Here is a 57,671-nt window from a genome sequence, read left to right as displayed (position 1 = left end):
GGTGATCCTGCTCGACGCGGCACCCGCGGTGCTGCCACCGTTCGGCCCCAAACTGGGCCAGAAGGCGGCCGCCCGGCTGGAGAAGCTGGGCGTCGAGATCCAGCTCAACGCGATGGTCGTCGACCTCGACTACGACGGCCTCGTCGTCAAGGAGAAGGACGGATCGACCCGCCGGATCGAGTCGCAGTGCAAGGTGTGGTCGGCCGGTGTGCAGGCCAGCCCGCTGGGCAAGCAGCTCTCGGAGCAGTCCGGGGTGGAACTCGATCGCGCCGGTCGCGTCAAGGTGGGCCCCGACCTGACCATCCCCGGCAACCCCGATGTGTTCGTCGTCGGCGACATGATGGCCGTCGACGGAGTCCCCGGTGTGGCGCAGGGCGCGATCCAGGGTGGCCGCTACGCCGCCGATGCGATCAAGGCCGAACTCAAGGGTCAGACCCCGGACCAGCGCAAACCCTTCAGCTATTACGACAAGGGTTCGATGGCGACGATCTCCCGGTTCAGTGCCGTCATGCAGGTGCCGATCCCGGGCACCAAGAAGAAGTTCGAGACCGAGGGCTACTTCGCGTGGCTGGGCTGGCTGGCGCTGCACCTGGTGTACCTGGTGGGCTTCCGCAATCGCCTGAACACGCTGGTCAACTGGTTCTTCGCGTTCAGCACCCGCGGACGCACACAGTTGGCCGTCACCGAGCAGCAGGTCTACGCGCGTACCGCGATCGGCCAGTTGTCGGAGCTGGAGCGGAAGACGATCGCCGAGGTCGAGGCCGATTCCGCCGGGGCCGACGACCCCACCGGCAGCGGCCCCGATGGCGCCGGCGCCAAGGGCGCTGCCTCCAAGGACGCTGCGGCCGGCTGAGCAGACGTCTGCCCCACGACGACAGAACGGCACGACGAGAGAACGGCTGCGGTGACCTGCGCGCGGCTAGGCGTGGGACAACGCGACGACGTCCAGACCGTCGCAGAGTGCCCGGGCCTGCGCGACCGACCCCGCGAGCGCGGTGGTCAGCGTCGCATCGCCCGGCAGGGTCAGACGCGCGGCATAGTGCACCGCGTCGACGTCGGCCGCGCGGGCGTCCGGGTAGCGGAACACGCTGCTGACCGCCGACAGCCCACTGCGCTGCGCGGCGCCGGCCACCGTACCGGCGGTTCGCGCCCCCAGTGCCACCCGATGCCGCAGCACCGGCAGACCGGGCAGATCGACGCGCAACCCACCCTGCCAGCGACCGTCGGCATCGGTGTCGGCGAAGTTCCCCGAACGGCCGATCTGGACGTGCTCGTGCAGGTCGAGGGTGGCATCCGGGTCGAGCACCACGTCGATGTCCGAGCGGTGGTGGGCACCTCCGGCGACGACGGTCGGCTGGGGGTCGACCCGCAGCCGGGCACCCGCACCCACCTCGATGTGCCAGTGCGCGGTCGAGTCCGGCCGGTCGGCAGCCGGTAGTGCGATGGTGGCCGCCACCGAACCCAGGTCCAGTACCGCACCCGCCCCGACCCGGATGACGACCTCGATGTGGTCGCCGCCGAGCGGGGTGGCCGCGGTCCCGATCAGATGGGCCGACGACACGCCGGTCTGCCGGACCGCGAGCCCACCGGTGGCCCGCAGCCGCGGTGACCGCCCGGCGTCGACGACGATCTCGACCTCGGTACGCACTATCCGGGCACCGCGGCCGCCTCGGCCAGCTGTTCGCGGATCCAGGCCAGGACGGTCGACGCCGCCGGGTCGTCGGTGAGCGAGATCATCGCGGTGGGGCGACCCTCACGGACACGCTCGGCGTCGGTGCGCATCACCTCGAGATCGGCGCCGACCAGCGGCGCCAGGTCGGTCTTGTTGATCACCAGCAGATCCGAGAAGGTGACGCCGGGGCCGCCCTTGCGCGGGACCTTGTCACCGCCGGCGACGTCGATGACGAAGATCTGCACGTCGATCAGGCCGGTCGAGAAGGTCGCGGTGAGATTGTCGCCCCCGGATTCGACGAGGATCAGATCCAGCGGCGGGTTGGCCGCGACCAGATCGTCGATGGCATCGAGGTTGGCGGTGATGTCATCACGGATGGCGGTGTGCGGGCAGCCGCCGGTCTGCACCGCGGTGATCCGCTCGTCGGGCAGAACCGCGTGGCGGCGCAGGAAGTCGGCGTCCTCGGTGGTGTAGATGTCGTTGGTCAGCACGGCCACCGACAACTCGTCACGCAGCTGCCGGCAGAGCGCGGCGACCAGGGCGGTCTTGCCCGACCCCACCGGGCCGCCGATCCCGACGCGCAGCGCCTCACCCGGACGACGGTCGCGTCGGGGCCGGTCGTGGTGGTGGCCGTGGGCTTCGCCGTCGATCAGGTGCGGGGGCATGGAGATCCTCTCCTCGGGGTCGGGTGGACAACAGATCCGGTGGACGAGCGGACCGGCAGCGAACGCCGCGGTCGGTACGTCCCGGACGTCAGGACGCGAACAGCGGCATGGGGCGTCGTTCGTGGCGTTCGGCGAAGACGTCGAGCACCGGGTCGGACAGGTCGGCCAGACCGACCGCGGCCTGTGCCGCCACCTGCTCGCATTCGGGGCCGAGGTCGGTGATCATGATCGCGACGTCGGCCGGGTCGAGGGCCAGCAACCGCTGGCCGGCGGTCGCCGACCCGCTGACCGTGGTGTAACCGACCACCAGCGCGGTGTGGAATCCGGACAGGCCCGATGCGGCCCCGACCGATCCGCTGATCACCGGCAGGTGTGTAGCCGGCGAATGCGCCGACCAGTCGGCGTCGGGCCACATGCGTCGGGCCAGCCGCGCCATGCCGCGTCCCTGCGCCAGCGATGCCTTGCGGGCCGCGGGCGACGGTGTGCGGGCATCGGTCTCCAGTTGGGCCGACCCCACCTCGAGGGTGCCGTCGGCGACCGCCGCGGCGATCGACGCCGACACCAGACCGCTGGTGATCAGCCGCCGGTACAGGAAGTCGGCGAGATCGGCGGCGGTGCGGATCACGCCGTCGGTGACGGCCTGCTCCACACCCCCGGAGTGCACATGTCCGCCCACCGGCAGACGCGAGTCGGCCAGGGCCAACATCATCGCCAGCGGCGACGACGGGGGCAGCGGGCCGGCGGGTTCGGGCAGGCCGGGAGGGTTCGGGGACGGTGACATACGGCGTGCTCAGAACAGGAAGTAGCGCTGGGCCATCGGCAGCTCGGACACCGGCTCGGAATCCCACACCTCGCCGTCGATCCGGACGGTGAAGGTGTCCGGGTCGACCTCGATCCGCGGAGTGGCGTCGTTGAGCGGCATGTCGGCCTTGCCGATCGACCGCGTGTTCTTGACCGGTACGAGGCGTCGCCGGATGCCGATCCGCTCGGCCAGGTCGGGGTCGGCGCCGGGTGCGACGAAGCTGATCGACGTGGCCGCGGCGACCGGTGCGGCGGCCCCGAACATCGGCCGCGGCAGCACCGGCTGCGGCGTGGGGATGGACGCATTGGCGTCGCCCATCTGCGCCCACGCGATCGCCCCGCCCTTGATCACCAGGTCGGGTTTGACGCCGAAGAACGCCGGGTCCCACAGCACCAGGTCGGCCAGCTTGCCGACCTCCACCGAACCCACCTCGTCGTCGAAACCGTGGGCGATGGCCGGGCAGATCGTGTACTTGGCGACGTAGCGCTGTGCCCGGTTGTTGTCGGCGCGTGAGTCACCGGCGAGCGATCCCCGCTTGCGCTTCATCACATGTGCGGTCTGCCAGGTCCGCAGGACGACCTCGCCGATGCGGCCCATCGCCTGCGCGTCGGAGCCGATCATCGAGATGGCGCCGAGATCGTGCAGCAGATCCTCGGCGGCGATGGTCGACGGCCGGATCCGGCTCTCGGCGAAGGCCAGGTCCTCCGGCACCGTCGGATTGAGGTGATGGCACACCATCAGCATGTCGAGGTGCTCGTCGAGGGTGTTGACCGTGTGCGGACGCGTCGGGTTGGTGGAGCTCGGCAGCACATTGGGCGCGGCCGCGACGGTGATGATGTCCGGTGCGTGACCGCCGCCGGCCCCCTCGGTGTGATAGGCGTGGATGCTCCGACCGGCGATCGCACCGAGGGTGGACTCGACGAATCCGGTCTCGTTGAGGGTGTCGGAGTGCAGGGCCACCTGGACGCCGGTCTCGTCGGCGACACGCAGGCAGGCGTCGATCGCCGCCGGGGTGGAACCCCAGTCCTCGTGGAGTTTGAATCCCGACGCCCCGGCCCGGATCTGCTCGCGCATCGCCTCCGCGCTGACCGTGGTGCCCTTGCCGAGCAGCGCGATGTTCATCGGCCAGTGGTCGGTGGCGGCCAGGATCGACGCGAGATGCCAGGCGCCCGGGGTGACGGTGGTGGCCTTGCTGCCCTCGGCGGGGCCGGTGCCGCCGCCGATCAGGGTGGTGATGCCGTTGCCGAGGGCCTCGTCCATGATCTGCGGGCAGATGAAGTGGACGTGGCAGTCGATGCCGCCGGCAGTGAGGATCTTGCCGTTGCCGGCGATGATCTCGGTGGACGGGCCGATCACCAGATCGGGATGGATCCCGTTCATGGTGTCGGGGTTGCCGGCCTTGCCGAGGGCGACGATGCGGCCGTCACGCAGTCCGACGTCGGCCTTGATCACGCCCCAGTGGTCGAGCACCACGACGCCGGTGATCACGGTGTCGGGGGCGCCGTCGGCGCGGGAGGCGCGGCTCTGCCCCATCGACTCGCGGATCACCTTGCCGCCGCCGAACACCGCCTCGTCCCCGGCCCGGCCGGGGCCGCCGCTGCGGTCCTCGGTGACCTCGATCAGCAGGTCGGTGTCGGCGAGCCGGATCAGGTCACCGGTGGTGGGTCCGAACAGCTGCGCGTATCGATCGCGTCCCAGTGTTGCCATCGTCAGTCGATCCTTCCGGGAGCGTCGAGGGAGATGCCGTACACCTCACGGGTGCCGCCGAGCGGCACCAGGGTCACCGTCATCGCGATCCCCGGCTCGAATCGCACCGCGGTGCCCGCGGCGATGTCGAGGCGGTGGCCGCGTGCGGCGTCGCGGTCGAAGTCGAGGGCGGGGTTCGCCTGGGGGAAGTGCACGTGACTGCCCACCTGCACGGGCCGGTCACCGGTGTTGACAACCGTGAGTTCGATGGTCTGGGCGCCCTGATTGAGTTCGATGGTGCCCTCGGCGGCGATCACCTCGCCCGGCACCACCGCTGACGTCTTCTCCGACATGTGGTCTTCTGTCCGTTCTCGTCTGCTCGGCTGACTGTTGCGACTGCGATTCGGCGGGGATAGCGCCGGTCAGCCGATCGGGTTGTGCACGGTGACCAGCTTGGTGCCGTCCGGGAAGGTCGCCTCCACCTGCACGTCGTGGAGCATCTCCGGGATGCCGGGCATGACCTCGTCACGGGTCAGGACCTCGCGGCCGCTGGTCATCAGTTCGGCCACCGAACGGCCGTCGCGGGCGCCTTCGAGGACGTGGTCGGTGATCACCGCGACCGCCTCGGGGTGGTTGAGCTTGAGGCCGCGGGCCTGCCGACGTCGCGCCAGTTCGGCGGCGTAGGAGATCAGCAGACGTTCCTGTTCATGCGGCGACAGTCGCACCGGACCCTCTCTTCGTCATTCGACACACAGACCCGGCACCTTCGAAGGGTGCCGGGTCTGTAATCCTGCCACGGTCCGGATGCGGCGGCGCGGTGAGCGACGAGCGGTGTCGGTCACGGCACACCGGGATGTCAGGGGGCGACCAGCGCACCTCCGCCGGCGGTCAGCTCGTCCAGCCGCGCCGGGGTACAGGCCGGTCCGACGGCCTCCACCTCGGCCGCCGTGAACGCCCCGGCGGCCAGGCCGCGGCGGATCACCCCGGCCAGCGACAGGGCGGTGGCGGGCTCGTCGACGACGTCGCCGGACTGGCGTTCGAAGTAGGACTGCAGCCTGTTCGCCGCGGTGGGCATGGCCGAGCGGAAGAACCCGGTGACCGCCAGCCATCGGGTCACCAGGTGACCCGGGTGCATGTCCCAGCCCTGGTAGAAGCCGCGCTCGAGTGAGCGGGTGACCAGGCGGTGATGGCGGCGCACCGCGGCGTCGACCTGTTCGGCCGAACCCGTCGGCATCACCTGGGTGGAGCCGTCGCTGATCCACACACCGGTCTGTGCGGCGGCCGCCTGCATGACGGCCTTGGCATGGTCGGCGACGGGATGCTCGAGCGACTGCTGCGCGGAGACGATGCCGCACGCCGCGCTGTAGTCGTAGGTGCCGTAGTGCAGCCCGACGATGCGCGGTGCCCCGCGATGGATCGCCTCGGCCACCGTGGCCCGCCCGTCCGGCCCCAGGACCGCCTGCGGGATCTCGATCTGCAGCTCCACCCGGAGCGAGCCCTCGGCCACCCCGTGGACGCGTTCGAACTCGGCACAGATCAGGTTGACCGCGTCGATCTGGCGGACATCGCGCAGCTTCGGGACGGTCACCACGAAGCCGTCCGGGATCCCGCCGGCGGCGTCGAGGACCAGTTCCAGGGTCCGCAGCCCACGGGTGCGTTCGGCGGCGCCGAGCCCCTTGGCCCGCACACCGGCGATGCGCGGGCTGTGGGGGCGGCGCGTGGTCCACGCGGCGAGAGTCTGTCCGGCCCGGCGGGCGTCGGCGTCCTCGCGCACGTCGCCACGCCATCCGTAGCCGTCCTCGAGGTCGATCCGGAGATCCTCGATCGGGTTGTCGACCAGGCGGGCGCGGGCGATGGCGCGGACCTCGTCGTCGGCGAGTTCGGCCAGGGCCGGAGCGGTGTCGGCGAGTTCGAGCGCCGCCGCGCCCCAGCGCTGTGGGGTGTCGACGTCGGCGTCGGCGGCGCTGACGTAGACCGTGTGCACCGGCTGGGGTTCCGGGCGGTCGCCGGGGAACCAGCGATCGAGGTCGCTGTCGACGGGGGTGAGGACATCCTCGATCGCCGCGCGAACCGCCGCCGCGAGCTCCCGTCCGGTGTCGGTTCGGTCCGGGCTCACTCTGCCGGGGCCTCGAGGTTCTGCAGGCGCACCTGGCTGCGGGCGATCAGCCGGCCGTCGTCGTCGGTCATGTCGACCTGCCACAGCTGTTGACGGCGACCCCGATGGATCGGGGTGGACTTGGCGGTGACGGTGCCCTCGGAGACCGAGCGCAGGAAGTCGGTGCTGTTGTTGACGCCCACGGCATGACCGCCGATGCCGGTGTCCTGCAGCCAGAAGAAGGCACTCATGCTGGCCACCGACTCGGCGAGCGCGCAGTACACGCCGCCGTGGACGATGCCGAACGGCTGATGAAGCTTCGGATCGAGTTCGAGGGTGGCGATCATCTCGTCGGCGGTCACCGACTGCACCACGGTGCCGAGCTCGGCATCGAAGCCCACGGTTCCCGAGGTCTTCACGAATTCATCTGTGTTCACTGCCATGCGACAAGCGTGACATGACCTGCGCGGCGGAGACACCCAGGGCGGCGAAGTGTCACGGGAGCCGACCGGCCGGGACCAAAGGCACAGGGACGAGGCGGGCAGGAGACCCGAGAGGACGGAGGCCCCGAAGAAGCCCCAGGCGAACCAGAATGGCCCAGGGGAACCGATAGGCCCCATGTCCCGTTGGGGACATGGGGCCTATCGGTGCGTGGACCGGGGGTCTCTGCAGCCCTCAGGACTCTCGCGCGGTCCAACGAGAATTAATGTAGGCTAGCCTTACCAATCCTGTCAAGCGGGCTGGGAATAGATCAGCAAAACTGCACGTCAGATACCACGGGAACACACAACGACTCGGCAGAGCGCCGGCCGCCACGCACAGAAGACACGGCAGATGCGGCATCGAGGAGGATCGGCAGTAAAATGCGAAAGATGAACGGATTGGGAGACCTGGAGCGGGCAGTGATGGACACACTGTGGGCCAGTCCGACTCCGCAGACGGTCCGCCAGGTCCATGCGACGTTGTCGGAGAGCCGATCGCTCGCCTACACCACAGTGATGACCGTCCTGCAGCGACTGGCCAAGAAGAACCTGGTCACCCAGATCCGTGAGGATCGGGCACACACCTATGTCCCCACCCACCCGCGCGAGGATCTCGTCGCGTCGTTGATGGTGGACGCATTGAGCGAGGCCGACGCCCCGGGATCGCGACATGCGGCACTCGTGTCGTTCGTCGGCCGGGTCGGTGCCGACGAGGCCGCCGCACTGCGTCACGCACTCGATGAGCTCGAAGCCGCACGCGGCGTCACCGAGACCGGTTAGATTCACAAAGAACCGGTTGAGTTCACGTCAGCCCGACGGCACCCCCTGACGGCACCCACAGCCCACACAGCCCGACCCGCGAGGACAGCCAACGATGACCGCCCTGTTATTCGGCATCCTGACCTTGCTGTTGGTCGGCCCGGTCCCGGAGGCCCTGACGCGGGCCGAATGGCCGATCCGGGCCCCCCGCGCCGCGATGACCCTGTGGCAGGCGATCGCGCTGGCCGCGGTGCTGTCGGCGTTCAGCTGTGGTCTGGCCATCGCCGCCAACCTGCTCGCCCCGGGCAGTGACGGCACCCCGACGACGCATCCGCTGCACGAGATCGAACGTCTCGGACTCCCGCTGTGGTGTCTGTACATCGGCATCTTCGCACTCACCCTGCTGGTGGGCGCCCGGCTGTTCTTCACCGTCATCCGCGTCGGTGTGCGAACCAGGGCCCGCCGCGCCAACCATCGCCAGCTGATCGACATCCTGGACAACTGCGACCGCTCGGATCACTCCCATCCCCTGTTCGCCCGCGACATCCGGATGCTCGGCGTCCAGCAGCCCCTCGCCTACTGTCTGCCCGGTCTGCGGCAGCGGGTGGTGCTCAGCGAAGGGGTGGTCGCACGCCTGTCCCGCGACGAACTGATCGCGGTGATCGCCCACGAACGCGCCCATCTGCGGGCTCGGCACGACCTCGTCCTCGAGGCCTTCATCGCCCTGCACGAGGCATTCCCCCGGTTCGTCCGGAGCCAGTCGGCACTCGGTGCGGTGATGCTGCTCGTCGAGGCGCTGGCCGACGACCAGGCGGTCCGGGCGACCGGGCCGACCACCCTCGGCCGCGCGCTGGTGGCGTGCGCCGATGCCACCGCACCGCGCGGGGCGATGGCGGTCGGCGGCCCGACGACCCTGGCCCGGGTCCAGCGCCTTCGCCACGATCGCCCGACCCGGCTGCTCGCCGCATCCGCCTACACCGTCGCCGTGACCATCCTGGTGGTCCCCACCCTGGCCGTCGCGATCCCCTGGCTGACCGAGATCTCCCGCCTGCTCACCGCCCAGTCGTGAGTGCGTGCTCGTGCGAGCCACCCACTCCGCGCCGGCCGGGTCGCCCGGTGACTGTGATGTCGGGTACACGCCCTTCCGAGCGACCCCATAGTCTTGTCCCATGACTACTGCCGCCTCGAGTTCTTCGACCGCAAAGGCCCAGATCGGTGTGACCGGACTGGCCGTCATGGGGTCGAACATCGCCCGCAACTTCGCCCGTCACGGCTACACCGTCGCACTGCACAACCGCAGTGTGGCCAAGACCGACGCCCTCCTCGCCGACCACGGTGACGAGGGCTCGTTCGTCCGCACCGAGACCATCGCGGAGTTCATCGATGCGCTCGAGCGTCCCCGCCGCGTGCTGATCATGGTCAAGGCCGGCGACGCCACCGATGCGGTGATCAACGAACTCGCCGACGCGATGGAGCCCGGCGACATCATCATCGACGGCGGCAATTCCCTGTACACCGACACCATCCGCCGCGAGAAGGCGATGGCCGAGCGCAACCTGCACTTCGTCGGCGCCGGGATCTCCGGCGGCGAGGAAGGCGCCCTCAACGGCCCCTCGATCATGCCCGGCGGTCCGGCCAAGTCGTACGAGTCACTCGGCCCGCTGCTCGAGTCGATCTCGGCGAAGGTCGACGGCACCCCGTGCTGTACCCACATCGGCCCCGACGGCAGCGGCCACTTCGTCAAGATGGTGCACAACGGCATCGAGTACGCCGACATGCAGCTGATCGGCGAGGCCTACGACCTCATGCGTCGCGTCCTCGACCTGCCCGCCGCCGAGATCGGCGAGGTCTTCGCCGGCTGGAACACCGGCGACCTGGAGAGCTACCTCGTCGAGATCACCGCCCAGGTCCTCGCACAGGTCGACGCCGAGACCGGCAAGCCGCTCGTGGACGTCGTCGTCGACGCCGCCGGCCAGAAGGGCACCGGACGCTGGACGGTGAAGTCGGCCCTCGATCTCGGCATCCCCGTGACCGGCATCGCCGAGGCCGTCTTCGCCCGCGCCCTGTCGAGCTCCACCGAGCAGCGCGTCGCCGCCCGCGGACTGGCCGGTGGCACCCCGGGTACCGCCCCCGCCGACAAGGCGACCTTCATCGACGACATCCGGGCCGCACTGTATGCGTCCAAGGTGGTCGCCTACGCCCAGGGCTTCGACCAGATCGCCGCCGGCAGCGCCGAGTACGGCTGGGACGTCGACCCCGGTTCGCTGGCCACCATCTGGCGGGGCGGCTGCATCATCCGCGCGCAGTTCCTCAACCGCATCCGCGAGGCCTACGCCGAGAACCCGAAGCTGCCGAGCCTGCTCCTCGACCCGTACTTCCGCGAGGCCGTCGAGTCCGGCGTGGACAGCTGGCGTCGCGTGGTGGCCACCGCCACCACCATGGGTGTCCCGGTCCCGGCGTTCGCGTCGTCGCTGTCGTACTACGACGGCCTGCGCAGCGATCGTCTCCCGGCCGCGCTGACCCAGGGCCTGCGCGACTACTTCGGTGCGCACACCTACCAGCGTGTGGACAAGCCCGGCACGTTCCACACCCTCTGGAGCGGCGACCGCACCGAGATGGAGCAGTAACGATTCCTCACCGGGGTGTGGTCACCGGCCGGCGGTGACCACACCCCACCCGCAACCCACAGCGAACAGGAGCCCGACGCACCCGTGCGTTTCATCACCGGTCACCAACCCCCGCACGACCTCACCTACAGCGACGTGTTCGTCGTACCGTCCCGGTCCGACGTCACCTCCAGGTTCGACGTCGACCTGTCCACGTCCGACGGGTCCGGGGCGACGATCCCGCTGGTCGCGGCGAACATGACGTCGGTGACCGGCAAGCGGATGGCCGAGACACTGGCCCGGCGCGGCGGGCTGGCGGTGCTCCCCCAGGATCTGCCGTTGTCGGCGGTGGCGGAGTCGATCGCCTTCGTCAAGTCCCGGAACCTCGTCGCCGACACCCCGGTCACGCTGACCACCGAGGACTCGGTCTCCGATGCCCTGGCACTGCTGCACAAGCGTGCCCACGGCGCCGCGGTGGTCGTCGACGCGGGTATCCCGATCGGTGTGGTCACCGAGGACGCCTGCGTCGACGTCGACCGCTTCGCCCGGGTGCGCGCGGTGCTGGATCCGGCGGTGATCGTCCTGCCCGTGGAGACCCCGCCCCGCGAGGTCTTCGACGCGCTCACCGACGTCCACCAGGATCTCGCGGTCCTCACCCATCCCGACGGCACCCTCGCCGGTGTGCTGACGCGTGTCGGGGCGCTGCGCCACGGGGTGTACCGGCCCAATCTCGATGCCGACGGCCGCCTGCGGATCGGCTGCGCCGTCGGCATCAACGGCGACGTCGCCGCCAAGGCCCGCGGGCTGGTCGACACCGGTGCCGACATCCTCGTCGTCGACACCGCCCACGGCCATCAGGACCGGATGCTGGGGGCGGTGGCCTCGGTCGCCGACGCCGATCTCGGGGTGCCGATCGTGGCAGGCAACGTGGTGTCGGCCGACGGCACGCTCGACCTGATCGCGGCCGGGGCGTCGATCGTCAAGGTCGGTGTGGGCCCCGGAGCGATGTGCACCACCCGCATGATGACCGGCGTCGGCCGGCCACAGTTCTCCGCGGTCGCCGACTGTGCGGCCGCCGCCCGCGAGCACGGCGCGCATGTGTGGGCCGACGGCGGCGTACGCCATCCGCGCGACGTGGCACTCGCCCTGGCCGCCGGGGCGTCGAACGTCATGATCGGTTCGTGGTTCGCCGGTACCTACGAGTCCCCCGGCGACCTCATGCGCGACGCGCACGGCGAGTACAAGGTCAGCTTCGGGATGGCCTCCAAACGTGCGGTGGTCGCCCGATCGTCCTCCGACACCGCCTACGATCGCGCCCGCAAGAGTCTGTTCGAGGAGGGCATCTCGTCGTCGCGGATCCCGCTCGATCCCGAACGCCCCAGCGTCGAGGACCTCGTCGACCACATCTGTTCCGGCGTCCGCAGCACCGCCACCTACGCGGGTGCGCGGACGCTTGCCGAACTGCACGACCGAGTGGTGCTCGGGGTGCAGTCCCCGGCCGGATTCGCCGAGGGACGTCCCCTCCCGGGCGGGTGGTGACGCCCCGATGATGGAGATCGTCCTCTACATCGCCGGCCTGATCGGATTCGTCGCACTGACCCTCGGCACGGCCCTGTTCGTGGCCGCCGAGTTCTCCCTGACCGCACTGGAGCGGTCGGTGATCGACGCCGACGTCACCGCTCGCGGCGACCGGCGCTCCCGGATGGTCCAGCGAGCGCACCGGAGTCTGTCGTTCCAGCTGTCAGGTGCACAGCTCGGCATCACCATCACCACCCTGATCACCGGTTACATCGCCGAACCGGTGCTGGCGAGCCTCATCACACCGGGTCTGGAGGCGATCGGCCTCGGCGCGTCCACCGCGTCCGGCATTTCGCTGGCCCTGGCGCTGATCATCGCGACGTCGTTGTCGATGGTGCTCGGTGAGCTGGTCCCCAAGAACATCGCGATCGCCCATCCGCTGTCGGCGGCCCGCGCGACCGCCGGCCCGATGACGATCTTCTCGCTGGTGTTCACGCCGGTGATCAGGGGACTCAACGGCACCGCGAACTGGGTGGTCCGCCGGATGGGTATCGAACCCGCCGAAGAACTGCGTTCGGGGCGGTCTCCGCAAGAACTCGCGTCCCTGGTGCGCAACTCGGCGCGGCAGGGTGCCATCGACGCCGACACGGCGACCCTGGTCAACCGGTCGCTGCGGTTCGGCGAGCTGACCGCCGAGGACCTGATGACCCCGCGGGTGCGGGTGGATTCGCTCGACGTGGAGGCCACCGTCCGCGATCTGGTCGTCACCTGCGCACGCACCGGCCACTCCCGTTTCCCGGTGGTCGGTCACGGCGACCTCGACGAACTGGTCGGGGTGGTGCACATCAAACAGGCGTTCACCATCGCCCCGGACAGACAGGCCACCACCCTGCTCGGCGAGATCGCCCGTCCCGTACCGCGCGTCCCCACCAGCCTCGACGGTGACGCCCTGATGGACTTCATCCGCACCGACGGCATGCAGCTGTGTGTCGTCATCGACGAGTACGGCGGTGCCGCCGGGATCGTCACCACCGAGGACCTGATCGAGGAGATCCTCGGCGACGTCACCGACGAGCACGACGACGAGTACCCCGACGTGCAGGTCGACGGCGACGGTTTTCTGTGTTCCGGGCTGCTGCGCACCGACGAGCTGGCCGACGCCACCGGCTATCGCGCCCCCGACGGCTCCTACGACACACTCGGCGGACTCGTCATGTTCGTCCTCGGCCGCATCCCGGAGGTCGGCGACACCGTCGATCTGCCGACCCGCACCCCGATCGTCGTCGTCGTCGTCGCCGACGACGACGAGGATGAACCCGACGAGGCCGACCCCACCGATCCGGACATCGAACGCCGCTGGCGGGCGACGGTCACCCAGATGGACGGACGCCGCGTCGACGTGGTCTCGCTACGACCGGTCACCGACGACGGTCCGGACGGCCACCACCCCGCCGGCGCGGAGCCGGGGCGATGAACGACATCTGGGGTGTGGTCCTGACCGTGGCGTTGCTGGCGGGCAATGCGTTCTTCGTCGGCGCCGAGTTCTCCCTGATCTCTGCACGACGGGACCGGCTGGAGGCCCTGGCCGACGAGGGCAGGACCCGCGCCCGGACCGTCATCCACGCCGGTGAACACCTGTCGCTGATGCTCGCGGGTGCACAGCTGGGCATCACGATCTGCTCGATCCTGCTCGGCCGGGTCGGCGAACCGGCGGTGGCCCATCTCATCGAGCGGCCCCTGCATCTGGCGCATCTGCCCGCCGGACTGCTGCACCCGGTGGCGTTCGCGATCGCCCTGAGCCTGGTCGCCCTGCTGCACATCCTGCTCGGCGAGATGGTGCCCAAGAACATCGCCCTGGCCGGTCCGGAGCGGGCGGCCATGCTGATGGTGCCGGTGCACCTGGCGTTCATCAAGGTGGCGCGACCGCTGATCGCCTTCTACAACCTGCTGGCCAACCTCACCCTGCGGGCGTTGCGGGTGGAACCGAAGGACGAGCTGGACTCGACGGTGTCACCGGTCCAGCTGGCCCAGATGCTCGGCGAGTCCCGTGAGGAGGGGCTGATCGACGCCGAGGAGCACGCCCGGCTGAACCGGGCGTTGCGGTCGGTCAACCGCAATGTGGCAGAGGTGATGATCCCCCTCGACAAGATGCGCAGCGTCGACGTCGAACGTGACCCGGTGACCGGCGGCACCGGCCCGAGCCTCGGCGCGGTGGAACGCGCGGTCACCGACACCGGCTTCTCCCGGTTCCCGGTCCGCGGCCCCGACGGCACCTACACCGGCTATCTGCATCTCAAGGACGTGCTCGACGACATCCTCGACGAGACCATCGGACCGGATTCGATCATCGGGGTCGACCAGGTGCGACCCCTTCCGGTGATCGCCGACGACACCCCGCTCGACGAGGCCACCGGGACCCTTCGCCGCACCAGCTCGCATCTGGGTGCGGTGGTCGACGGAACCGGCCGCACCGTGGGGATCGTCGCCCTCGCCGACCTGGTCGAGGAGTTCGTCGGGACGGTTCGCGACGAGACGCACCGGGTGGCCGAATGACCACCACCCGACCGGCCGGCCCCGCCCCGATGGTCCTCGACGTCGACGACTGGACCGCCCGTCGCGCCGTCCACACCGATCGGGTCGAGCAGCTGATCGGCCCCTATCTGCAGGCGCGCCGCACCGGCGCCCGGCATCCGGTGCTGGACTTCCTGTTCACCTACTACTCGTCGCGTCCGTCACACATCCGGCGCTGGCACCCCGGATTCGGGGTGGTCCTCACCGGACCGGACGCCGACACCGCCGACTTCCTGCGCACCCGCGGGTATCGCCGCACCGACCCCGGGGCCGCCGATGCCGGGGTCACCGTCGACCCGGCGTTCCTGGCGAGCCGGTCGCGGGCGCTGGCGACCACGGCGGCCCTGCTGTCGGCCACGGCGGGCCGCGCCCCGCGCCTGGGCTGTTTCGGGTTGCACGAGTGGGCGATGGTCTACCACGCCGACGAGACCCGCCATGACCTCCCACTGCGACTCGGAGCTGCCGGGACCGACGCCGTGGTCGAGTCGATGCCGTTGCGTTGCACGCACTTCGACGCCTTCCGCTTCTTCACCGACGACGCCCGGCCGCGCAACGAACTGAACCTGACACCGGCCGACCGACTCCGGCGTGATCAGCCCGGATGTCTGCATGCCACAATGGACCTGTACCGGGCGTGTTTCACACTGACACCCCTACTGGATGCGTCCCTCACCCTGGACGCGTTCGAGCTGGCCCGCGACGCCCGAGACCTCGACATGCGCGCCAGCCCCTATGACCTGCGGAACCTCGGTTACGAACCGGTTCCGGTGGAGACGTCGGCGGGTCGCGCCCGCTACGTCCGCGAACAGTCCGCGCTCACCGAGCGCGGCACTCGCCTCCGTGCGGAGATCCTGCACCGGATCACCCAGCTCACCGCAGCCGTCCCCGACCCGCCGGCCCACTGAGGGAAACCCCTCCTGGCGGGTAACATGGACGGCTGCCAGACCCATCACAGGTTCCGTGACCGGCGACGATGCCCTTCGGGGTTGGGCGCCGGGCGCCGCGAACCCACGTAGAAAGGCTCACATGTCCGACCGGATCACCGTCGACGGCTTGCAGATCGCCACCGTGCTCTACGACTTCATCAACGACGAGGCGCTGCCCGGCACCGGTGTAGACAAGGATGCCTTCTGGTCGGGTGCCGCCGCCGTCATCAAGGACCTGGCCCCCAAGAACAAGGCACTGCTGGCCGTCCGCGACGAACTCCAGGCCAAGATCGACGACTGGCACCGTGCCCATGACGGCGCCGATTTCGGCGATCCCGCCGTCGCCGCCGAGTACAAGGCCTTCCTCGGCGAGATCGGTTACCTCGTCCCGGTTCCCGAGGACTTCCAGATCGGCACCCAGAACGTCGATTCCGAGATCGCCGAGACCGCCGGCCCCCAGCTGGTGGTGCCGATCCTGAATGCGCGTTTCGCACTCAACGCCTCCAATGCGCGGTGGGGCTCGCTGTACGACGCCCTCTACGGCACCGATGTCATCCCCGAGACCGACGGCGCCGAGAAGGGCCGCTCGTACAACAAGGTCCGCGGCGACAAGGTGATCGCCTACGCGAAGGACTTCCTCGACAAGGCCGTGCCGCTGGAGTCGGGTAGCTACACCGACGTCACCGGTTTCGCCGTCGTCGACGGCGCACTGCAGGTGAGCGTGACCGGTGGCACCACCGTGGCCCTCGCCGATCCGTCGGTGTTCGCCGGCTACCGGGGCGAGGCCGCGTCGCCGAGCTCGGTGCTGTTGCGCCACAACGGCCTCTACCTCGACATCGAGATCGACCCGTCGTCGCCGATCGGGTCGACCGATCCGGCCGGCATCAAGGATGTCGTGATGGAGTCGGCGATCACCACGATCATGGACTTCGAGGACTCGGTCGCCGCGGTCGACGCCGACGACAAGGTGCTCGGCTACCGCAACTGGCTGGGCCTGAACCGGGGTGACCTGGCCGAGGACGTCAGCAAGGGCGGCAAGACCTTCACCCGCACGCTGAACGGCAACCGCGTCTACACCGGCGCCGACGGTGCCGAGTTCGACCTGCACGGCCGCTCGCTGTTGTTCGTCCGCAACGTCGGCCACCTGATGACCAACCCGGCCATCCTGGACGCCGAGGGCAACGAGATCCCCGAGGGCATCATCGACGCCCTGGTCACCTCGCTGGCGGGTATGCACGGTCTGGCCGCCGAGGGTGCGCAGGCCGCCGGCCTGGGCGTCGCCGCGGAGGGTCTGCAGAACTCGCGGACCGGCTCGATCTACATCGTCAAGCCCAAGATGCACGGCCCCGACGAGGTCGCGTTCACCGCCGAACTGTTCGGCCGGGTCGAGCAGGTCCTGGGCCTGCCGGAGAACACCCTCAAGGTGGGCATCATGGACGAGGAGCGCCGCACCACGGTGAACCTCAAGGCCGCGATCAAGTCCGCGAGCGACCGCGTGGTGTTCATCAACACCGGCTTCCTCGACCGCACCGGCGACGAGATCCACACCTCCATGGAGGCCGGCGCGATGTGTCGCAAGGGCGCGATGAAGCAGCAGAAGTGGATCTCGGCCTACGAGGACTTCAACGTCGACACCGGTCTGGCCGCCGGTCTGCAGCACAAGGCGCAGATCGGTAAGGGCATGTGGGCGATGACCGACCTCATGGCCGACATGGTCGAGCAGAAGATCGGTCAGCCGCGCGCCGGCGCCACCACCGCGTGGGTGCCGTCGCCGACCGCCGCCACCCTGCACGCCATGCACTACCACCTGGTGGACGTGTTCGAGCGTCAGGACGAGATCGCCAAGCGCAATCCCGCGTCGGTCGACGACATCCTGACCATCCCGCTGGCCGCATCGACCAACTGGTCCGACGCCGAGAAGCAGGAGGAACTGGACAACAACTGCCAGTCGATCCTCGGCTATGTGGTGCGCTGGATCGATCAGGGCGTCGGCTGCTCCAAGGTGCCCGACATCCACGACATCGCGCTGATGGAGGACCGGGCCACCCTGCGGATCTCGAGCCAGTTGCTGGCCAACTGGATCCGCCACGGCATCGTCACCGAGGACCAGGTGGTCGAGGCGCTCAAGCGGATGGCACCGGTGGTCGACCGGCAGAACGCCGACGACGCCGACTACCGGCCGATGGCCCCCGATTTCGACACCAACATCGCGTGGCAGGCCGCCAAGGAGCTCATCCTGAACGGGACCACCCAGCCCAGTGGTTACACTGAGCCGATCCTTCATCGTCGTCGCCGCGAGTTCAAGGCCGCGGCCCAGGCATGAGGTGACGATCGCCGGTCCGTGCCCGGGTACCGCCCGGGCACGGACCGGCGATCGTGTGTAACCGCACGCTAACGGAGGGGCCGGGGTGGCACATCATCGCGTCGCCGATGGCAAGAATTCACTTCGCCGTCGGGGGGTGAGCAGGGGGCTGGTCTTCATGCTGCTCGCCGTACTGCTCGTCGCCTCCGGTGTGGTGGTGTGGTTCCAGGTCGGCGATCACGTCGGCCGGGAGGGCGACGCCGCGGCCGCCACCTGTGTGGAAGGTCCCGCCACGGTGGCGATCATCGCCGATCCCGACATCGCCGAGGGTCTCTCGGCGATCGCGAAGTCCTACGCCGAGACCCGTCCGGTGATCCGTGATCACTGCATCACGATCGCCGTGCGGCCGGGTGACGCCAAGATCACCCTCGACGGCCTCACCGGCAACTGGGATCCGCAGGCCAACGGCCAGTATCCGGCGGCGTGGATACCGCAGTCGTCGGTGTGGGCGGCCGATCTGGTCACCGCGAAGCCGTCGGTCGTCGACGGCACCCCGGAGTCGCTGGTCACCTCACCGGTGGTGCTGGCCACCTCCCCCGAGCTCGGTGCGCAGCTCACCGGCAAACTCGACTGGGCGCAGCTGCCCACCCTCGCCCGCCGCGACGACTCGCTGACCGAGTTCGGTCTGCGTGGCTGGGGCTCGCTGCGCATGGCGATGCCCACCGGCGCGCAATCGGATGCCTCGGCGCTCGCCGCCCAGGCGGTCGCGATGCGGATCACCCGGACCACCGGTGTGCTGACCGCCGCCGACGCGTCGTCGAAGGGGGTCGCCGCGGGTATCGGCGCGCTCACCGAGGCCGCACCCCGCTCGCCGGACGGCACCCCGGTCGGGGCGGCCACCGCGATCGCCGACGCCGCCGACGCCAAGGCGGCGCCCATCCACGCGGTCCCGGTCACCGAGCAGCGCCTGTTCCAGCTGACCAAGGCCGACACCACCGCGAAGCTCGCCGAGGTGCTGCCCTCGGGTCCGACGCCGCTCGCCGACTACCCGTTCCTGAAACTCACCGGAGATCAGGTGCCGGAATACGCGGCCACCGCCGTCGCCGACTTCTTCCGGTTCGCCGAGGAACCCGATCACCTCGCCGTGCTGACCGCGCTCGGCTTCCGCGGTGCCGCCCCGATGCCGCCCAAGACCGCGACGGTGACGTTCCCGGTGACCCCCAACCCGATGGCGAGCCCGGAGACCGCGGCCGTCGTCGACATCAACCGGCTGGTGTTCGGCCCGACCAGCTGACCCCGGCGACCGACAGACCGCACAGACCGCACAGACCGCACAGACCGAGAGTGGCCCCGGGAATCCTCCCGGGGCCACTCTCGTCTCACCGACGGCTCATGCCGGCGTCACACTCGTGCTGAGGTGACCGTGGTGCACGGTCACTCGGCGAAGGCCTCGACCGGCGGGCAGCTGCACACCAGGTTGCGGTCGCCGTAGGTGCCGTCGATCCGCCGCACCGACGGCCACACCTTGGTCCGTGCACCGGCCGACGGCAGACCCTGCGGATACACCGCGACCTCACGGGAGTAGGCGTGATCCCACTCCCCGACCAGGCATTCGGCGGTGTGCGGGGCGCCCTGCAGCGGGTTGTCGTCGGCGGGCCAGGTGCCCTTGGCGACCTCGTCGATCTCGGCACGGATGGAGATCATGGCGTCGCAGAAGGCGTCGAGCTCGTCGAGGTTCTCACTCTCGGTGGGCTCCACCATCAGGGTGCCGGCCACCGGGAAACTCATCGTCGGCGCATGGAAACCGTAGTCGGCCAAGCGTTTTGCCACATCGTCGACGGTGACGCCGGTCGCCTTGGTCAGCCCGCGCAGGTCGAGGATGCACTCGTGCGCCACCCACCCGTACTCGTCGGTGCCGTCGGTACCGGTGCCCTCGTGTCCGGTGTAGAGCACCGGGAAGTACTCGCCGAGTCGTCGGGCGATGTAGTTGGCCGAGGCGATGGCGGTAAGAGTGGCCCGCCGCAGTCCCTGCGCGCCCATCATCGCGATGTAGGCGTAGGTGATCGGCAGGATCGACGCCGACCCGTAGGGGGCGGCGGAGATGGTGATGTCGCCGGGCAGTTCGGGGGCGAGCGGATGGCCGGGCAGGAACGGGGCGAGGTGGCTGCGCACCGCCACCGGACCGACGCCGGGGCCGCCGCCGCCGTGCGGGATGCAGAAGGTCTTGTGCAGGTTCAGGTGGCTGACGTCGCCGCCGAAGCGACCCGGCCGTGCCACCCCGACGAGGGCGTTGAGGTTGGCGCCGTCGACGTAGACCTGTCCGCCGGCGTCGTGCACGGCCGCGCAGATGTCGCGGATGTCGTGCTCGAACACACCATGGGTGGAGGGATAGGTGATCATGATCGCGGCGAGCCGATCGCCGTGGTCGGCGATCTTGGCGCGCAGATCGTCGACGTCGACGTCGCCGTTCCCGCGGCAGCCGACCACCACCACGCGCATCCCGACCATGGCCGCCGACGCCGCATTGGTGCCGTGCGCACTGGAGGGGATCAGGCACACGTCGCGCCGGCTGTCACCGCGGCTGTGGTGATAGTGGCGGATGGCCAGCAGACCGGCGTACTCGCCCTGCGATCCGGCGTTGGGCTGCAGGCTGATCCGGTCGTAGCCGGTGATGGTGACCAGCCACGACTCGACGCGTGCGATCATCTCGCGGATGCCGACGGTGTCCTCGGCGGGCGCGAACGGGTGCAGTCCGGTGAACTCGCGCCAGGTGATGGGTTCCATCTCGGCGGTGGCGTTGAGCTTCATGGTGCACGAGCCCAGCGGGATCATGCTGCGGTCGAGCGCGATGTCCTTGTCGGACAGCGCCCGCAGGTAGCGGAGCATGGACGTCTCGGTGCGGTACCGGTTGAACGCCGGATGTGACAGGTACTCACTCGTGCGGGTCTCGATGGGCTGCGCGAACTCCTTGGGCACCACACCGCCGGCACTGAACGCGCCGAGCAGTGCGTCGACGTCGGCGGGGGTGGTGGTCTCGTCGCAGGCGATGCGCAGCGTGTCCTCGTCTACCTGCCAGAGGTTGAATCCGGCTCGCCGCGCGGCGGTCACGTAGTGGGCGGCACGGCCCTCGCTGCGCACGGTGATGGTGTCGAAGAAGGTGGCCGACTTCACCGCGAAGCCGGCCGCGGTCAGACTGTTGGCCAGCAGGGCCGCCCGCTCATGGACGCGACGTGCGATGGCGCGCAGCCCGGACGGGCCGTGGTAGGCGGCGTACATGGCGGCGATGATCGCCAGCAGCACCTGCGCGGTGCAGATGTTGCTGGTGGCCTTCTCCCGGCGGATGTGCTGTTCACGGGTCTGCAGGGCGAGCCGGTAGGCGAGGTTGTCGTCGGCATCCTTGGACACGCCGACGAGGCGACCGGGCATCTGCCGGGCGTGCTTGGTGTGCACGGCCAGATATCCGGCGTGCGGTCCACCGAAGCCCATCGGCACACCGAACCGCTGCGAGGTACCGAAGGCGACGTCGGCGCCCTGCTCGCCGGGCGGGGTGATCAGGGTCAGCGCGAGCAGATCGGCGCCCACCGCGACGAGTGCACCGGCCGCGTGTGCCGCCTCGACGACGGGTGCCACGTCGAGGATGCGTCCGGATGCGCCGGGGGTCTGCAGGATCACGCCGAAGTAGTCACCGTCGGGCAGGCCGGTGCCGGGCAGACCCGGATGCAGCGACGCCTCCACGATCTCGATACCGAGCGGCTCGGCACGGGTCTCGATGAGTGCACGGGTCTGGGGGAACAGGTCGGCGTCGACGACGAGGCGCGGCGACCTGGACTTGCCGGCCCGACGCATCAGGGTCATGGCCTCGGCGGCGGCGGTGGCCTCGTCGAGCATCGATGCGTTGGCGATCTCGAGGCCGGTGAGGTCGGAGATCATGGTCTGGAAGTTGAGCAGCGCCTCGAGGCGGCCCTGGCTGATCTCGGGCTGGTACGGCGTGTACGCGGTGTACCAGGCGGGGTTCTCCAGCACATTGCGGAGGATCACCGGCGGGGTCAGCGTGTCGTAGTAGCCGAGGCCGATCATGGAGCGGCGCACCGTGTTTCGCGATGCCAGCTCGGCGAGTTCGGCGAGCACCTCATGTTCGGTGCGTGCGACGGGCAACGCCGACAGCCCGGTGTCGGCGGGATCGTCGGCGATCACCGCCGGGACGACGCGGGTGGCGAGTTCGTCGAGCGAGGCCACGCCGAGGGCCGAGAGGATTCGCGCGGTCTCGTCGGCGTCGGGCCCGACGTGCCGGTCGACGAATGCGGCGGACTCTGTCTGGGAACCCGACGACGGGGATCCGGAGATCTGGGACATGGGGGCGCGACCTCTCGCAGGATCCGTGAATCCACGGATCGGGCTCGTCCTCCCCCTCTGTCATGCCATCGGATCGCGATCCGAACGGCGCCTGAGAGATTCGGTGCGCGTGTCGTCGGCGACGCACGCACCTTTCACCTTGGGCGGACGAGGTCACTCGTCACTTTCCAGAGACGCCGTCGACACCACGGTCCTGGGTGCCTGAGAGTTTGACGAGGAGGTGTTGCTCCTTCGGCGGCCGCCCGACCGGGACGCGGGTCCCGGCGGCGACGCTCTCCCGCAGTGCAGCGACGCGTTGGTCAGTCTACCGTCCGGTAGACCGATCCCGGTCATCGTCGGCACCGAGTGTGTCCGGCGCTACACCGCGACCGGCGCGCACCGGTCGTCGAGTGTCTAGCCGGTGCGGCGGGTGCGGTTCTTGCGGCGGGCGGCGAGCTCGTCCTCGGGCGACGATTCGGTGATGCCGCCGTCGGCGCGCTCGCCGGGGAAGTCGGAGATCGTGCCGGTCAGCTCACGCATCGCTCCGCTGACCGCTATCCCAAAAACCCCCTGCCCTCCCTGCAAGAGGTCGACGACCTCTTCGGCCGAGGTGCACTCGTAGACGGTGGTGCCGTCGGAGAACAGGGTGATGCGGGCGAGGTCCTCGACGCCGCGCTTGCGCAGGTGATCGACGGCGACGCGGATGTTCTGCAGCGAGATGCCGGTGTCGAGCAGGCGCTTGACGATCTTCAGGACCAGGATGTCCTTGAAGGAGTACAGCCGTTGGCTGCCCGAGCCGGCCGCGCCGCGGATCGACGGGACGACCAGCGAGGTTCGGGCCCAGTAGTCGAGCTGACGGTAGGTGATTCCCGCGATCTGGCAGGCGCTGGGCCCGCGGTACCCGACGAGTTCGTCGGGGACGATGTCGTTGGGAAAGAGCCCGGGGATGATCTCCTCGAGGGTTCCCTGGGTCGCCGTTCGTTGCGGTCCGTCGTGGTCCTCGGACTTCGCATCGTCGTCAAACGGCTGATCGCCCACTGCAGACTCCTCGCCACCTCTTGACCGACCCGACTCGCACGTCATCCGTCGGCCACTGTCCGTGGTCAAGGGTACGCGCTCCCGGGCTGGTTCATGTCCTTGTCGCCGCGGTGGTCCGCCGACGATCGCTTGCGACGGTATTCGGCCGAAGGGGTCGGATCAACGCGACACACCCTAAGTCTCAACCTCAACTTGAGCTGGAGCTGAATCGTTATCAACCCGGCCGGTTCGGACCGAGGGGTGACGCGGCGAGCCTGCGTCGCCGCGAGCCCACGAGCGTCGCCGCGACGAGGGACGGCCCGAGCAGGGAATCCCCGAGCAGGGACCGACCGTCACACGAAATCGTCCGGCGAGACGTTGTCGAGGAATTCCTTGAACTTCTCGACTTCGTCTTCTTTCTCGTCGGGGGTCTCGGTCTCCTCCTCGTCGGGGATGAGCAGACCGGCCTCGGCGAGGACTTCTTCGTCGGCGGTGATGGGGACCTCGGCGCGCATGGCGACGGCGATCGAGTCCGAGGGCCGTGCCGAGATCCGCAGATCGTTGGCGAAGATCATCTCCGCGTAGAACGTGCCCTCTTGCATGTCGACGATGCGGACCTCGACGAGGGTCTGGCCGAATTCTTCGATCAGGTTGACGATCAGATCGTGGGTGAGGGGCCGCGGGGGTTCGATCCCCTTCTGCCGCAAGGCGATCGACGCGGCTTCACTTTGCCCGATCCAGATCGGCAGGTAGCGCGCTCCGTCCACCTCACGCAGCAGCAGGACCGGCTGACTCTGGGGTGGTTCGACCCGAATGCCGACCACGCGCATCTCGCTCATCAAGCACCTCCAGGGACGTCAGACGATCATGTCGGGATGCATTCGACGCTACACCGCGAAGGGTCGCGGTGATGAGCGTGCGAACTCAATCGAGGACGTCGCGGACGGCGGCCTTGACGAGCTGGGTGTGCAGGGTCACCGACAGTGCGGCGATCTCCCGGACGAGTTCTTCGGCGCGGTCGCGGGCGCCGGTGCCACGTCCCTTGGCGATGGGACTGGCGATCTGTGCGACCAGACCCGCCTCACGGTCGGCGGACACCTTGAACGCCCGCAGGTGCCGGGTCTCCAGACCGTAGGCGGCCAGTGCCGCGGCGGCCTCGACGAGCCGGATGGCGTCTTCGTCGAAGAAGCCTGCCGGCCCCGGGGTGAGCAGGCCGTTGCGCTGCAACTCGGTGACGAACGCCGCCTCCACCCCGGTGCGGTCGATCAGCGATTCGCGGGACACACGGTCTCCTCGGGTTCCGAAGTCGGTGGCCGGGGCCACCGTGCCGCGTGCCGACGAGAGGAGCCGGGTGTTGCCCGAGGACGTTGCCCCGGCCCCCTCGTCGATGGCGTCGAGTTGTTCTTTGATGACCTTCAGCGGGAGGTAACGGTCGCGTTGTGCGGTCAGCACGAAACGCAATCGCTCACAGTCGGCGGTGCTGAACCGCCGATAACCCGAAGGGGCCCGTTCAGGACTGATCAGGCCTTCGGCTTCGAGGAATCGGATCTTGGAGATCGTGACGTCGGGGAACTCCTCGCGCAGCAACGCGAGGACCGACCCGATCGACATCGATCCCTCGCCGCGCTGTCCCGCTGCGGTTGCCGGCACGTTCGTCAGGAACCCGAGGGACCGCTGAGGAACACCAGTCGGAACTTGCCGATCTGGACCTCGTCGCCGTTGCTGAGTTGGGCGGTGTCGACCGGTTCACGGTTGACGTAGGTGCCGTTGAGGCTGCCCACGTCGACCACCTGGAACTGGTTGTCGGCGACCCGGAACTCGGCGTGCCGACGGCTGACGGTGACATCGTCGAGGAAGATGTCGCTGTCGGGGTGCCGACCGGCGGAGGTGGTCGGCTGGTCGAGCAGGAATCGCGAACCGGCGTTCGGGCCACGCTTGACGACAAGCAATGCCGTTCCGGGCGAGAGTCGCTCGACCCCGGTGTCGGCAGGCTCACTCGAGGTCGCCGCACCCGCGTCGAGTTCGTTGATGAACTCTTCACGGAAGACCGATGTCGTCTCCACCGGCGCCTCGAAGTCCTTGTCGTTGTCGCTCACTATCTCTCCTTCGTCGTCCGCAGTGCTCTGTCGTGGTGCACGGGTCCCCCACGGTCACGACCGTGCGGTCCGTTGGGGTAGTGCGTCGGAGCCGACTCAACGCCACCGGGTTTCGCATGGAGACCCCGCGCCGCCGCTCACGATCCAACCTACCGATCGTCGGGTCGTTCCCTGCGGGGAAGACTCGACGATGACACGCCCCTGATCATAACCGTCCGGTCCGTGTCGCCACCCGCGTTGGGGGCCGATTGTGGTTGTGCCGTGAGACGCCGGAGCCGGTCAGCCCTCGATGACCTGTCGGTATCCGTCGGAGTCGAGCAGATCGGCGAGTTCGGAGTCGAGGGCACTCGCCTCGTCCACCGAGATCTCGACGAGCCAGCCGGCTCCGTAGGGCTCCGAGTTGACCAGATCGGGGGTCGATTCCAGTTCGTCGTTGACCGCCGAGATGGTCCCGTTGAGCGGCCCGAAGATGTCGGAGACGCTCTTTGTGGACTCCACCTCGGCGAAGGACTCTCCGGCCTCGACCTCGGTACCCACCTCGGGCAGCTGGACGAACACGACGTCGCCCAGGGCGTCCTGGGCGAAGTCGGTGATACCCACCCGCACCGTGGTCGGCGAGGTGCGGGTGATCCACTCGTGTTCGGGGGTGTAGGTGAGTTCCTGCGGCACGTTGGTCTCTGTCACGGGTGTGCCCCTTTCTGTCGTTCGAGACTCTAGGACATGGAGTTCGGTTCAGCCCACCGGCACGCGGGGCACGGGCGGCATGTGACGGATCACCAGAAGCGTCTGGGCCCAATACAACACGAACGACCACACATACATCCCGACGCCCCAGATGAGGAAGGCCCAGCCGATCGGATAGCAGATCGTCCCCACGACCGAGTCGAGCTGTCCGACCAGCAGCCAGGGGAATGCGCTCATCAGTGCGAATGTCGCGGCCTTGCCGACGTAGAGCACCGGCAGTGCGAGCAGCCCACGGGAACGCAGCAGCGGCGCCGTCGCGAACAGCAGTACGTCGCGGGCGATGATCACCCCGATCAGCCACCACGGCACGATGTCGCGCAGTCCGAAGCAGATCGGGATGACGATGACGTAGAGGCGATCGGCGGCCGGGTCGAGCAGTTCACCGATCCGCGACGACTGGTCGAGCAGTCGCGCCAGTTTGCCGTCGAGCCAGTCGGAGACGCCCGAGACGAACAGCACCACGAAGGCCCAGCCGTCGGACTTCTCGAACAGCACCAGCCACACGAAGACCGGGATCAGCGCGAGCCGCATGACGCTCAACGCGTTGGGCACGGTCAGGATCCGGTCGCCGGGAGTGGCGGCCGAGGGCGCCTGGTGCGGCGACTGCTCCCCTGCCATGCCCGGTCCGGAGGTCACCGGAAGATGCCGATGATGCCCTGCAGCGTCTTGGCGCCGCCCGACGAGAACAGATTGTCGTGGACCATGTAGGTCCAGGTCTGTGTCGAGCGATGCATGTCGGAGGCGCCCAGGTCGATCCCGTCCGCGGTGATGGTGGCCTCACGGAAGGTCTTGCGGGACTTCTCGATCGCACGCTGCGGCAGTTCGCCGAACTCCTCGAGGATGAGGCGGTGGAACTCGTCGAGCGGGCTCTCGCGACCGATCGCACGCAGGTGGATGCTTGCCCGGACGTCGGAGACGAAGGCCAGGTGGTCGGCCCACTCGCGGTCGAGGTGATAGAGCATGATCTCGCGGGCCACCTGTGTCAGCACGGTGACCGGCACCGGCTCGACCGGAATCCACTTGTCCTCTGCCGCCACGGTTTCGGTGTCCGCGTCGACGTCGGCTCCGGCGGTCGCGCCTTCTGCGGTCGTCGTGGCATCGGCGTTCGTGTCGCCGGAGTCCGTGCCCTCCGACTTCGTGCCCTCCGACTTCGCGCCCTCCGACTTCGTGTCGACCGAGCCGGCCGCACCGTCATCGGCGGCATCGGAGTCGTTCTGCGGCTTGCGTTCGCCGATCAGTTCGGCGTACCGGTCGGCCTCGAGACCTTTGAGTTCGTCGATCCCGGCGTCGGTGCGCAGCAGCTCCATCCGGCGTTTGACGACGATCTCGCGCTGCTGGTTGACCAGCTTGTTGTATCGCCAGGTGTTGGCGTGCAGCTCGAGCATGACGCCCTCGGCGACGCGCTGGGCCTGTTCGATCAGGTCGATCCCCTTGGCGCCCATCGATCCATCGGGCGACGGCGAGACCGGGTCACGCTTGAACGACAGGTTGCGGGTGACCACCGGGTCCTCGAGGCTGCTGAAGAACACCGACCGGCCGGGGTCGCCCTGACGGCCGGCACGGCCGCGCAACTGGTTGTCCAGGCGCGCGGTGTCGTGACGGCCGGTGCCGACGACGCAGAGTCCGCCGAGCTCGATGATCTCCTCGCGAGCGGTCTCGTCGTCGGCGGAGCCACCGAGCCGGATGTCGGTACCGCGGCCGGCCATCTGGGTGGAGACGGTGACCGCGTTCTTCGCGCCCGCCTCGGCAATGATCTTGGCCTCTTCGGCGTCGTTCTTCGCATTGAGGACGACGCAGGACACGTCGGCCTTCTCCAGGAAGTAGGCGAGTTCCTCCGACTCGGCGACATCGTGGGTGCCGATCAGCACCGGCTGTCCGGTCTCGTGCACCTCCTTGACGTAGGCGACGACGGCCTCGACCTTGTTGGCCTTGGTGTCGTAGACGCGGTCGGGCAGATCCTTGCGGACGTTGGCGGTGTTCGGCGGGATCTGCGAGACCCGCAACTCGTAGAACTGCCGGAGCTGCTCACCGGCGGCGATGGCGGTGCCGGTCATGCCGCACACGATGGGGTATCGGCCGATCAGCGCCTGCACGGTGATGGTGTCGATCATCTCACCGCCGTCGGTCTGGGCGAGGCCCTCTTTGAGCTCGACGGCCGCCTGCATTCCGTCGGGCCAGCGCTGCAGCTGGGCGACGCGGCCGCGGGAGGCGTTGATCAGGTGCACGCCGCCGTCGCGGACGATGTAGTGCACATCGCGCTCGAGCAGATGGTGGGCATGCATCGCGATGTTGACGTGCACCAGGGTGGTACCGACGTGTTCCTCGTCGTAGAGGTTGATCCCGCCGAGCTCCTCCTCGACGAAGGCCGCGCCCTCGTCGGTGAGCGAGACATTGCGGCCGTCGACGTCGACATCGAAATGCTTGTTCTTCATCCGCGACACCACGTCGTGGATGGCCTGGTCGGGCACCTCGGCGTCGGTGGACCCGGCGAGCACCAGCGGGATCAGCGCCTCGTCGACGAGTACCGAGTCGGCCTCGTCGATGATCGCGACATCCGGTGTCGGCGAGACGAGTTGGTCTTCCGACAGCACCAGTTGGTCCCGCAGCACGTCGAAGCCGATCTCGTTGACCGAGCCGTAGGTGACGTCGCCGACGTAGGAGCGTTTGCGCTCGGCGCGGGTGGAATTCTCCGACACCGCCGACACGGTGATCCCGAACGCCGCGAACAGCGGTGCCATCCACTCGGCGTCACGCGTCGCGAGATAGTCGTTCACCGAGATGATGTGCACCTGGTGGCCTTCGAGCACGTGGCCGATGGCGGCGATCGCACCGACGAGCGTCTTGCCCTCACCGGTGGCCATCTCGACGACGTCACCCTCGAGCATCCGCAGTGCGCCCTGCAGCTGTACGTCGAAGGGGCGCAGGCCGAGGCTGCGGTCGGCGGCCTCGCGGGCGAGCGCGAGGAACTTCGCCCGGTCGCCGGCGTCGGAACCGATGTCGAGCTTCTCGGCCTCGGACCGGAAATCGGCCTCGTCGAGTCCGGCTGCCCAGTCGGTATGTGTTTCCGCGTCCTTGATCAGGCCGATCGACTTCGACTGATTGCGTGAGCTCTGGGCTCCCAGCAAACGCCACATGCTGTTGGTCAGCTTTCCCACCGAGCGCTTCTCCTGCCAGTTTGGTTCCGGGACCGAATCGCCTCCACGGTACGCGGCGGCTGCGCACCGGGTGTGCCCGCCGCTAACATCTGGCATACCCCGGTCGGCCACCCGAGATGAGGATCGTGATGACCCGTGCCCTGCGCGCCGTGATCGCGGGCGTCCTGATCGCCGCCGGGATCGGATTCGGCGCGTACAGCGTGTGGTGGATCGCGATGCTGCTCGGCATCCCGCTGATCATCGGCGGCCTGGCGGTGCTACCCCGTCCGGGACGTGCCGCAAGCCTCCCCACCTTTGCCACCGGGTCGCCGCGTGCGGGCGTCCCGGTGCTGGTCACGGCGCTGAACCGGTCCACCTTCGACGTCACCGACGCGCAGCCGACCCTGGTGTCGGCGCGGATCACCCCACGCGACGACACCGCCTATGACGCCCGCTGGATCACGATGATGTCGCGGGTCGGGTTCCAGACGACGGTCCGCAACCCGCGGATCGCGCTGGCACCCGACGACCTGCCGCCGCGGACCGGCACCGAACCGGATCTCACCGCCGGCCCCGGATGGGCGACATTCCTCCCCCCGGCCATCGCCATCGTGGTGGGCGCCGTCGTGCTGTTCGGCGTCGGTGACTCGGTGTGGCGGATCGACACCCCGAACACGTCCACGTCGTCGAGGAGCGGTTCCGAATCCGGCAGCGGGCCGGCGGCCGGCGAGGGGATGGCGCAACTCGGCGACCGGCGTGATCGGCTGGTGCAGGCCATCGACGACGCCGGACCCGACGCCCGGTCCAACGTGCTGGCCATGACCTTCGACGCGTCCGGCTCCGATCGCGCCGAGGTGTACGACCCGGCCACCGGCCAGTCGGTGACCCTGACGGTTCGGGAAGGCGGCGAGGTCGATCAGCGTCGTTCCCCGACCACCAAACGTCGCGGCGACGCGTTCGCGACGTCGGTCGTCGCGTCCACCGATCTGTCCAGGATGGCCGCGACGATGACCGAGCGGACCACCGCCTTCGCGGGTGCGGTGGTCTTCGACGACATGGTGGTCGAACGGCCGGACACCGGCGAGGACGTGCTGATCACCGCCTCCTATCGCAACCCGGAGCACATCACCGAGACGCACGACATCCAGGCCACCCCGGCCGGCGAGGTCGCGGAGTTCTTCGACCCGGGCGACTTCGAGGCGTCCTTCGGGGTGTTGCGCGCCGCCCTCGTCGACGCCGGGGTCCCGCTCGACCGTCCGGCACTGAATCGTCTGGAGATCCGGGGTCTCGGCTCGATGACCCCGACGATGTATGCGGGCGACATCCAGAGCAGCGGTGGTGTGCTCGCCGAGTTCGTCTCCGGGCGTAACAGCGGCGAGGTGTCGGTGGTGCCGGGTGCCTTCCCGACCGTCGACCTGCGGTCCTGGTCCCCGGGTGACCTGTTCGCCTTCACCGATGTCACCCCTGCCGTGTTCGACAAGGTGCGCGACCAGGCGATGCGACGTGGCGACGTCGAGGAGATCGATCGCGCGGCGGTCGACATCCAGATGACCACCACCTTCCAGCGCGACGGCAATCCGGTGATCCAGGTCGCGGTGGGGAGATCGGACGGGTCCGAGGGCACCTACAGCCCGTCCGGGGTCTTCCTCCGTGACGGGGTGCGCTGACGCCTGACCGGGTGAGCTGAGGCCTGACCGGGTGAGCTGAGGCCTGAACGGCGGGAGTCGGGGGCCTGATGGGCGGGAGCCGGAGCCGACGCAGTGCCCGGATCACCGTTCGCGCGGCGACTCGATCATCCTGCGCGACACCGTCTCCAGCTGTTCGAGTGCGCCCGTGGTCGGGTGGATCGCACCGCGATCGACGAGCCCGCCGACGATGTCGCGGACCCGCCCGATGTAGGCGGCCTGTTCCTCACTCGTGCTGCCGCCCTCGGCATGCCGGTACAGCTTGAGCGCGGTCCGCAGCGAATCGCGGTCGGGATCGTCGAGGTAGCCGGCCCCGAGCCGCCGCCCCTCGGCCTCGCATGCCGTCCAGGTACGACGCAACGTGGTGACCGCCTGCCGATAGGCGTCGGCCCGCGCACGGTCACCCGGGTAGGCGTCGGTACGCAACGCGTTGGCGTCCTCCAACGCGACCAGGAAGTCCTGCACGTGGGTGAGCGTGACGTCGATGACCGCCGGATAGGTCAACAGCATCGCCGGGTCGAGTTCGTACCAGCCGTACCGGCCGAGCACATCGTCGTGGCGGCGGGTCGCCTCCTCCCACAGACGTCGGGACGCGTCCTCGCTGCCCGCCTCGGCCATCGGGCCCGCACCGTCGTCGATGGTGGTGTTCTCGGTGGTGCCGGCCGCAGGTCCTCCGCGGGTACCGTCCGCCGGCGGGCCCGGCGGCTCCGACGGCGGTGACGGTTCGGCGGTGGCCTTCCGCCGGCGCGGGGCGGCTGCGCGCAGCACGTCGAGCACCGCTTCGGCGGCCGGGTCACCGACCGCCACCGCGATACGCCAGCCCTCGGGTTCCGGTGTGGCGAAGACGATGTCGGCCCACCGCATCCCCCGGATCAGCAGGTCGTGTGGATCGGCACGCACGGCACCGGCACCCACCGTCGTCGTGGTGGACGCGGTGCCCAGTGACGCCGACACCACGCTGCCGAGTGGGCGGCTGACGATCCCCGACTGTTCGTCGCCCAGATAGACGTCGGTTCCGTCGACACCCAGGACCACGGCGGGGCGCGTCATGGTGCGCGCGGTGGCCCCGGCGAGCATCGACCCCGACAGCAACACCCCGACCGTGACGGCCGTGGTGGTGCCGGACACGCCCACCGCGCTCGAGACGATCAGCATCACCAGTGCGGCGACGGCGAGCAGCATCGCACCGATTCCGGCGATGCGATGCTGCGGGGTCTCGTACTCGGTTCGTGCCATGATCGCGACCATCGCCATCATCATCGCCTATTCCTGCCGTGCGGCCACCCGGGACGCTCGGTTACGGTGGTGTCCGTGACCGAGAAGGGAACTCCTTCGACCGTCGCGGCCACCGCACTGATGGCCGCGATCCTGGTGGTGGTCGGTGTCGCCGTCGCCGCCGTCGTCCTCACCGACGACCCGTCCGGCTCCGCCGAGGACGCCGCACCGACACCGCCTCCGATCGGGTCGACCTACCGTTCCACCGAGGTCACAGGTGTCGCGATCCCCGGTGGCGGCCCCCTCGAGATCGTCTTCCCCGAATCCGGTCGCGTCTCGATGACCGCGGGCTGCAACCGCCACATGGGTGAGGTCACCGTCGAAGGCTCCACGATGACCTTCGGGGCGCTCGCCTCGACGATGATGGCCTGCGCTCCCCCGCGCGACGGCGCCGACAGCTGGCTCGCCGACTTCGCCTCCGCACCGCTCCGGTGGCATCGCGACGGCACCGCCCTCACCCTCACCTCCGCCCGGTCCACCGTGGTCCTCACCGAGGTCGACTGACGGTCCCCCACCACACGCGCGCCCGGTTCCCGGGGTATCCCGGTTCCCGACCGCCCCAGTTCTCGTCCACCCCCTGCCCACACGATCCCGTTCCCCGATCGAGACAGGAGTCCTCGATGACATCCACTCCCGCCACCGTGACCGTGACCGGCGCCGCCGGCAGCATCGGATACGCGTCGCTGTTCCGGATCGCCGCCGGCGCCATGCTCGGCCACGACCGGCCGGTGCGTCTGCGACTGCTCGAACTCCCGCAGGCGGTGGCCGCCGCGGAGGGTACCGCCATGGAACTCGAGGACGGCGCGTTCCCGCTGCTGGAGTCCGTCGACATCTTCGATGACGCCCGAGCCGCCTTCGACGGCACCGACTTCGCGCTGCTGATCGGTGCCCGGCCCCGCACCAAGGGGATGGAGCGCGCGGATCTGCTGGCCGCGAACTCGGCGATCTTCGCCGGCCAGGGCTCGATCCTCAACGAGGTGGCCGCCGACGACCTCCGGGTGATCGTGGTGGGCAACCCCGCCAACACCAATGCCGCGGTCGCCGCGGCCAGCGCCCCGGACATCCCGGCCGAGCGGTTCACCGCGCTGACCCGCCTCGACCACAACCGCGCGATCGCACAGCTGGCGCGCCGCACCGGCACCCCGGTCGGCCGGATCAGCCGGGTGTCGATCTGGGGTAACCATTCGGCCACCCAGTACCCCGACATCTTCCATGCGATCGTCGGCGACACCCCGGGTGCCGAGATCGCCGCCGATCAGACCTGGCTGGTCGACGACTTCATCCCGACCGTCGCCAAGCGCGGCACCGCCATCATCGAGGCGCGCGGTGCGTCGTCGGCGGCGTCGGCGGCCAATGCGACCATCGACCACGTCCACGACTGGGTCCTGGGCACCCCCGACGGCGACTGGACATCGGTCGCCATGCCGTCGAACGGCGCCTACGGCATCCCGGAAGGTCTCGTGTGCTCGGTGCCCGCCCGCTCGGTCGACGGACGTTGGGAAGTGGTCGAGGGACTGGCGATCAACGAGTTCTCGCGCGGCCGGATCGACGCATCGGTCGCCGAACTCCGGTCCGAGCTGGATGCGGTGTCGGCACTCACAGTGTCGTGACACACCGTTCGTGACACATCTGTCGCGCCCCGCCCCGTACGGGCCCGAGGAGGCATAAGCTTTCGCCCATGGCAAAGAAGGGCAAGTCGGGCGGGGCCAAGTCCGGCGGGGAGAAGTCGGGCAAGGAACGGAAGATCGGCAACAAGGTCTACGAGGCCGAGTTGTTCCGACTCCAAACCGAACTGGTGAAGCTGCAGGAATGGGTGCGCGAGACCGGCGCCCGCGTGGTGGTGGTCTTCGAGGGTCGCGACGCCGCAGGCAAGGGCGGCACGATCAAGCGGATCACCGAGTACCTGAGCCCGCGGGTCGCCCGGGTCGCGGCGCTGCCCGCACCCACCGACCGGGAACGTGGTCAGTGGTACTACCAGCGCTACGTGGCGCACCTGCCGGCACCCGGCGAGATCGTGTTGTTCGACCGTTCCTGGTACAACCGTGCCGGAGTCGAGAAGGTGATGGGCTTCTGCACCCCGGAGGAGCACACCCGGTTCCTGCGGCAGACCCCCATCTTCGAGCAGATGCTGATCGACGACGGAATCCTGTTGCGCAAGTACTGGTTCTCGGTGTCCGACGACGAGCAGCTCCGCCGGTTCCGGTCCCGGATGACCGATCCGGTCCGGCAGTGGAAGCTCAGCCCGATGGATCTGGAGTCGGTGTATCGCTGGGAGGAGTACTCGCGGGCCAAGGACGAGATGATGGTCCACACCGACACGTCGGCGAGCCCCTGGAACGTCGTCGAATCCGACATCAAGAAGCATGCGCGACTCAACATGATCTCGCATCTGCTCTCGACCATCGACTACCACGAGGTGGCCCGACCCGAGGTGACGCTGCCCAAACATCCGATCGAGACCGGCAACTATCACCGTCCGCCGCGGTCGTTGTCGCGGTACGTGCCCGATCACGTCACCGCCCTGATGGGAGATGCCGGCTGATCGCATGACGGATCGGCACGGAGTCGGCACGGCGATGTGGATCGGATTCGCAGAATTCGACTATCTGCTCGGAGATGTGCACTCGCTCAAGCAGAAACGGTCGGTGGTGCGTCCCATCGTCGCCGAGATCAAACAGCGGTTCTCGGTGTCGGTGTCGGAGGTCGCGCATCGGGATGTGCACCGCCGCACCGGTATCGGGGTGGCCGTGGTGTCCGGTGACCGGGCGCATGTGGTGGAGGTCCTCGAGGCGATCGAGCGGTTCGCCGCCGGCCGCCCCGAGGTGGAGCTGTTGTCGGTGCGCAGCCGGGTGATCCGCTCCGACGAGGTCGACTGAGGTCCCGCGTCTCACCCAGTTCGGTTGTGCCCTCGTCACACCGGCCGAGTGTCGGTGACCACCCCTGAGGTCGGTCACCGACACCCCCATCTCACCGGGCCTCGACACGGGTCCTCGCCCAGGGGCTCGGTCCCGGCTCGACCACCCACGAGTCAAAACCTCGGTTGGCCGACGTCGACAAGTGACCCACTCGGAGGTGGACGCATTCCAGCGTGACCTTGCCGAGGTTTCGACAGCCGGTCGGCCTCGCCAGCGCGAGGACGTCCTGCTCAACCACCATGCGGGGTGCGGTTTTTGCTGGTTGAGCCGACGAGGAGCGAAGCGACGAGGCGTGTCGAAACCTCCGCCGGCCGACATCGACAAGTGACCAGCTCGGAGGTGGACGCATTCCAGCGTGACCTTGCCGAGGTTTCGACAGCCGGTCGGCCTCGCCAGCGCGAGGACGTCCTGCTCAACCACCATGCGGGGTGCGGTTTTTGCTGGTTGAGCCGACGAGGAGCGAAGCGACGAGACGTGTCGAAACCTCGGTTGGCAAACATCGACAAGTAACCAACTCGAAGGTGGATGCGCTCCAACATGACCATGCAGAAGTTTCGACAGCCGGTCGGCCTCGCCAGCGCGAGGACGTCCTGCTCAACCACCGTGCGGGGTGCGGTTTTTGCTGGTTGAGCCGACGAGGAGCGAAGCGACGAGGCGAGTCGAAACCTCGGTTGGCCGACATCGACAAGTAGCCACCCCTGAGGTTGGACACCGACACCGCTATCTAACCAGGCCTCGACACGGGTCCTCGCCCAGGGGCTCGGTCCCGGCTCGACCACCCACACCCCGACGAGGAGCGAAGCGACGAGACGTGTCGAAACCTCCGCCGGCCGACATCGACAAGTGACCACCCCTGAGGTTGGACACCGACACCGCAATCTCACCAGGCCTCGACACGGGTCCCCGTCCCAGGGGCTCGGTCCCGGCCCGACCATCGAATGTGGTTGCGTGGCGGGCGCCCTGGGCGTCGATTGTTACCGGATCACGTCCAGCACTCCGGCCGCGACGGCCACCTCGCGGTATGCGGCGGCCAACGATGCCACGGTCTCGTGCGCATTGAGTCCGCTGGGGTTGGGCACCACCCACACCTGGGCGCCGTCCCAATCCGATGGTTGCCGACCGGCGCGGGCTTTCGGTTCGCCGAATGCCGTGCGGTAGGCGGTGATTCCGAGGATCGCGACCACCTGTGGATGTACCTGGGCCACCACCTCACGCAATCGTCGCCCGCCGGAACGGAATTCGTCCTTCGACAGTTCGGCGGCGGTCGCCGTCGCACGGGCGACGACATTGGTGATGCCGATGCCGCGGGCGATCAGCTGCTCGGTGTCCTCGGGTCGCATCCCGGACGACGCGTCGATGACGTGGTCGACGATGCCGGCCTGCGCGAGCGCCGGGTAGAAGCGGTTACCACGCCGGGCGAAGTGCGCGCCGGTCGCCGCACTCCACAGCCCCGGGTTGATCCCGACGAACAGCAGTCGGCATCCGGGGCCGAGCAGGTCGTCGATCTCGGTGTCACGGAAGGCGTCGAGTTCGTCGCGGGTGAAGCGCACACGATGCACGGTACTTGCCGTCGTGCACCCCGGTATGGGTGGATGGGGTGATGGGAGATCCCACCGTGAACCCCCGATCCGGGGTCCGTCCGATCCTGATCGTCGACGCGGCCAATGTGGTCGGGTCGGTCCCCGACGGCTGGTGGCGCGACCGCAAGGGAGCGGCCGAACGGCTGCGGGATCGTCTCGCACCGCTCGCGGTGTCCGGCCTGGGCGGGCTACCGGGACCGATCCGGATCGTGCTGGTCGTGGAGGGACGCGCCCGCGGAGTGACGCCGGTCGACGGTGTCGAGGTGGTCGATGCACCCGGTTCGGGTGACGATGCGATCGTCGACGCCGTTCGGGTGAACCGGCCCGATTCCGACACCCGGGAAACGCCGGATGCCCCGGGGATCACCGTCGTCACCGCCGATCGTGAATTGCGTAGCCGGGTACGAGAACTCGGTGCACTGGTGCTCGGTCCCTCCACACTGCACGGATGAAATCCGCCCCTGCTGACACGAGGTGATGTCTACAGTGGGGATCAGGGCGCCGAACCTACCACCAGGAAAGGACGGACGTGACAATGGCACGTTTCGAACTCCCGACCCTCGACACCTTGCGTGACCTCGGCCGACCGCACGAGAACGCGATCACGATCTACGCCGAGACCTCACCTGCACCCGATGAACGTGAGGGCAGTGCACTCACCGCGAAGAGCGCCTTCGACCGCGCGATCCGCACCCTGCGCGAGACCGGCATCCGGCACGCCACCGAGACCGCGTTGCGCGATCAGTGGGAGAAGATCCGCAACGACGAGGCGTGGTCACGGTTGTCGCGGTCGGTGGCGATCTTCCTCACCCCGGTCTTCTCCGAGATCTTCGTGCTGCCGAACAACCTCGAGAACCAGATGCAGGTCGGTGGCTACTTCGACCTCGGCCAGCTGGTGCGCGCGGTGTCGTCGTCGCAGGCCGCCTACGCGCTGACCCTGTCGGCGAACGGCTGGAACCTGTGGTCGGCGACGGCCACCACCGTGGCCACCGAACTCCAGCTGACCGGCGAATACGGCACCGACGCCGCCGACGCCACCAACCGCGCGACCATCCGCGATCGCGGGCATGTGCGGCGCCTCGTCGGCGACGAGGGCAAGAAGGTCTTGCTCGACCAGTACGCACATCGGGTCGCCGAGGCGGTGAAGACCGAACTGGCACATCCTGATCCGAACGCCACCCAGCCGCTGTTCCTGTTCGCCGCCGATCCCCTGCTCGACCTCTACCGCAACGCCGACTCGGTGCGCCGGGTGATCCCGGTGCACGGGGCGCCCGACAATCTGCGGGCCGATGAGATCGACACCGCGATCCGCAAGGAGATCCCGGCGATCAACGCCGAACGCAGCTCCGCCCGGATGGACCGGATCGCCGACGGTGTGTCGGCCGGATTGGTCGCCACCGAGCTCGAGGACATCGCCCGTGCCGCCGTCGCCGGCGCCGTGTCGACGCTGCTGTACGAGTTCACCGTCGACATCTTCGGCACGATGGACCCGGCCACCGGGGCGCTGACCCGTTCCGACGACGGCTACGACCTGCTGTCGGCGATCGTGGTCTCGGTGCTCGACCACGGCGGTGAGGTCAAGGCGGTTCGCGACATGGAGATCACCCACTCACTGTGGAACGGGGTCGCCGTGGCGGGCCTGCGCTACCCGCTCGGCTGAGCCCGCACACCGAGAGACCCCACACCGAGATCCCCGACACTGCGATCCCGGGAGTGCTCGGCACTCAGTGCGGCACCTTGCTCATGTCGCTGCGCAGCATCATCACGTTGTAGTCACTCCACCGGGATGCGTTGAAGTAGAGATCCTTGCCGGTACCGAGGATGGCCGGTGACTGCGGTTGGATCATCGGGCCGTACAGCACGATGGCACCCGACGGCACCAGCGTGGTCGGCGAGCTCCACGGTCCTTCCGGCCGGTCGGCGGTCCGGGCGCGGATGGCGTTGTCGCCGTCGAGCATCAGGTACTTGTTCAGGTAGGGACTCCAGTACACCGACAGTTCGGTGACCGGCTGCCCGACGACGATCGCCGATCCGTCGTCGGGTATCTGGGAGATGCTGTCGACCCAGCCGAGTGCCTGCCCCGCCCAGTACTGGTACTTGGTGAGGTCGAGGATGTCGTCGGGCGCGAAGCGAGCCAGGAACGCCGCACCGAACCGGCCGTTGGGTGTGCCGAACTGGTAGACGTAGCCGTCCTCGGCGCCGTGGCCGCGGACGTAGGCGCTCTGCTGGAACTTGCCGTTGTTGGGATCGACCGCCTGGAGTTCACCGGGCAGCGCGAGGGTCACCGGGGCGTTGATCAGCAGGGTGTTGGGATCGGAGGTCCACGTCTGCCCGTTGTCGTCGGAGTAGGCGATGCCGGAGAAGTTGGTCACCCAGTGTCCGGCGCTGCCCCACGACCGCACCGACATGTAGTTGATGTACTGACGGAAGCCGCCGCCCGGCTTGGGGAGGGCGATCGCGGCGGTCGGGATGGTGGTGACCTCCACATAGTTCAGGCCCAGGGCGGGGATCAGCTGGAGCGCGAACCGTGGGTCGTCGGCGGCCACCACGCTGCCGGATCGGACATCACCGGAGACCGCGTCGGGCACGGTGATGCCGTTGGACAGGTCGGTGTCGTCGGAACGGAGCAGCACGTTGTGCCGCCATTGCTGGCCGCTGACCCGGCAGTTGCCGAAGGTGTCGCCGAAGGCCATCAGCGTCTGACCGCTGCCGTTGTCCCAGCTGATGCCGAGGTCGGTGCCGGAGATGCCGAACCGGTTGTAGGTGCTGTTGGGGCTCCAGGGACCGGTCACCCACGAGACCGTGCGCGTGTTGGACCCGATGAAGACGGGCAGGGGGCCCTGAGGACCGGCGCCGGGACCGGACGGTCCGTTCGATCCCGAACCCGATCCGGAACCCGAGCCCAGCGAACCGAACGACCCCAGCTCGAGCGACCCCGACGATCCGCTGCTGCTGTTGCCGCACGGTGCTGCAGCCGCGTCGCCGGCACCCACACCGGTACCGATCAGGCCGGCCGCGACGACGGCGACACCTATCAACGAGCGGGCGGTGCGCAGTCTCATCAGGCGTCACTCTCATCCGGCGGCGATGGTCACGAGCACCCTGCTCGATCACCCGTGTGACAGATGTGACCAGTGATACTCAAGTGACAATTTGATCAGCCCTGGATGACGAACCGTGTCGATCCCGGTCACAAACCGATCACGGCTTGGAATCACCTGTGAAAGACCCGACTCCGCCGGGTCATTCCGCGCGGGAGAACTCCGACGCCCTCGCCACCTGCTCGGCGGTGACCGCCACACCGGTGTACTTCTCGAACTGCGCCGCCGCCTGCAACGCGATCACCTCGGCCCCGGTGATCACCCGCTTGCCCGCCGCCCCGGCCGCGATGATCAGTGGCGTCTCCGCCGGGAACGCGACCACGTCGAACACCACCGCCGCCGCCTCGAGGACCGCATCGTCGAAGGCCTGGACGTCGGCGTCGGCGCCGCGCATCCCCAACGGTGTGACGTTGACGATGATCGCGGCCCCCGGTTCGGCGACGGCGACATGCCGGTACCCGTACTGCTCGGCCAGCGCGGGCCCGGCGACGGTGTTGCGTGCGACGACGGTCAGGTCGGCGAAACCGGCCGACCGGAAGGCCGCGACCACGGCCTTGGCCATCCCACCCGATCCCTGCACCAGCACCGGTAGCGAACTGTCGAGGCCGTTGCTCGCGATCAGCGATGCAACCGCCTCCACGTCGGTGTTGGAAGCGATCAGCCGGCCGTCGTCGTTGACGATGGTGTTGACCGCCCCGATCGCCTCCGCCGAGCTCTCGACGACGTCGACGAGCGGGATGACCGCCTCCTTGAACGGCATCGACACCGAGCAGCCGCGGATTCCGAGGGCCCGGACGCCGGCGATCGCACCGGCGATGTCGTCGGTGGAGAACGCCTTGTAGATGAAGTTCAGGCCGAGCTCGTCGTACAGGTGATTGTGGAACCGGGTACCGATGTTCGACGGCCGACCGGCCAGGGAGATGCACAGGGTCATGTCTTTGTTCAGAATCGGCACGGCGATCACGTTACCGCGTGACGGCGGTCGCCTGGCTTTGCCGAATTATGACGACCGACGTAACCTGCTTGACGGGGTCGATACGCAGCGAGGTGAGTGTGAAGTTCAACAGGTATGTGGCACTGGGTGATTCGTTCACAGAAGGGGTCGGTGACGCCGACCCCGCGCGACCCAACGGCCTGCGCGGCTGGGCCGATCGGGTGGCCGAGGAGCTCGGCAGGCACTCGGCGTCGTTCGAGTACGCCAACCTCGCGATCCGCGGCAAACTCCTCGACCAGGTGATCGAGGAGCAGATCGATACGGCGGTGGCCCTGCGGCCCGACCTGGTGACCATCTACGCCGGCGGCAACGACATGATGCGACCGTCGATCGACATCGACGGCCTCGTCGCCCGCTACGAGCAGGCGCTGTCGCGGCTGGTCGACACCGGAGCGACGGTGGTGGTGTTCACCGCCTACGACGCCGGGTGGGCACCGGTGTTCCGGCTCACCCGCGGTCGTGCGGCGGTCTACAACGAGCTGGTCCGCGAGGTCGCCGACCGGCTCGGCGTCACCGTCCTCGATTTCTGGCGTCTGCGCGGTTACGACGACTACCGGATGTGGGACACCGACCGACTGCACATGTCGCCGCCGGGCCATGCACGCATGGCATCGGAGGTGCTCGACCGGCTCGGTGTGCAGCACACCATCGCCCTCGACCCCCTGCCCGCGGCCACCGAACCGACCCCCGACGAACGGCGCCGAGACGACCTGCGCTGGGCACGGACCTTCCTCGGTCCGTGGCTGATGCGCCGGGTGCGGGGAACGTCCTCGGGTGATGGCGTCACCCCGCGCTGGCCGATTCCGGTACCGGCCGCCGACGCCCTCTCCTGACCCAGACCGACCTCTCCTGGTCCGACCACGTCGTGGGGTCCGGTACGGCCCCCACGACGTGAGGTCTCAGCGACCGGCCAGGAGCAGCGGGATCACGCGCTCGGCCAGCAGCGGCGCGAGCGACACGTCGGGGTCGAGACGATCGATCCGCATCCACCGCAGTTCGGCGATCTCGGCGGTGGGCCGGTCGACCGGCAGCACGTCGTGCCGGAACACCACGGCCTCGACGAGGTGACCGGCCTCGTTGGCCGCCGGCGCCCGGAACACACCGAGTTCGGTGAGATCGTCGGGCCCGAGGACGACCCCGATCTCCTCGGCGCATTCGCGTGCGGCGGTCTGCCGCGGCGACTCCCCCGGTTCGGGTTTGCCGCCGGGCAACATGAATCGCGTGCTGCCGGTCTTACGGACGGTCAGCAACTCGCCGTCATCGGTACAGAATACGACGGCGCTGACACGAATCACCTTGTCGCTCTTCGACATCGGCCGCTACCTCGGATCAGCGACCGAAGCCGGCGTCGCGCAGGGCCTGCGCCATCGATCCGTTGGGCGCGGACTCGCGGCGACGATTGTTGTTGCCGCCCCGCTGGTTTCCGTTGCCCTTGCCGTTCCCGTTGCCGTTGCCGTTGCCACCACGCTGGTTGCCGTCACGATCGCCACGTCCACCGCGGTTGTTGCCGCGCCCGCGCTGGTCTCCGCCCTGGTTTCCGCGGGGCTGATCGCCGCTTCCCTGGCCGCCGCGACCCTGGCCGGCGCCGCGCTGCTGGCCGCCACCGCGCCGGTCGCCGCCCACCTCGTCGTTGAGCCGCAGGGTCAGCCCGATGCGTTGGCGCTCGACGTCGACCTCGAGCACCTTGACCTTGACGACCTGGCCGGACCGCACCACCTCGTGCGGGTCGGAGACGAACCGGTCGGACATGGCCGACACGTGGACCAGACCGTCCTGGTGCACGCCCACGTCGACGAAGGCACCGAAGGCGGCGACGTTGGTGACCACTCCCTCGAGCACCATCCCCGGCTTGAGGTCGGCGACCTTCTCCACGCCGTCGGCGAAGGTGGCGGTGGTGAACGCCGGACGCGGGTCGCGACCGGGCTTCTCCAGCTCGGCCAGGATGTCGGTGACGGTGGGGACACCGAACCGCTCGTCGGCGAACTCCGCCGGCTTGAGGGTTCGCAGGGTGCGTTCGTTGCCGATGAGCTCGGCGAGCGCGACGCCCGAGCGGTCGAGGATCTTGCGGACCACCGGGTACGACTCGGGGTGCACACCCGATGCGTCGAGCGGGTCGTCGCCCTCACGGATCCGCAGGAAGCCCGCACACTGCTCGAATGCCTTGGGTCCCAGGCGCGGGACGTCGAGCAGCGACTTGCGGCTCCGGAACGGTCCGGTGGTGTCACGGTGGGTGACGATGGCCTCGGCCAGCGTGGGGGTGACACCCGACACGCGGGCGAGCAGCGGCACGGATGCGGTGTTGAGGTCGACGCCGACGGCGTTCACCGCGTCCTCGACCACCGCGTCGAGGCTTCGGGCCAGGGTGCCCGGGGTGACGTCGTGCTGGTACTGGCCCACACCGATGGACTTGGGTTCGATCTTCACCAGCTCGGCGAGCGGGTCCTGCAGACGGCGGGCGATCGACACCGCGCCGCGCAGCGAGACGTCGAGCTGCGGCAGTTCGCGCGAGGCGTACTCGGAGGCCGAGTACACCGATGCGCCCGCCTCGCTCACCATCGCCTTGACCGGTGCGGTGGCGCCGGCCTTCTTGATGTCGGCGACGAGTTCGGTGGCCAGGGCGTCGGTCTCACGCGACGCGGTGCCGTTGCCGATGGCGATCAGGTCGACGTTGTGGCGTGCGACCAGCGCGGCGAGGGTGGCCTTGGACTGATCCCACTGCTTCTGCGGCTGATGCGGGTAGATGGCACAGGTGTCGAGGACCTTGCCGGTGGCGTCGACGACGGCCACCTTGACGCCGGTGCGGAAGCCCGGGTCGAGTCCGAGTGTGGTGCGGGCACCGGCCGGTGCGGCCAGCAGCAGGTCCTTGAGGTTGGTGGCGAACACCGTCACCGCGTCCTCCTCGGCGCGCTGGCGAAGGCGTACACGCGCGTCGACGGCGGCCGACACCATCAGCTTGGTGCGCCACGCCCACCGCACCGTCTGCAGCAGCCATGGGGTGCCCGCCCCCGGGTCGGAGCCGTCGACGCCGAGGGTCGCGGCGACCATCGCCTGGTATGCCTCGTCCTCGCCGCCGTCGAAGTCGAGCGAGAGGACCTCTTCCTTCTCGCCGCGCAGCACCGCGAGCACGCGATGCGACGGCATCTTCTCCAGCGGTTCGGAGAACTCGAAGTAGTCGCGGAACTTCTGCCCGGCAGGGCTCGTGGCGACCTCCTCCGAACGGGGCGTGGTGCGCAGTGCGCCGTCGGCCCAGAACTTCTCGCGCACCGAACCGACGAGCTCGGCGTCCTCCGACGCCCGCTCGATCAGGATGTAGCGGGCACCGTCGAGCGCGGCCTGCGCGTCGGCGACGGCGTCGGTGGTGAACTCGGCGGCCACCTCGTCGGGGACCAGCGACGGGTCGGCGAGCAGACGATCGGCCAGCGGCTCGAGCCCGTTCTCGCGGGCGATCTGCGCCTTGGTGCGCCGCTTCGGCTTGTACGGCAGGTAGATGTCCTCGACACGGGACTTGGTGTCGGCGGCGAGCAGCGCGGCACGCAGCTCGTCGGTCAGCTTGCCCTGCTCCTCGATCGAGGCGATCACCGCGGCGCGGCGGTCGTCGAGCTCGCGCAGGTAACGCAGACGCTCGTCGAGGGTGCGCAGCTGCGCGTCGTCGAGGCTGCCGGTGACCTCCTTGCGGTACCGGGCGATGAACGGGACCGTCGATCCCTCATCGAGCAGCCGCACCGCGGCCGCCACCTGGTTCTCGCCGACCGATAACTCCTCGGCGATCCGCGCGTTGACGGACTTCAGTGCCCCGGGCGTCGGATTGGATGCTGCAGCTGGTGCGCTCGAACTCACCCGGTGCACCCTACCGAAGCCCACCGACACCCCGACGCCGCCCGTGGGTGTGTCGGCAACCGGTGTCGTCTGCCCGGCTCACGCCGGCGACCATCCGAGCGCCGGCCCCAACCGCTGTGCCATGTCGGTGACGATCTGGATGTAGTCGGCAGGGGCGAAGCTGAACGGCAACGCGAAGGCCACCTCGTCGGCGCGACGGAACCCGGCGTGGGCGTAGAGGCGTTCGGCGAGCTCGTCGGACGGACCGACCAGGTCCGGGGAGAACACCAGACCCCGGGGACCCTGCGGGGTCAGCGTCCGTTCATACCGCGACGCCGCATAGGTGCGGTAGCGCTCGACCTGGTCGGCGGTGGCGGTGTCGGTGGGGATCACCACCAGCCCCTGTGAGACGCGCGCCTGCTGCGGATTCGGATGATGGGCGAGGTAGGCATCGATGTGTTCGGCCTGGATGGTCGCGAAGTCGGGAGCCCCCGCCGCGGTGCCGGTGTCGGTGTCGGCGGTGACGACCGACGACGTCAGATAGTTCAGTCCGTGTCGGCCGGCCCAGATCGCGGAGTCGAGCATGCCGCCGTACCAGACACGGTCGGCGAGGCCGGGTGACTGCGGCTGGACGCTTCGGGTGAAGGTCTCGATACCAACGGTGCCCTCGAAGTCGCTGACCGGTTCCCCGCGCAGGCACCGCACCAGTCGCAGCACCCGCTCCTTGGAGAAGTCCTCGACGTCGTGGGTCTGCGGATACAGCGATGCCTTGACGTCGTCGTAACGCATCGGCGTACCCACGGAGACGCCCGGATTGATCCGTCCCCCGGACAGCAGGTCGACGGTGGCCAGATCCTCGGCCAGCCGTAGCGGGTTCTCCCAGCCGAGCGGGATGACGGCGGTACCGAGGGCGATCCGGCTGGTGCGCATCGCGGCGGCGGCCATCACCGCGACCGGCGAGGTGATGCCGTACTGCAGGTGCCGGTTGCGCAGCCAGACGGTGTCGAAACCGAGGTCCTCGGCCCGCTGGATCATCTCCAGGGTGTCGAGGTGGCCGCGGCCCGGGTCGGCGGGATCGAACGAGCCGATCGTGAGGAACCCGAGTGAGCGCAGTGGTCGGCCTTCGCGGGGCATCGCCTTCTCCTGTCGATCCGTGGTCGGCGTGCGGCACACCCGGAAACGGGGTGCGCCGGCGCCCTCCAGGATGCACCGGTCTTGCCGATGTGACCGAGGACACGCGGTGAGATATCCCACCGAGCGCTTGCCAGAAGGTGCCGCAGACCATCCGAGATGACCTGGCATCGTTGGGTTTTCACCTACATCGCCGCGGTTCCGCTCCGATTTCGGCGCCGATATTCCCGGCGTACCATGGTGATTCGGAAATCCACCCCCACCCAAGTCTCCGGCCTGCGCCGGGAAAGGCCCCATGCCGTCGACATCGCCGTCGCGGCCATCACGCGGGGCCGGGATCTCGCGTTCGGCCCTCGCGGTAGCCGTGACGTGGGCTGTCGGCGCCGTCGCGTATCTGGTCGCGATCACCAACCGAACCTCTCTGTCCGCCCTGGGAATCGATACCGCACACCATTTCTCGATCGACCCGGCGACGCTCTCGCTGTTCGCGGTGATCCAGCTCGGTGTCTACGGGGTCGCCCAGATCCCGGTCGGTATGGCGCTGGACCGCTACGGATCGAAGGCGGTTCTGACCGTCGGTCTGGGACTGATGGCGCTCTCCCAGATCGCCCTGGCGCTCGCACCCAGCGTGTGGATCGCGATCGCCGCGCGCGTACTGCTCGGCGCGGGCGACGCGGCGGTGTTCCCGTGCGTGTTGCGGATCATCGGCATCCGGTTCCCGCGCCGCGTCGCACCGCTGATGGTGCAGGTGACCGCGATGATCGGCCAGGCCGGGCAGATAGTCAGCATCGTCCCGTTCACCCATCTGGTCCACTCTCTCGGCTGGCAGCCGGGCTTCCTGCTGCTCGCCGCGACCTGCGTCCTGATGGCCGTGCTGGCGGTTGTGCTGGTGAGCGACGGGCACTCGGCCCCCACCGCCCGCAGTGCCACCGACAGCACCGCCACCGACGGTGACGGTGACATCACCCGGGACGCCTCCGACGAGCAGCCCGGCACCCTGGCCCGGCTGCGTGAATCGCTCGCCGAACCGGGCACCCGGCTGGCCTTCTGGACCCATGCCGTCTCGCCGTTCTCCACCAACATGTTCGGGGTCCTGTGGGGATTCCCGTTCCTCGTCACCGCCGAGAATCTCGTCTCCGGCACGGCCCAGATGGTGCTGATCACCTCGGTGATCATCGGCGTCGCCGCCGGACCGGTGGTCGGGGTGTTCTCGGCGCGATTCGCGCCCTACCGCGTGCACCTCGTACTCGTCCTGGTGGCCGGGCAGCTGATCGTGTGGTCGGTGGTGCTCGCGTTCAGCGGACCGGCGCCCACGTGGCTGCTGTATGTCCTGGCGATCGCGATCGGTGCGGGTGGTCCCGCCTCGGTCCTCGCGTTCGACTTCGCACGAGACCACAACCCCGTCTACCGGTTGAGCACGGCCACCGGCGTGGTCAATGCCGGGGGCTTCTTCGCCAGCGTGGTGGTGATCCTGCTGATCGGGCTCACCCTGGGCATCATGTCGGGCGGGCAGACCGGTGCCGATGCCTACGACCTGACGTCGTTCCGGGTGGCGATGGCGTGGCAGATCCCGTTCTGGTTGCTCGGCGCGACGATGGTGTGGCGGGAGTACCGCAAGACACTCGGCAACGATGCCGAGTCGGCGCCGGCGCTCACCGAGGTCGACGTACCCGATACCCCTGTCATCGATTCCCCAGCGCCCGATTCCCCAGCGCCCGATTCCCCCGTCACCGACTCCTCGGTGTCGGGGACCCGGGAGCCAGAGAGCCCAGTTCCCTGCGGAGCACGAACGCCCGATCACCACTGACCGGATCGCAGACCGGGAAACCGTGTCGCGCGTAGAACCGGTGGGCGTCCACATCGGGTTCGTCGACCTCGATCTCGAACTCGCCGGCGCCCCGTCGCGTGGCCTCGGCGACGGCGAAGTCGAGCACCACCGAACCCAGCCCTTCGTTGCGATGGTCTGGCACCGTGTACAGCTCGTCGAGCAGGGCCACACCACCCGGGACCCACACATTGGTCCGGAGGGTGACGAGTCCGACTGCCCGCACCGGTGTCCCGGCGACGACGGCAAATGTGGTGGGGGCAAATGTGGTGGGGGCCGATGACCCGAGCAGTTCCCGCAGGTTCCCGGCGATCACCTCCGGACCCGGTGTCGGTGTGTCGTATTCGCGATTGAAGGCGTCGAGCAGCGTGGCGATCACCGGCACATCGTCGGCGGTGGCGAGGCGACCGACCGGTGCAGCACTCATGGCCGTCACCGTACGCCGCCGAGCACGGCGAAGGCCGCAGGTCACCTCAGGTGACCTGCGGCCCTCGTGTCCGACCGTGATCGGGTGCACACTGAGAAGACACCCGACGTCAGTGGTTCGACGGGAGGACCATCATGCGACTACTCATCCTTTACGCCACCGACCACGGTTCCACCACGGGTATCGCCGAGCGGCTCGCCGCCGACCGGAAGCGCCACGGTGACCAGGTCACCGTCGCACGACTCCGGGAGACCTCCCACCTCGACGACTACGACGGCGTGATCGTGGGCAGTGCCATCCACAACGGGCAGTGGCTGCCCGAGGCGACCCACGCCGTCGACCGCCTGTCCTCGCAGTGGGGCGACAAACCACTGTGGGCGTTCTCGGTCGGTTCGATCGGGGCCACCACATCATTCTTCGGCGAGAAGCGCACCAAAGCGGTGCGATCCCGGATGGGCGAGCCGAAAGCCGTGGCCACCCTGCGCCATACCGGACACGTCCAGGACGCCCACCGTTTCGCCGGAGCCATCGCCCCGGGTGACTGGCCGGGCGCCGGACGGGTGATGTTCCGGGTCATGGGTGGCCACTATGGCGATGCCCGCGACTGGGACGAGGTCGACGCGTGGGCAGAATCTATCCACGCCTGATACCCCGATCACCTACGGGCCGTTGATGGTTGAGCCGACGAGGAGCGAAGCGACGAGGCGGTCACCGCTCCACGCACGCTGCAGAGATTTCGACACGGGTCCTCGCGATGCTCGGTCCCGGCTCAATCAGCAACTGAGCGTTGATAGTTGAGAAGACCAAGGGCGTAACGACAAGTCGCGTCAAGACCTCAGACCCTCGCCCTTCCCGCTCGGTCCCGGCTCAATCATCAACAAGTATCCCCGACTCAATCACCAAAGGCGTCGCGGCTCAATCAGGCACTGGCCGTTGATGGTTGAGCCGACGAGGAGCGTAGCGACAAGGCGTGTCGAAACCTCCGCCGGCCGATGTCGCCACGCAACCACGACCGACGTCAGCGGAGCGACCCGTAGGCCCGGGTCTCGAAGTCAAGGAAGCCACCGATCGACGCGGGGTCGGCGAACGGCAGAATCTGGGTGGCCCACAGCCCGGCGACGTCGGCGCTGCGATCGATCCAGTAGTAGAGGTTCGCCAGGCCCGCCCACCCCAGCGAACCGGCGGTCCGCCCGGTGGGAGCCTGCTCCTCGTTGACCATGAACGTGTACGCCCAGGTCTTGCGCTGTCCGGGGAAGAACTCGGCGTCGTGGGAGAGGTCCGGCTCGACGCCGGGCAGCATGGTCACCTGCAGTTCGCCGAGACCGTTGCGGGCGGCCGCCTCGACGGTCTCCGGTCGCAGGACGCGACCGTGCTCGCCCTCGCCGTCGTTCAGCCACATCCGGAGGAACCGCGTGTAGTCGGGCACGGTGGAGTACAGACCGTGGCCACCCATGTGCACCTCGGGATCCTGCGGCAGCACCAGCCCGGTCGGCACCAGGGTTCCGTCGGCGGTGCGCTGGTGGATCTCGGTGAGACGCTCGGTCATCGAGTCGGTCATCGAGAATGCGGTGTCGGTCATGCCGAGCGGCGCGAACACCCGCTCGGCCATGACCTCGCCGAGTCGTTTGCCGCGGATCGCCTCGACGATCAGTCCGGCCCAGTCGATGTTGCTGCCGTAGTTCCAGCGGGTGCCCGGATCGAAGATCAGCGGGGTGGCCAGCGACGCCCGGGTTCCGGTGATGACGCTCGGCTGACGGCCGCCGGCGGTGAGCCGCGAGTACGACTCATCGAAGAACGAGTAGGCGAAGCCGGCAGTGTGCAGCAGGAGCATGCGGGTGGTGATCGGGGTCTTCGGCGCGCGTAGGACGGGTGAGCCATCGTCGGCGAAGCCGTCGAGCACACCGATCTCGCCGATCTCGGGGACATAGTCCGACGCCGGGGCATCGAGATCGAGCAGCCCCTCCTCGACGCACTGCAGCACGGTGGTGCCGGTAATCGCCTTGGTGGTGGAGAAGATCGCGAACACCGAGTCGGTGGTCATCGGGGTGTCACCGGCAAGGGAGCGGACACCGGCGGCGCCCTCGTAGACGGTGCCCGCCGCGCGGGTCACCGATGCGACGACGCCGGGCACGCGGGCCGCGTCGGTGGCGGTGGTGACGTCGGTGAGGACCTCGTCGAGTGCCGGGCCCAGCGTCGATGCGTTCACGGTGGTCATGGCCGTCCTTTCAGTGCTGTGTGAGGTACAGCACAGAAAGCTAGTGACTTTTGGGAGGTGGCCATGCCTGCCATCGGCACGGTCTGATCCCGATCGGCACCTGGCCCGACGAACCCTGCCCCGACGAACCCTGCCCCGGAACCGCCCGCGCCGGTCAGCCCGACGATCCGCGCGCGAGCGTCGCCGACGGATTCTCCCCGAACCGACGCCGGTACGCCGCGGCGAAGACACTCATGTTCACGTAACCCCAGCTGCGGGCCACCGTCGCCACCGACGGCGCTCCCGCCGACAGTTCCCGGTAGACGCCTTGGAGTCGTTGCTCCACCAGATAGGCGCGCGGAGACATACCGAGATAGCGGCCGAATCCGCCGGCAAGGCCCCGCACACTGACCCCGGCGACCGCGGCGACGTCGGTCACCGTCGGCAGATCCCGGGCGTGCTCGTCGATGTAGCGAACGGCCGAGCGGACATAGCCGGGTGCGGCGATCATCGGCGCGCGGGCGAGGTCGATCCCGGCCCGCTGCGCCCATTCGTCGAGCAGGTGGGCGGCGATCATCTCCTGCAGATTGGCCCCGATCCGTCCCGTTGCGACCTGATCGGGGGCGACCGCAGCGGTCCGCGCCGCATACCCGAGCAGTGCCAGCCAGGCGCTGTCGGGTCCGCCGACGACGCACCGATGCGCCCACAGCCGGTCGTCGGGGACATATCCCCACCAGCGCAGCGCGAGGTCGGCGAGCAGGCGGTGCGGGATGGTGAGGTTCAGTTGCAGGTGATCCGGGTCGGCGACGAGGCTGTAGTCCACCCGACTGCAGTCGGCGACATAGGTCTGGCCCACGGTCAGTTCCGCGCCGAAGCGCGTTCCGGCCGCGTGGTGGGTCCAGCCACGAAGGGTGGTGAGCACCAGGACATTTCCGGAATCGGAGTCGAAGTTCGCAAGGTCCACTCCGACGCCGTAGCTGAAATGCGTCATCGTGATCTCGCCGATCGGCACCGAGAACATCGACGACGCCGGGGCCACACCCCGACCGATCGGCTGTACGTCGAACTGCATGTACTTGTCGTCGGTCCAGGTGCGGATGACATCCCAGTCCGACTCGGCATGGATCAGCCCACGGTTGACCGCCGGCCGGGGATCCAGATCCAGTGACACGCGTCCACCGTAGGCGACGGCGGACCTACGTCGACGCTTTTTGTCAGACTCCGTCTGTATGTTCGAACCATGTCCACCGAGATCCCCCCACCACCGTCGGCACACGCCGACGACGGTGCCCACGGCGATCCACACTGGACCGACCTCATCGCCACCGACGACACCCTCCCCGTACCCGACCGCCTCCGCGGCGACGAACACCTCACCGCCACCGATCTCACCGAGATCATCGCCCACTGCGCCTCCACCCGCGCCACCGCCATGTTCCGCCTCATGCAAGCCGCCTCCCTCATGTACGAGGAATACGAAGAGAACCACCAACAGAAGATCGCCGAAGCCACCACCAACCACTACGACAACCTCGAAACCTTCGCCGACGCCCTCACCGCCCACCACACCGACACCACCCCCTACGACCAGCACGGACCCGACGGCCTCGAACAAGCCATCGCCCAGATCGGCGCCGTCCTGTCGGTCCCACCTCGCAAAGCCCGCGAACTCATCCTCGCCGGCGACGCCCTGCGCTACCGCCTCCCCTGGACCGGCGGCACCCTCGCCCAAGGCCGCATCGACGAACACCGCTTCCAGATCGTGCTCACCCGCACCACCCTCGTCACCCCCGAACTCATGCCCCAGGTCGACTCCCGCATCGCCGAACAGATCCTCGGCCGCGACACCATGTCCACCGCCCGCTTCACCGCCATGGTCGACGCCGTCGTCGCCACCACCGACCCCGCAGCCCTGCACCGCCGCCGCGCCCACGCCAAAGCCGAACGCAAGGTCACCATCACCCCCGACCGCTTCGTCCCCGGCCAATCCCGCCTCACCGCCAACCTCCCCGAACTCGACGCCGAACTGGTCAACGCCCGCATCGAGGCCATGGCCACCACCGTCCACCCCGACGACCCCCGCACCCGCGAACACCGCCGCTCCGACGCACTACTCGCCATGTCCGAAGGCCGCACCCACCTCGACTGCCAATGCCACACCTGCACCACCACACCAACACCAGCACCAGCACCAGCACCAGACGACAGCAACAGCGACAGCGACAGTGCCGCGACCGAAATCGGCAGCAGCACCGACCAATCCGACCCCACAGAGCACCCCGACCCCACAGAGCACCCCGACCACACCGAGCAGCCCGACCACACAGAGCAGCCCGAATGCACCTGCCAGTGCACCCACCACACAACCCCCACCCCGAACGCGGCCACCCCACCCGCAGCCGGTGCCATCATCCACGTCATCGCCAACCAGAGCACCCTCGACGGCCACGACGACCACCCCGGCTACGCCGACGGGATCGGCATCATCGACGCCCACACCATCCGAGACCTCGCGATACGCGACTTCACCCAACGCACCGGCATCACCCGCGACATGATGGAGCGATCCTCACGCATGCGCTACCGGCCCGGGAAACAACGCACCGCCTACGCCTTTGCCGCCGACCTGTGCTGCACCTGGCCCGGCTGCAACAACAAAGCCACCACCAGCGACATCGACCACACCAACCCCTACGACCACCGCCACCCCGAACGCGGCCCCACCACCACCTGGAACCTCAAACCCCTGTGCCGGTTCCACCACCGGATCAAAACCTTCACCACCTGGCGCGACTGGGGTTGACCCTATTTGCCGGACATCCTGATGGCCAGTGTGAGGCTGGTCAGGGAGGATGGAGTGATGGGAGCAAAGCGCAAGAGTTACACGCCGAAGTATCGGCGTGAGGCTGCGCATCTGGTGATCGACACCGGTCGCACGATTGCCGAGGTCGCGCGGGAGATCGGTGTGGGTGAGCAGTTGCTGGGCCGGTGGGTTGCGGTCGAGAGGGCCCGGATGGATGACCCGCCGCCGGCGGTGGATGCCGATGAGCGGGCAGAGTTGGAACGGTTGCGGCGTGAGGTGGCCGAGTTGCGGATGGATCGGGAGTTCCTAAAAAAAGCAGCAGCCTTCTTTGCGTCGGAAACGTCGCACCAGAGCAAGCGTACGAAGTGATCGACGCGGAGAAGGCGTCCGTTCCTGTTGTCCGGGCCACCGAGTTGTTGGGTGTGTCTCGGTCGGGGTTTTATGAATGGCAGGCTCGTCGGGATTCACCACCCACACCACGACAGGTTCGTCGGCGGGAGTTGACGGAAAAGGTCGCTGCGTTTCACGACGCTTCTGATGGCGTGTATGGGGCTCCGAGGATTGTTGCCGACTTACGAGATTCGGGTGAGGTCGTGTCACAGAAGACTGTCGCTAAGATCATGCAGGAGAATAGGATTCAGGGAATCAGTCCGCGTCCGTGGGCTCCGGTGACGACGATTGTCGATCCGAACCCGCACGCGATTCCAGATCTCGTTGGCCGGGTGTTTGATCGGGGGAGGTTGAATGCGGTGTGGACGTCGGATATCACCTATCTGCGAACCTCCGAGCAGGGATGGTTGTATTTGTGTGCTGTTCGGGATGGGTGTTCTCGGCGTGTGATTGGGTATGCGTTTTCTGATAGTCTGGATACCGATGTTGTGGAGACCGCGTTTCGGAATGCGATCTCGTTCCGGGAGTCGGAGACGGGTTCCACGACGAATGTGATCTTTCATGCGGATCGTGGGTGTCAGTACACGTCGGCGCAGATGGCTGATGCGGCAGCTGAGTGCAATGCTCGGCTGTCGGTGGGGCGTACTGGGGTGTGTTGGGACAATGCCCAGCAGGAGAGTTTCTGGTCGACGTTGAAGACCGAGTTCTACAATCGGCGGACGTTCGCGACGCACTTGCAGGCGTGTGTGGCGGTCTCGCGGTGGATCGATCAGGTGTACAACCGGAAGCGTCGGCATAGCGCGTTGGGTTACCTTGATCCTGTGTCGTTCGAGCGCAACATGATTGATCAGGCGGTCGAGAAGGCCGCTTAACCGGTGTCCGGTAAACGGGGTGAACCCCACGACTTCACCGACACCCTCGGCCTCGCCGTGTTCGAATCACCCACCGGACACTTCTTCGTCGGCAACGCCTTCCGCGGCACCAACCTGTTCCCCGGACTCATCGGCCTCGCCGACAAACCACCCGACCACCCCGCCCGCCGCAAGACCGACACCATCCACCGGCAACGCCGCCGCCGAGCCGACCGCGCCCAGCAACGCTGGGACGACGAGAACCCGCCACCCTTCTGAACCGATTCTTGCGCGAACCGCAAAGCAGCTTGCCGAAACGGATGATCGGCAGCACTCTGACGGTCGGACACACGACGGAGGTCACCGATGACGCATGCTTTCGACAAGGACTACTGGGAATCCCATTGGGATGGCGCAGCTTCCGAGGCGCCCTCGAATCCCTATGTCGCCGAGGCGGTTCGTGGCCTCACTCCGGGGCGTGCGCTGGATGCCGGGTGCGGAGCGGGTGCCGAGGCCATCTGGCTCGCAGCGCGCGGGTGGCAGGTGACCGGTGCCGATATCTCCGGACGCGCACTGGCTGCAGCAGCCGAACGCGCCGATGCCGCAACGGGTATCGAACCCATCACGTGGATCGAGACGGATGTGTCGACGTGGCAGCCGGACGACCGGTGGGATCTGGTGATGACCAACTATGCGCACCCGGCCACACCGCAGCTCGACTTCTACCGACACATCAGCGACTGGGTCGCGCCGTCCGGGGTGTTGCTCATCGTCGGGCACCGCCACGTCCCGGACGCTGCACACCACCACACGCACTCGCACTCACCGGAGGATCAGCCACCGGAGAAGGCGACAGCGACCATCGCCGGCATCACCGGCGTCCTCGCCCCGGAGAACTGGCGCATCGACGTCGCCGAGGAGTGCGAACGAACCGTCCGCGACGGCGTGCCACCGTTGCACGACATCGTGGTCCGGGCAACCCGACTCGTCTGAGCCGCCACGACACCGCGGGGTGCACCCGGTGGGCGTGCGCTCAGTACAGCGCGAAGGCCCCGCCGGTGTGCCCGTTGGTGCTCTGGCCACCGCCGATGTCGCGACCGATCCACAAGTCGTCGGTCAGCTTGCGGTATTCGTGCAGGCTGATCGGCCGGCCACCGAAGTCGCGGGAGAAGTCGGCCGACCACGCCGGTCTGCCGTCGATCCGCGAGTCGCCGAAGACCAGTTCCCCACCGGCGTCACGACCCCAGATGTAGTCCTTGTAGACCCACGGGGTGTTGTTCGGTCCGGCGGTGAACGTCAGCGAGTCCCCCAGCAGGTTCTGGGTGGTGGTGAGCGCTTTCGCGGTGCCGTAGGAGATCGGCTTGCCGCGGACCTCGAAGACCGGGAGCAGCACGATGGTCTTCGTGCCGGTGGGCGCCTGGCCGGCAGATGCCTGCAGGTACAGATCCATGATCTGTTCACTCGAGCATCCGTGCCGCAGCGACTGCACCGTCACCTCGGTGTTGTCGGGGTCGATCACGCACGCGCCGGTCGGCGCGCCGAGACCCGGTGAGGCCGTCGGGGTGGGCGACACAGGCGCGGGGGATGCGGAAGCAGGTGCCGAGAGGACCGTGGCACCCACGGTCGCGCCGAGCAGTGCCGTGGCCGCAACGGAGATCAACATCTTGAGCCGACTCGAGATCACCTCGTCAGTGAACACGGTGACGCCGTGCATCACAATGCCGATCTGGGACCATCAGCACGTGATCCTCGAACATGCCGTCCTGCACGTGCGTCCCGGTGCCGCCGACGACTTCCTCACCGCGTTCGCGTCGGCAGAGCCGATCATGGCTGCACAGCGCGGGGTTCGGACGCTGCGGCTGTCCCGCTCGATCGAACGTCCCGAGGTGTTCCTGTTGCTGGTCGAGTGGGACCGGCTCGAGGATCACACGGAGGGGTTCCGAGGTTCGCCCGACTACGGCCGGTGGCGGGAGTTGTTGCACCACTTCTACGATCCGTTCCCGTTCGTGGAGCACTTCGAGTACACGGCATTCGGGTTCGACGGCGGGCACCGTGACACCGGACCGATGGTCCCGGACGGTGTGGTGACACCGCACGACGTCGCCGAGGCCACGAACCGTTTTCGCCTGTCCGCCGGTCTGGTTCGGCTGACCGAGAATCCGCGACTGCAGGCGGTGGCCCAGCGGTGGAGCCGGCAGATGGCCGACCACAACAGACTCGCCCACAACCCCTGGGGCGCCGAGGAGATCCCCTCGGGGTGGACCAGTACCGCCGAGAACGTCCTGCAGTCATGGCAGCACGCGAGTGCCGACGATCTCCTCGCCCAGTGGGCGGGCTCACCCGGCCACCGGGACAACATCCTCGACCCCGCCTACACCGATCTCGGTGTCGGGGTGGCGGTGGCCACGGACGGGAAGTTGTACGCCACACAGGTACTCGCACGCTACTGACGAGCACACCTGATCGGGGTTATGGTGGGGCTTCCGGACCGATTGAAGGAAGTGGACTCCTCATGGCCGACACCGTCGCCGAAGTCATCGTCGAGCAGATCAAACGTGCTGGTGTACAACGGGTCTACGGAATCCCGGGGGATTCGCTCAACGGTTTCACCGATGCCCTTCGACTCGACGGCACCATCGGCTGGACCCATGTCCGCCATGAGGAGGCAGCGGCCTTCGCCGCCACCGCCGAGGCCACCCTGACCGGCGAGCTGGCAGTCTGTGCCGCCAGCTGTGGTCCCGGCAACCTGCACCTGATCAACGGCCTGTTCGACGCCCACCACAGCCGGGTCCCGGTCCTGGCGATCGCCGCACACATCCCCGCACCCGAGATCGGCAGCGGATACTTCCAGGAAACCCACCCCGAACAGCTGTTCCGCGAGTGCAGCGCGTTCTGCGAGATGGTCAGTACCCCCGAACAGATGCCCCGACTGCTCGACGTCGCCCTGCGCACCGCGGTCGAGAAGCGCGATGTGGCCGTCCTCGTCGTCCCCGGCGAGATCTTCCTCAAGCCCTCACCCAAACGTCGTGCGGGAGCACCGATCCGGGCCATCCCTCGGATATCCCGACCCACCGACGCCGAGATCCGCCGTGCCGCCGCACAATTGAACGGTGCCGAGAAGGTGACGATCCTGGCCGGCGCCGGCGTGCAGGGAGCCCACGACACCGTCGTCGAGCTGGCGAGTGCGTTGCAGGCACCGGTCGTGCATGCCCTGCGCGGCAAGGAGTTCATCGAGTACGACAACCCCTACGACGTGGGTATGACCGGGCTGCTGGGC

The 57,671-nt window shown here is 68.5% G+C and carries 53 protein-coding genes, 1 pseudogene and 1 riboswitch (2 of these 55 cut by a window edge); of the genes and pseudogenes, 27 read left to right on the top strand and 27 right to left on the bottom strand.

The annotated features are described in order from the left end of the window. A protein-coding gene (locus Q9K23_RS24750) for an NAD(P)/FAD-dependent oxidoreductase (protein ID WP_053776008.1) crosses the window boundary here: on the top strand, positions 1-853 show its 3' portion. It extends 617 nt beyond the left edge of the window; only the last 853 of its 1,470 coding nucleotides appear in the window; its start codon lies beyond the left edge, outside the window; its stop codon occupies positions 851-853. Between the two features lie 66 nt (positions 854-919). On the opposite strand, the gene Q9K23_RS24745 is transcribed toward Q9K23_RS24750, so the two are convergent. From Q9K23_RS24745 to Q9K23_RS24710, 8 genes are all read right to left on the bottom strand, one after another. Further along, the gene (locus Q9K23_RS24745; protein ID WP_053776009.1) at positions 920-1,648 is read right to left on the bottom strand and encodes an urease accessory protein UreD; all 729 of its coding nucleotides are present in this window, start codon (positions 1,646-1,648) and stop codon (positions 920-922) included. After that, a complete protein-coding gene (gene ureG / locus Q9K23_RS24740) occupies positions 1,648-2,337 on the bottom strand; it encodes an urease accessory protein UreG (RefSeq protein WP_053776010.1) in 690 nt (229 codons plus the stop codon). The genes Q9K23_RS24745 and ureG overlap by 1 nt, the downstream gene beginning before the upstream one ends. A gap of 88 nt (positions 2,338-2,425) precedes the next feature. Further along, the gene (locus tag Q9K23_RS24735; RefSeq protein ID WP_053776011.1) at positions 2,426-3,118 is read right to left on the bottom strand and encodes an urease accessory UreF family protein; all 693 of its coding nucleotides are present in this window, start codon (positions 3,116-3,118) and stop codon (positions 2,426-2,428) included. Positions 3,119-3,127: 9 nt separating this feature from the next. Further along, positions 3,128-4,846: an urease subunit alpha gene (locus tag Q9K23_RS24730; RefSeq protein WP_305950320.1), complete on the bottom strand. Its 1,719-nt coding sequence runs from the start codon at positions 4,844-4,846 to the stop codon at positions 3,128-3,130. 2 nt (positions 4,847-4,848) lie between these two features. Beyond that, positions 4,849-5,178, bottom strand: coding sequence for an urease subunit beta (locus Q9K23_RS24725; RefSeq protein ID WP_053776012.1), 330 nt, complete (start codon positions 5,176-5,178; stop codon positions 4,849-4,851). 69 nt (positions 5,179-5,247) lie between these two features. Continuing rightward, positions 5,248-5,550, bottom strand: a complete 303-nt coding sequence (locus Q9K23_RS24720) for an urease subunit gamma (RefSeq protein ID WP_020794154.1) — start codon at positions 5,548-5,550, stop codon at positions 5,248-5,250. Between the two features lie 131 nt (positions 5,551-5,681). Continuing rightward, a complete protein-coding gene (locus Q9K23_RS24715; RefSeq protein ID WP_059037076.1) occupies positions 5,682-6,941 on the bottom strand; it encodes an aldolase/citrate lyase family protein in 1,260 nt (419 codons plus the stop codon). After that, the gene (locus Q9K23_RS24710; RefSeq protein ID WP_053776013.1) at positions 6,938-7,363 is read right to left on the bottom strand and encodes a PaaI family thioesterase; all 426 of its coding nucleotides are present in this window, start codon (positions 7,361-7,363) and stop codon (positions 6,938-6,940) included. Before Q9K23_RS24710 ends, Q9K23_RS24715 begins: the two co-directional genes overlap by 4 nt. A 420-nt stretch (positions 7,364-7,783) precedes the next feature. Between Q9K23_RS24710 and Q9K23_RS24705 the strand changes: the two genes are divergently transcribed. The 9 genes from Q9K23_RS24705 to Q9K23_RS24665 all read left to right on the top strand — a co-directional run bounded on the left by Q9K23_RS24705 (position 7,784) and on the right by Q9K23_RS24665 (position 19,378). Then, on the top strand, positions 7,784-8,182 hold the full coding sequence (locus Q9K23_RS24705; protein WP_053776014.1) for a BlaI/MecI/CopY family transcriptional regulator: 399 nt from the start codon (positions 7,784-7,786) through the stop codon (positions 8,180-8,182). Between the two features lie 94 nt (positions 8,183-8,276). Continuing rightward, positions 8,277-9,230, top strand: a complete 954-nt coding sequence (locus Q9K23_RS24700; protein ID WP_059037074.1) for a M56 family metallopeptidase — start codon at positions 8,277-8,279, stop codon at positions 9,228-9,230. 100 nt (positions 9,231-9,330) lie between these two features. Continuing rightward, positions 9,331-10,788: an NADP-dependent phosphogluconate dehydrogenase gene (gndA, locus tag Q9K23_RS24695; RefSeq protein WP_020793293.1), complete on the top strand. Its 1,458-nt coding sequence runs from the start codon at positions 9,331-9,333 to the stop codon at positions 10,786-10,788. Between the two features lie 84 nt (positions 10,789-10,872). After that, on the top strand, positions 10,873-12,306 hold the full coding sequence (locus Q9K23_RS24690; protein WP_053776032.1) for a GuaB1 family IMP dehydrogenase-related protein: 1,434 nt from the start codon (positions 10,873-10,875) through the stop codon (positions 12,304-12,306). A gap of 10 nt (positions 12,307-12,316) precedes the next feature. After that, entirely contained in the window at positions 12,317-13,759 is a 1,443-nt protein-coding gene (locus tag Q9K23_RS24685; RefSeq protein WP_053776015.1) for a hemolysin family protein, read from the top strand. Continuing rightward, positions 13,756-14,838: a hemolysin family protein gene (locus Q9K23_RS24680; RefSeq protein WP_053776016.1), complete on the top strand. Its 1,083-nt coding sequence runs from the start codon at positions 13,756-13,758 to the stop codon at positions 14,836-14,838. Before Q9K23_RS24685 ends, Q9K23_RS24680 begins: the two co-directional genes overlap by 4 nt. Further along, the gene (locus Q9K23_RS24675; protein ID WP_261977599.1) at positions 14,835-15,761 is read left to right on the top strand and encodes a 3-methyladenine DNA glycosylase; all 927 of its coding nucleotides are present in this window, start codon (positions 14,835-14,837) and stop codon (positions 15,759-15,761) included. Before Q9K23_RS24680 ends, Q9K23_RS24675 begins: the two co-directional genes overlap by 4 nt. Before the next feature lie 121 nt (positions 15,762-15,882). Continuing rightward, positions 15,883-18,105, top strand: a complete 2,223-nt coding sequence (locus Q9K23_RS24670; RefSeq protein WP_053776017.1) for a malate synthase G — start codon at positions 15,883-15,885, stop codon at positions 18,103-18,105. 85 nt (positions 18,106-18,190) lie between these two features. Further along, positions 18,191-19,378 (top strand): hypothetical protein, encoded by a 1,188-nt coding sequence (locus tag Q9K23_RS24665; RefSeq protein ID WP_053776018.1) that lies wholly within the window; start codon positions 18,191-18,193, stop codon positions 19,376-19,378. A gap of 140 nt (positions 19,379-19,518) precedes the next feature. Here the strand turns inward: Q9K23_RS24665 and gcvP are convergent, their stop codons facing one another. From gcvP to secA2, 8 genes are all read right to left on the bottom strand, one after another. Next, positions 19,519-22,437 (bottom strand): aminomethyl-transferring glycine dehydrogenase, encoded by a 2,919-nt coding sequence (gene gcvP / locus Q9K23_RS24660; RefSeq protein WP_053776019.1) that lies wholly within the window; start codon positions 22,435-22,437, stop codon positions 19,519-19,521. Between the two features lie 178 nt (positions 22,438-22,615). After that, positions 22,616-22,727, bottom strand: a riboswitch (glycine riboswitch). A 103-nt stretch (positions 22,728-22,830) separates the two neighbouring features. Next, complete coding sequence (locus Q9K23_RS24655; RefSeq protein WP_020790178.1) at positions 22,831-23,454, bottom strand: MerR family transcriptional regulator; 624 nt, start codon at positions 23,452-23,454, stop codon at positions 22,831-22,833. A gap of 332 nt (positions 23,455-23,786) precedes the next feature. Continuing rightward, entirely contained in the window at positions 23,787-24,272 is a 486-nt protein-coding gene (locus Q9K23_RS24650; RefSeq protein WP_020790174.1) for a bifunctional nuclease family protein, read from the bottom strand. A gap of 85 nt (positions 24,273-24,357) precedes the next feature. After that, positions 24,358-25,044: a MerR family transcriptional regulator gene (locus Q9K23_RS24645; protein WP_053776034.1), complete on the bottom strand. Its 687-nt coding sequence runs from the start codon at positions 25,042-25,044 to the stop codon at positions 24,358-24,360. Positions 25,045-25,088: 44 nt separating this feature from the next. Continuing rightward, on the bottom strand, positions 25,089-25,532 hold the full coding sequence (gene garA, locus Q9K23_RS24640; RefSeq protein ID WP_053776020.1) for a glycogen accumulation regulator GarA: 444 nt from the start codon (positions 25,530-25,532) through the stop codon (positions 25,089-25,091). A 276-nt stretch (positions 25,533-25,808) separates the two neighbouring features. Next, positions 25,809-26,213, bottom strand: coding sequence for a glycine cleavage system protein GcvH (gcvH, locus tag Q9K23_RS24635; protein WP_020790172.1), 405 nt, complete (start codon positions 26,211-26,213; stop codon positions 25,809-25,811). A gap of 48 nt (positions 26,214-26,261) precedes the next feature. Then, positions 26,262-26,891, bottom strand: coding sequence for a CDP-alcohol phosphatidyltransferase family protein (locus Q9K23_RS24630; RefSeq protein WP_053776035.1), 630 nt, complete (start codon positions 26,889-26,891; stop codon positions 26,262-26,264). 14 nt (positions 26,892-26,905) lie between these two features. Beyond that, entirely contained in the window at positions 26,906-29,428 is a 2,523-nt protein-coding gene (gene secA2 / locus Q9K23_RS24625) for an accessory Sec system translocase SecA2 (RefSeq protein ID WP_020790180.1), read from the bottom strand. Between the two features lie 128 nt (positions 29,429-29,556). Between secA2 and Q9K23_RS24620 the strand changes: the two genes are divergently transcribed. Continuing rightward, positions 29,557-31,074 (top strand): hypothetical protein, encoded by a 1,518-nt coding sequence (locus Q9K23_RS24620; protein WP_152972567.1) that lies wholly within the window; start codon positions 29,557-29,559, stop codon positions 31,072-31,074. Positions 31,075-31,176: 102 nt separating this feature from the next. On the opposite strand, the gene Q9K23_RS24615 is transcribed toward Q9K23_RS24620, so the two are convergent. Continuing rightward, on the bottom strand, positions 31,177-32,328 hold the full coding sequence (locus Q9K23_RS24615; RefSeq protein WP_261977602.1) for a hypothetical protein: 1,152 nt from the start codon (positions 32,326-32,328) through the stop codon (positions 31,177-31,179). 75 nt (positions 32,329-32,403) lie between these two features. On the opposite strand from Q9K23_RS24615, the gene Q9K23_RS24610 reads away from it, so the two are divergent. The 4 genes from Q9K23_RS24610 to Q9K23_RS24595 all read left to right on the top strand — a co-directional run bounded on the left by Q9K23_RS24610 (position 32,404) and on the right by Q9K23_RS24595 (position 35,243). Continuing rightward, positions 32,404-32,871, top strand: a complete 468-nt coding sequence (locus tag Q9K23_RS24610; RefSeq protein WP_020794126.1) for an META domain-containing protein — start codon at positions 32,404-32,406, stop codon at positions 32,869-32,871. 116 nt (positions 32,872-32,987) lie between these two features. Then, positions 32,988-33,977, top strand: a complete 990-nt coding sequence (locus Q9K23_RS24605) for a malate dehydrogenase (protein ID WP_053776022.1) — start codon at positions 32,988-32,990, stop codon at positions 33,975-33,977. A 68-nt stretch (positions 33,978-34,045) separates the two neighbouring features. Continuing rightward, on the top strand, positions 34,046-34,909 hold the full coding sequence (gene ppk2 / locus Q9K23_RS24600) for a polyphosphate kinase 2 (protein ID WP_020789629.1): 864 nt from the start codon (positions 34,046-34,048) through the stop codon (positions 34,907-34,909). A gap of 34 nt (positions 34,910-34,943) precedes the next feature. After that, positions 34,944-35,243 carry a DUF503 domain-containing protein gene (locus Q9K23_RS24595; protein ID WP_020789630.1) on the top strand — a complete coding sequence of 100 codons (300 nt, stop codon included), beginning with the start codon at positions 34,944-34,946 and terminating at the stop codon, positions 35,241-35,243. 1,013 nt (positions 35,244-36,256) lie between these two features. Here the strand turns inward: Q9K23_RS24595 and mug are convergent. Continuing rightward, on the bottom strand, positions 36,257-36,832 hold the full coding sequence (gene mug, locus Q9K23_RS24590; protein WP_053776037.1) for a G/U mismatch-specific DNA glycosylase: 576 nt from the start codon (positions 36,830-36,832) through the stop codon (positions 36,257-36,259). 50 nt (positions 36,833-36,882) lie between these two features. On the opposite strand from mug, the gene Q9K23_RS24585 reads away from it, so the two are divergent. Beyond that, on the top strand, positions 36,883-37,314 hold the full coding sequence (locus Q9K23_RS24585; RefSeq protein ID WP_053776023.1) for a hypothetical protein: 432 nt from the start codon (positions 36,883-36,885) through the stop codon (positions 37,312-37,314). Positions 37,315-37,397: 83 nt separating this feature from the next. Next, complete coding sequence (locus Q9K23_RS24580) at positions 37,398-38,522, top strand: hypothetical protein (protein WP_020789627.1); 1,125 nt, start codon at positions 37,398-37,400, stop codon at positions 38,520-38,522. A 64-nt stretch (positions 38,523-38,586) separates the two neighbouring features. Here the strand turns inward: Q9K23_RS24580 and Q9K23_RS24575 are convergent, their stop codons facing one another. Together Q9K23_RS24575 and Q9K23_RS24570 are read right to left on the bottom strand one after the other, a co-directional pair. Continuing rightward, the gene (locus Q9K23_RS24575; RefSeq protein WP_261977608.1) at positions 38,587-39,900 is read right to left on the bottom strand and encodes a DUF4185 domain-containing protein; all 1,314 of its coding nucleotides are present in this window, start codon (positions 39,898-39,900) and stop codon (positions 38,587-38,589) included. Positions 39,901-40,105: 205 nt separating this feature from the next. Continuing rightward, positions 40,106-40,918 carry a shikimate 5-dehydrogenase gene (locus Q9K23_RS24570; RefSeq protein ID WP_053776038.1) on the bottom strand — a complete coding sequence of 271 codons (813 nt, stop codon included), beginning with the start codon at positions 40,916-40,918 and terminating at the stop codon, positions 40,106-40,108. Between the two features lie 98 nt (positions 40,919-41,016). Between Q9K23_RS24570 and Q9K23_RS24565 the strand changes: the two genes are divergently transcribed. Further along, positions 41,017-41,790: an SGNH/GDSL hydrolase family protein gene (locus tag Q9K23_RS24565; protein WP_020789625.1), complete on the top strand. Its 774-nt coding sequence runs from the start codon at positions 41,017-41,019 to the stop codon at positions 41,788-41,790. A 66-nt stretch (positions 41,791-41,856) separates the two neighbouring features. On the opposite strand, the gene Q9K23_RS24560 is transcribed toward Q9K23_RS24565, so the two are convergent. The 3 genes from Q9K23_RS24560 to Q9K23_RS24550 form a co-directional block, all read right to left on the bottom strand. Further along, on the bottom strand, positions 41,857-42,270 hold the full coding sequence (locus Q9K23_RS24560; protein WP_020789626.1) for an NUDIX domain-containing protein: 414 nt from the start codon (positions 42,268-42,270) through the stop codon (positions 41,857-41,859). A gap of 16 nt (positions 42,271-42,286) precedes the next feature. Beyond that, entirely contained in the window at positions 42,287-44,803 is a 2,517-nt protein-coding gene (locus Q9K23_RS24555) for a Tex family protein (RefSeq protein ID WP_053776039.1), read from the bottom strand. Between the two features lie 69 nt (positions 44,804-44,872). Continuing rightward, entirely contained in the window at positions 44,873-45,907 is a 1,035-nt protein-coding gene (locus Q9K23_RS24550) for an LLM class flavin-dependent oxidoreductase (protein ID WP_053776025.1), read from the bottom strand. A 361-nt stretch (positions 45,908-46,268) separates the two neighbouring features. Between Q9K23_RS24550 and Q9K23_RS24545 the strand changes: the two genes are divergently transcribed. Further along, positions 46,269-47,711, top strand: coding sequence for an MFS transporter (locus tag Q9K23_RS24545; RefSeq protein WP_053776026.1), 1,443 nt, complete (start codon positions 46,269-46,271; stop codon positions 47,709-47,711). Here the strand turns inward: Q9K23_RS24545 and Q9K23_RS24540 are convergent. Continuing rightward, the gene (locus tag Q9K23_RS24540; RefSeq protein ID WP_053776027.1) at positions 47,632-48,156 is read right to left on the bottom strand and encodes a GNAT family N-acetyltransferase; all 525 of its coding nucleotides are present in this window, start codon (positions 48,154-48,156) and stop codon (positions 47,632-47,634) included. The genes Q9K23_RS24545 and Q9K23_RS24540 overlap by 80 nt on opposite strands. 134 nt (positions 48,157-48,290) lie before the next feature. On the opposite strand from Q9K23_RS24540, the gene Q9K23_RS24535 reads away from it, so the two are divergent. Further along, positions 48,291-48,803, top strand: coding sequence for a flavodoxin domain-containing protein (locus Q9K23_RS24535; protein WP_020790997.1), 513 nt, complete (start codon positions 48,291-48,293; stop codon positions 48,801-48,803). Positions 48,804-49,174: 371 nt separating this feature from the next. On the opposite strand, the gene Q9K23_RS24530 is transcribed toward Q9K23_RS24535, so the two are convergent. Beyond that, the gene (locus tag Q9K23_RS24530; protein WP_020789548.1) at positions 49,175-50,371 is read right to left on the bottom strand and encodes a serine hydrolase domain-containing protein; all 1,197 of its coding nucleotides are present in this window, start codon (positions 50,369-50,371) and stop codon (positions 49,175-49,177) included. Between the two features lie 154 nt (positions 50,372-50,525). Continuing rightward, positions 50,526-51,521: an AraC family transcriptional regulator gene (locus Q9K23_RS24525; RefSeq protein ID WP_020789555.1), complete on the bottom strand. Its 996-nt coding sequence runs from the start codon at positions 51,519-51,521 to the stop codon at positions 50,526-50,528. Positions 51,522-51,590: 69 nt separating this feature from the next. Between Q9K23_RS24525 and Q9K23_RS24520 the strand changes: the two genes are divergently transcribed. The 4 genes from Q9K23_RS24520 to Q9K23_RS24505 all read left to right on the top strand — a co-directional run bounded on the left by Q9K23_RS24520 (position 51,591) and on the right by Q9K23_RS24505 (position 55,387). Continuing rightward, entirely contained in the window at positions 51,591-53,153 is a 1,563-nt protein-coding gene (locus tag Q9K23_RS24520) for an HNH endonuclease signature motif containing protein (RefSeq protein ID WP_305950319.1), read from the top strand. Positions 53,154-53,210: 57 nt separating this feature from the next. Then, positions 53,211-54,415 (top strand): IS3 family transposase gene (locus Q9K23_RS24515; RefSeq protein WP_152972914.1). Its coding sequence is split into 2 segments (ribosomal slippage): positions 53,211-53,463 and positions 53,463-54,415, totalling 1,206 coding nucleotides; the frame shifts between segments, so codons are not numbered across the junction. Between the two features lie 3 nt (positions 54,416-54,418). After that, positions 54,419-54,673, top strand: a complete 255-nt coding sequence (locus tag Q9K23_RS24510; protein WP_020789559.1) for a hypothetical protein — start codon at positions 54,419-54,421, stop codon at positions 54,671-54,673. 87 nt (positions 54,674-54,760) lie between these two features. Beyond that, positions 54,761-55,387, top strand: coding sequence for a class I SAM-dependent methyltransferase (locus Q9K23_RS24505; RefSeq protein WP_020789544.1), 627 nt, complete (start codon positions 54,761-54,763; stop codon positions 55,385-55,387). A gap of 40 nt (positions 55,388-55,427) precedes the next feature. On the opposite strand, the gene Q9K23_RS24500 is transcribed toward Q9K23_RS24505, so the two are convergent. After that, complete coding sequence (locus Q9K23_RS24500) at positions 55,428-56,108, bottom strand: hypothetical protein (RefSeq protein WP_305950318.1); 681 nt, start codon at positions 56,106-56,108, stop codon at positions 55,428-55,430. Between the two features lie 28 nt (positions 56,109-56,136). On the opposite strand from Q9K23_RS24500, the pseudogene Q9K23_RS24495 reads away from it, so the two are divergent. The 3 genes and pseudogenes from Q9K23_RS24495 to poxB form a co-directional block, all read left to right on the top strand. Further along, positions 56,137-56,412 (top strand): annotated as a pseudogene (locus tag Q9K23_RS24495) (antibiotic biosynthesis monooxygenase); the annotation flags it as partial. A gap of 48 nt (positions 56,413-56,460) precedes the next feature. Beyond that, positions 56,461-56,844, top strand: a complete 384-nt coding sequence (locus tag Q9K23_RS24490; RefSeq protein WP_238404166.1) for a CAP domain-containing protein — start codon at positions 56,461-56,463, stop codon at positions 56,842-56,844. Between the two features lie 62 nt (positions 56,845-56,906). After that, positions 56,907-57,671, top strand: partial view of a ubiquinone-dependent pyruvate dehydrogenase gene (poxB, locus tag Q9K23_RS24485; RefSeq protein ID WP_020789549.1) — the 5' end (the start) only. It continues 972 nt past the right edge of the window; only the first 765 of its 1,737 coding nucleotides appear in the window; the start codon lies at positions 56,907-56,909; its stop codon lies beyond the right edge, outside the window.

The organism is Gordonia sp. NB41Y, from assembly GCF_030718915.1.
GTDB lineage: Bacteria > Actinomycetota > Actinomycetes > Mycobacteriales > Mycobacteriaceae > Gordonia > Gordonia desulfuricans.
Note: the sequence above shows the minus strand (reverse complement) of the source record. Positions and strands in the feature narration are given on the sequence as shown.

Coding starts and splice junctions, on each gene's coding strand:
- Q9K23_RS24535 (WP_020790997.1), top strand. CDS start 48,291: ATGCGACTACTCATCCTTTACGCCACCGACCACGGTTCCACCACGGGT.
- Q9K23_RS24645 (WP_053776034.1), bottom strand. CDS start 25,044: ATGTCGATCGGGTCGGTCCTCGCGTTGCTGCGCGAGGAGTTCCCCGAC.
- Q9K23_RS24670 (WP_053776017.1), top strand. CDS start 15,883: ATGTCCGACCGGATCACCGTCGACGGCTTGCAGATCGCCACCGTGCTC.
- Q9K23_RS24685 (WP_053776015.1), top strand. CDS start 12,317: ATGGAGATCGTCCTCTACATCGCCGGCCTGATCGGATTCGTCGCACTG.
- ppk2 (WP_020789629.1), top strand. CDS start 34,046: ATGGCAAAGAAGGGCAAGTCGGGCGGGGCCAAGTCCGGCGGGGAGAAG.
- Q9K23_RS24520 (WP_305950319.1), top strand. CDS start 51,591: ATGTCCACCGAGATCCCCCCACCACCGTCGGCACACGCCGACGACGGT.
- Q9K23_RS24595 (WP_020789630.1), top strand. CDS start 34,944: ATGTGGATCGGATTCGCAGAATTCGACTATCTGCTCGGAGATGTGCAC.
- Q9K23_RS24605 (WP_053776022.1), top strand. CDS start 32,988: ATGACATCCACTCCCGCCACCGTGACCGTGACCGGCGCCGCCGGCAGC.
- Q9K23_RS24675 (WP_261977599.1), top strand. CDS start 14,835: ATGACCACCACCCGACCGGCCGGCCCCGCCCCGATGGTCCTCGACGTC.
- Q9K23_RS24505 (WP_020789544.1), top strand. CDS start 54,761: ATGACGCATGCTTTCGACAAGGACTACTGGGAATCCCATTGGGATGGC.
- gndA (WP_020793293.1), top strand. CDS start 9,331: ATGACTACTGCCGCCTCGAGTTCTTCGACCGCAAAGGCCCAGATCGGT.
- Q9K23_RS24700 (WP_059037074.1), top strand. CDS start 8,277: ATGACCGCCCTGTTATTCGGCATCCTGACCTTGCTGTTGGTCGGCCCG.
- gcvP (WP_053776019.1), bottom strand. CDS start 22,437: ATGTCCCAGATCTCCGGATCCCCGTCGTCGGGTTCCCAGACAGAGTCC.
- Q9K23_RS24725 (WP_053776012.1), bottom strand. CDS start 5,178: ATGTCGGAGAAGACGTCAGCGGTGGTGCCGGGCGAGGTGATCGCCGCC.
- Q9K23_RS24730 (WP_305950320.1), bottom strand. CDS start 4,846: ATGGCAACACTGGGACGCGATCGATACGCGCAGCTGTTCGGACCCACC.
- Q9K23_RS24580 (WP_020789627.1), top strand. CDS start 37,398: ATGGCACGTTTCGAACTCCCGACCCTCGACACCTTGCGTGACCTCGGC.
- Q9K23_RS24620 (WP_152972567.1), top strand. CDS start 29,557: ATGACCCGTGCCCTGCGCGCCGTGATCGCGGGCGTCCTGATCGCCGCC.
- Q9K23_RS24530 (WP_020789548.1), bottom strand. CDS start 50,371: ATGACCACCGTGAACGCATCGACGCTGGGCCCGGCACTCGACGAGGTC.
- Q9K23_RS24680 (WP_053776016.1), top strand. CDS start 13,756: ATGAACGACATCTGGGGTGTGGTCCTGACCGTGGCGTTGCTGGCGGGC.
- Q9K23_RS24735 (WP_053776011.1), bottom strand. CDS start 3,118: ATGTCACCGTCCCCGAACCCTCCCGGCCTGCCCGAACCCGCCGGCCCG.
- Q9K23_RS24650 (WP_020790174.1), bottom strand. CDS start 24,272: ATGAGCGAGATGCGCGTGGTCGGCATTCGGGTCGAACCACCCCAGAGT.
- Q9K23_RS24630 (WP_053776035.1), bottom strand. CDS start 26,891: ATGGCAGGGGAGCAGTCGCCGCACCAGGCGCCCTCGGCCGCCACTCCC.
- ureG (WP_053776010.1), bottom strand. CDS start 2,337: ATGCCCCCGCACCTGATCGACGGCGAAGCCCACGGCCACCACCACGAC.
- Q9K23_RS24585 (WP_053776023.1), top strand. CDS start 36,883: ATGGGAGATCCCACCGTGAACCCCCGATCCGGGGTCCGTCCGATCCTG.
- Q9K23_RS24500 (WP_305950318.1), bottom strand. CDS start 56,108: ATGCACGGCGTCACCGTGTTCACTGACGAGGTGATCTCGAGTCGGCTC.
- Q9K23_RS24710 (WP_053776013.1), bottom strand. CDS start 7,363: ATGGCAGTGAACACAGATGAATTCGTGAAGACCTCGGGAACCGTGGGC.
- Q9K23_RS24490 (WP_238404166.1), top strand. CDS start 56,461: ATGGTCCCGGACGGTGTGGTGACACCGCACGACGTCGCCGAGGCCACG.
- Q9K23_RS24615 (WP_261977602.1), bottom strand. CDS start 32,328: ATGGCACGAACCGAGTACGAGACCCCGCAGCATCGCATCGCCGGAATC.
- Q9K23_RS24560 (WP_020789626.1), bottom strand. CDS start 42,270: ATGTCGAAGAGCGACAAGGTGATTCGTGTCAGCGCCGTCGTATTCTGT.
- Q9K23_RS24550 (WP_053776025.1), bottom strand. CDS start 45,907: ATGCCCCGCGAAGGCCGACCACTGCGCTCACTCGGGTTCCTCACGATC.
- Q9K23_RS24705 (WP_053776014.1), top strand. CDS start 7,784: ATGCGAAAGATGAACGGATTGGGAGACCTGGAGCGGGCAGTGATGGAC.
- Q9K23_RS24540 (WP_053776027.1), bottom strand. CDS start 48,156: ATGAGTGCTGCACCGGTCGGTCGCCTCGCCACCGCCGACGATGTGCCG.